The sequence below is a fragment of the Microbacterium sp. NPDC058062 genome, from assembly GCF_042885375.1.
In the GTDB taxonomy this organism is placed as follows: Bacteria; Actinomycetota; Actinomycetes; order Actinomycetales; family Microbacteriaceae; genus Microbacterium; species Microbacterium trichothecenolyticum_C.
The window spans coordinates 685676-740517 of the sequence record NZ_JBHVSC010000001.1 but is presented as its reverse complement, the minus strand read 5'-3'; the positions used below and the strand labels follow the sequence as shown (position 1 = coordinate 740517).

General features: G+C 70.3%; 58 protein-coding genes and 1 tRNA gene (2 of these 59 running past the window's edge). 23 read left to right on the top strand and 36 right to left on the bottom strand.

The annotated features are described in order from the left end of the window. On the bottom strand, positions 1-76 hold the start of the coding sequence (locus ACFVSU_RS03280) for an SPFH domain-containing protein (RefSeq protein WP_387137952.1). Its footprint begins 956 nt before the window's first position; the window shows 76 of its 1032 coding nt (coding positions 1-76); its start codon is at positions 74-76; the stop codon falls past the left edge of the window. Beyond that, positions 73-567, bottom strand: coding sequence for an NfeD family protein (locus ACFVSU_RS03275; RefSeq protein WP_387137949.1), 495 nt, complete (start codon positions 565-567; stop codon positions 73-75). Before ACFVSU_RS03275 ends, ACFVSU_RS03280 begins: the two co-directional genes overlap by 4 nt. Before the next feature lie 41 nt (positions 568-608). Here ACFVSU_RS03275 and ACFVSU_RS03270 point away from each other — a divergent pair, with 41 nt between their 5' ends. Together ACFVSU_RS03270 and ACFVSU_RS03265 are read left to right on the top strand one after the other, a co-directional pair. Continuing rightward, positions 609-1382: an SDR family oxidoreductase gene (locus ACFVSU_RS03270; RefSeq protein WP_387137946.1), complete on the top strand. Its 774-nt coding sequence runs from the start codon at positions 609-611 to the stop codon at positions 1380-1382. A 4-nt stretch (positions 1383-1386) separates the two neighbouring features. Next, the gene (locus ACFVSU_RS03265; protein WP_387137943.1) at positions 1387-3366 is read left to right on the top strand and encodes a prolyl oligopeptidase family serine peptidase; all 1980 of its coding nucleotides are present in this window, start codon (positions 1387-1389) and stop codon (positions 3364-3366) included. 68 nt (positions 3367-3434) lie between these two features. Here the strand turns inward: ACFVSU_RS03265 and ACFVSU_RS03260 are convergent, their stop codons facing one another. Beyond that, on the bottom strand, positions 3435-3992 hold the full coding sequence (locus ACFVSU_RS03260) for an HdeD family acid-resistance protein (protein WP_056367218.1): 558 nt from the start codon (positions 3990-3992) through the stop codon (positions 3435-3437). 185 nt (positions 3993-4177) lie between these two features. On the opposite strand from ACFVSU_RS03260, the gene ACFVSU_RS03255 reads away from it, so the two are divergent. The 3 genes from ACFVSU_RS03255 to ACFVSU_RS03245 are packed head-to-tail and all read left to right on the top strand — an operon-like array spanning position 4178 to position 5762. Then, positions 4178-4771, top strand: coding sequence for a sulfite oxidase-like oxidoreductase (locus ACFVSU_RS03255; protein ID WP_082496893.1), 594 nt, complete (start codon positions 4178-4180; stop codon positions 4769-4771). Then, the gene (locus ACFVSU_RS03250; RefSeq protein WP_387138702.1) at positions 4768-5493 is read left to right on the top strand and encodes a ferredoxin reductase; all 726 of its coding nucleotides are present in this window, start codon (positions 4768-4770) and stop codon (positions 5491-5493) included. The genes ACFVSU_RS03255 and ACFVSU_RS03250 overlap by 4 nt, the downstream gene beginning before the upstream one ends. Further along, positions 5493-5762 (top strand): DUF6510 family protein, encoded by a 270-nt coding sequence (locus tag ACFVSU_RS03245; protein WP_387137938.1) that lies wholly within the window; start codon positions 5493-5495, stop codon positions 5760-5762. Before ACFVSU_RS03250 ends, ACFVSU_RS03245 begins: the two co-directional genes overlap by 1 nt. A gap of 14 nt (positions 5763-5776) precedes the next feature. On the opposite strand, the gene ACFVSU_RS03240 is transcribed toward ACFVSU_RS03245, so the two are convergent. Further along, entirely contained in the window at positions 5777-6697 is a 921-nt protein-coding gene (locus ACFVSU_RS03240) for an AEC family transporter (RefSeq protein WP_387137935.1), read from the bottom strand. Positions 6698-6785: 88 nt separating this feature from the next. Here ACFVSU_RS03240 and ACFVSU_RS03235 point away from each other — a divergent pair, with 88 nt between their 5' ends. The 4 genes from ACFVSU_RS03235 (at position 6786) to ACFVSU_RS03220 (ending at position 10252) form a co-directional block, all read left to right on the top strand. Then, the gene (locus ACFVSU_RS03235; protein ID WP_387137932.1) at positions 6786-7235 is read left to right on the top strand and encodes a pyridoxamine 5'-phosphate oxidase family protein; all 450 of its coding nucleotides are present in this window, start codon (positions 6786-6788) and stop codon (positions 7233-7235) included. Positions 7236-7261: 26 nt separating this feature from the next. Then, entirely contained in the window at positions 7262-7384 is a 123-nt protein-coding gene (locus tag ACFVSU_RS03230; protein WP_387137930.1) for a hypothetical protein, read from the top strand. Between the two features lie 550 nt (positions 7385-7934). Beyond that, positions 7935-9299 (top strand): DUF222 domain-containing protein, encoded by a 1365-nt coding sequence (locus tag ACFVSU_RS03225; RefSeq protein WP_387137927.1) that lies wholly within the window; start codon positions 7935-7937, stop codon positions 9297-9299. Positions 9300-9385: 86 nt separating this feature from the next. Beyond that, a complete protein-coding gene (locus ACFVSU_RS03220) occupies positions 9386-10252 on the top strand; it encodes a GyrI-like domain-containing protein (RefSeq protein WP_387137923.1) in 867 nt (288 codons plus the stop codon). A 24-nt stretch (positions 10253-10276) separates the two neighbouring features. Here ACFVSU_RS03220 and ACFVSU_RS03215 read toward each other — a convergent pair whose 3' ends face one another. After that, positions 10277-10843 (bottom strand): TetR/AcrR family transcriptional regulator, encoded by a 567-nt coding sequence (locus ACFVSU_RS03215; protein ID WP_387137920.1) that lies wholly within the window; start codon positions 10841-10843, stop codon positions 10277-10279. A gap of 86 nt (positions 10844-10929) precedes the next feature. Between ACFVSU_RS03215 and ACFVSU_RS03210 the strand changes: the two genes are divergently transcribed. Then, entirely contained in the window at positions 10930-11613 is a 684-nt protein-coding gene (locus ACFVSU_RS03210; RefSeq protein ID WP_387137917.1) for a GNAT family N-acetyltransferase, read from the top strand. 3 nt (positions 11614-11616) lie between these two features. Here the strand turns inward: ACFVSU_RS03210 and ACFVSU_RS03205 are convergent, their stop codons facing one another. From ACFVSU_RS03205 to ACFVSU_RS03195, 3 genes are all read right to left on the bottom strand, one after another. Then, positions 11617-12126 carry a hypothetical protein gene (locus ACFVSU_RS03205; protein ID WP_387137914.1) on the bottom strand — a complete coding sequence of 170 codons (510 nt, stop codon included), beginning with the start codon at positions 12124-12126 and terminating at the stop codon, positions 11617-11619. Beyond that, the gene (locus ACFVSU_RS03200) at positions 12123-12905 is read right to left on the bottom strand and encodes a hypothetical protein (protein WP_387137911.1); all 783 of its coding nucleotides are present in this window, start codon (positions 12903-12905) and stop codon (positions 12123-12125) included. The genes ACFVSU_RS03205 and ACFVSU_RS03200 overlap by 4 nt, the downstream gene beginning before the upstream one ends. 225 nt (positions 12906-13130) lie before the next feature. Then, complete coding sequence (locus tag ACFVSU_RS03195; RefSeq protein ID WP_387137908.1) at positions 13131-13394, bottom strand: DUF6458 family protein; 264 nt, start codon at positions 13392-13394, stop codon at positions 13131-13133. A 263-nt stretch (positions 13395-13657) separates the two neighbouring features. On the opposite strand from ACFVSU_RS03195, the gene ACFVSU_RS03190 reads away from it, so the two are divergent. The 3 genes from ACFVSU_RS03190 to ACFVSU_RS03180 all read left to right on the top strand — a co-directional run bounded on the left by ACFVSU_RS03190 (position 13658) and on the right by ACFVSU_RS03180 (position 16775). Further along, positions 13658-14947: a nitrate/nitrite transporter gene (locus tag ACFVSU_RS03190; RefSeq protein WP_387137905.1), complete on the top strand. Its 1290-nt coding sequence runs from the start codon at positions 13658-13660 to the stop codon at positions 14945-14947. A 71-nt stretch (positions 14948-15018) separates the two neighbouring features. Next, on the top strand, positions 15019-15939 hold the full coding sequence (locus ACFVSU_RS03185) for a pseudouridine-5'-phosphate glycosidase (RefSeq protein WP_387137902.1): 921 nt from the start codon (positions 15019-15021) through the stop codon (positions 15937-15939). Next, positions 15939-16775, top strand: a complete 837-nt coding sequence (locus tag ACFVSU_RS03180) for a carbohydrate kinase family protein (RefSeq protein ID WP_387137899.1) — start codon at positions 15939-15941, stop codon at positions 16773-16775. The genes ACFVSU_RS03185 and ACFVSU_RS03180 overlap by 1 nt, the downstream gene beginning before the upstream one ends. A 9-nt stretch (positions 16776-16784) precedes the next feature. On the opposite strand, the gene ACFVSU_RS03175 is transcribed toward ACFVSU_RS03180, so the two are convergent. After that, the gene (locus tag ACFVSU_RS03175; RefSeq protein ID WP_387137896.1) at positions 16785-17231 is read right to left on the bottom strand and encodes an SRPBCC domain-containing protein; all 447 of its coding nucleotides are present in this window, start codon (positions 17229-17231) and stop codon (positions 16785-16787) included. Further along, positions 17224-17613: an ArsR/SmtB family transcription factor gene (locus tag ACFVSU_RS03170; RefSeq protein ID WP_387137893.1), complete on the bottom strand. Its 390-nt coding sequence runs from the start codon at positions 17611-17613 to the stop codon at positions 17224-17226. The genes ACFVSU_RS03175 and ACFVSU_RS03170 overlap by 8 nt, the downstream gene beginning before the upstream one ends. A gap of 89 nt (positions 17614-17702) precedes the next feature. Between ACFVSU_RS03170 and ACFVSU_RS03165 the strand changes: the two genes are divergently transcribed. Then, a complete protein-coding gene (locus ACFVSU_RS03165; protein WP_387137890.1) occupies positions 17703-18272 on the top strand; it encodes a dihydrofolate reductase family protein in 570 nt (189 codons plus the stop codon). Continuing rightward, positions 18269-18760 carry a DUF2087 domain-containing protein gene (locus tag ACFVSU_RS03160; RefSeq protein ID WP_387137887.1) on the top strand — a complete coding sequence of 164 codons (492 nt, stop codon included), beginning with the start codon at positions 18269-18271 and terminating at the stop codon, positions 18758-18760. The genes ACFVSU_RS03165 and ACFVSU_RS03160 overlap by 4 nt, the downstream gene beginning before the upstream one ends. Before the next feature lie 7 nt (positions 18761-18767). Here ACFVSU_RS03160 and ACFVSU_RS03155 read toward each other — a convergent pair whose 3' ends face one another. From ACFVSU_RS03155 to ACFVSU_RS03145, 3 genes are read right to left on the bottom strand one after another with little or no spacing between them, the layout of a single operon-like run. Next, positions 18768-19529 carry an SGNH/GDSL hydrolase family protein gene (locus ACFVSU_RS03155; RefSeq protein WP_387137884.1) on the bottom strand — a complete coding sequence of 254 codons (762 nt, stop codon included), beginning with the start codon at positions 19527-19529 and terminating at the stop codon, positions 18768-18770. A 42-nt stretch (positions 19530-19571) separates the two neighbouring features. Next, the gene (locus ACFVSU_RS03150; protein ID WP_387137881.1) at positions 19572-20924 is read right to left on the bottom strand and encodes an MFS transporter; all 1353 of its coding nucleotides are present in this window, start codon (positions 20922-20924) and stop codon (positions 19572-19574) included. Between the two features lie 36 nt (positions 20925-20960). Beyond that, positions 20961-22004, bottom strand: coding sequence for an LLM class flavin-dependent oxidoreductase (locus tag ACFVSU_RS03145; protein WP_387137878.1), 1044 nt, complete (start codon positions 22002-22004; stop codon positions 20961-20963). A 91-nt stretch (positions 22005-22095) separates the two neighbouring features. On the opposite strand from ACFVSU_RS03145, the gene ACFVSU_RS03140 reads away from it, so the two are divergent. Next, entirely contained in the window at positions 22096-22752 is a 657-nt protein-coding gene (locus ACFVSU_RS03140; RefSeq protein ID WP_387137874.1) for a phosphoribosyltransferase, read from the top strand. 13 nt (positions 22753-22765) lie between these two features. Here the strand turns inward: ACFVSU_RS03140 and ACFVSU_RS03135 are convergent, their stop codons facing one another. Continuing rightward, a complete protein-coding gene (locus ACFVSU_RS03135; protein ID WP_387137871.1) occupies positions 22766-24439 on the bottom strand; it encodes a DUF885 domain-containing protein in 1674 nt (557 codons plus the stop codon). Positions 24440-24517: 78 nt separating this feature from the next. Then, positions 24518-27175, bottom strand: coding sequence for a DNA polymerase I (polA, locus tag ACFVSU_RS03130; protein WP_387137868.1), 2658 nt, complete (start codon positions 27173-27175; stop codon positions 24518-24520). Positions 27176-27238: 63 nt separating this feature from the next. Here polA and ACFVSU_RS03125 point away from each other — a divergent pair, with 63 nt between their 5' ends. Beyond that, on the top strand, positions 27239-27670 hold the full coding sequence (locus tag ACFVSU_RS03125; protein WP_387137864.1) for a hotdog fold thioesterase: 432 nt from the start codon (positions 27239-27241) through the stop codon (positions 27668-27670). Between the two features lie 69 nt (positions 27671-27739). On the opposite strand, the gene ACFVSU_RS03120 is transcribed toward ACFVSU_RS03125, so the two are convergent. Beyond that, entirely contained in the window at positions 27740-28363 is a 624-nt protein-coding gene (locus ACFVSU_RS03120) for an ANTAR domain-containing response regulator (protein ID WP_109209425.1), read from the bottom strand. A gap of 47 nt (positions 28364-28410) precedes the next feature. On the opposite strand from ACFVSU_RS03120, the gene ACFVSU_RS03115 reads away from it, so the two are divergent. After that, positions 28411-28496, top strand: a tRNA-Leu gene (locus ACFVSU_RS03115). A gap of 52 nt (positions 28497-28548) precedes the next feature. Here ACFVSU_RS03115 and ACFVSU_RS03110 read toward each other — a convergent pair. Continuing rightward, the gene (locus ACFVSU_RS03110) at positions 28549-30096 is read right to left on the bottom strand and encodes an APC family permease (protein WP_387137859.1); all 1548 of its coding nucleotides are present in this window, start codon (positions 30094-30096) and stop codon (positions 28549-28551) included. A 151-nt stretch (positions 30097-30247) separates the two neighbouring features. Between ACFVSU_RS03110 and ACFVSU_RS03105 the strand changes: the two genes are divergently transcribed. From ACFVSU_RS03105 to ACFVSU_RS03090, 4 genes are read left to right on the top strand one after another with little or no spacing between them, the layout of a single operon-like run. After that, the gene (locus tag ACFVSU_RS03105) at positions 30248-30607 is read left to right on the top strand and encodes a PadR family transcriptional regulator (protein ID WP_056367246.1); all 360 of its coding nucleotides are present in this window, start codon (positions 30248-30250) and stop codon (positions 30605-30607) included. A 2-nt stretch (positions 30608-30609) separates the two neighbouring features. Then, positions 30610-30978 carry a DUF1048 domain-containing protein gene (locus ACFVSU_RS03100; protein WP_387137855.1) on the top strand — a complete coding sequence of 123 codons (369 nt, stop codon included), beginning with the start codon at positions 30610-30612 and terminating at the stop codon, positions 30976-30978. Then, positions 30975-31757 carry an ABC transporter ATP-binding protein gene (locus ACFVSU_RS03095; protein ID WP_387137852.1) on the top strand — a complete coding sequence of 261 codons (783 nt, stop codon included), beginning with the start codon at positions 30975-30977 and terminating at the stop codon, positions 31755-31757. Before ACFVSU_RS03100 ends, ACFVSU_RS03095 begins: the two co-directional genes overlap by 4 nt. Then, positions 31754-32521 (top strand): ABC transporter permease, encoded by a 768-nt coding sequence (locus ACFVSU_RS03090; RefSeq protein WP_056367249.1) that lies wholly within the window; start codon positions 31754-31756, stop codon positions 32519-32521. Before ACFVSU_RS03095 ends, ACFVSU_RS03090 begins: the two co-directional genes overlap by 4 nt. Before the next feature lie 75 nt (positions 32522-32596). On the opposite strand, the gene ACFVSU_RS03085 is transcribed toward ACFVSU_RS03090, so the two are convergent. The 15 genes from ACFVSU_RS03085 to rpe all read right to left on the bottom strand — a co-directional run bounded on the left by ACFVSU_RS03085 (position 32597) and on the right by rpe (position 48589). Next, positions 32597-32986, bottom strand: coding sequence for an SHOCT domain-containing protein (locus ACFVSU_RS03085; protein ID WP_375872181.1), 390 nt, complete (start codon positions 32984-32986; stop codon positions 32597-32599). 78 nt (positions 32987-33064) lie between these two features. Then, positions 33065-34513, bottom strand: coding sequence for a pyruvate kinase (pyk, locus tag ACFVSU_RS03080; protein ID WP_056367250.1), 1449 nt, complete (start codon positions 34511-34513; stop codon positions 33065-33067). Between the two features lie 48 nt (positions 34514-34561). Further along, the gene (locus ACFVSU_RS03075) at positions 34562-36028 is read right to left on the bottom strand and encodes a glutamate synthase subunit beta (RefSeq protein ID WP_310290722.1); all 1467 of its coding nucleotides are present in this window, start codon (positions 36026-36028) and stop codon (positions 34562-34564) included. Next, on the bottom strand, positions 36021-40628 hold the full coding sequence (gene gltB / locus ACFVSU_RS03070) for a glutamate synthase large subunit (RefSeq protein WP_387137845.1): 4608 nt from the start codon (positions 40626-40628) through the stop codon (positions 36021-36023). Before gltB ends, ACFVSU_RS03075 begins: the two co-directional genes overlap by 8 nt. A gap of 75 nt (positions 40629-40703) precedes the next feature. Further along, the gene (gene lgt, locus ACFVSU_RS03065; protein ID WP_387137842.1) at positions 40704-41675 is read right to left on the bottom strand and encodes a prolipoprotein diacylglyceryl transferase; all 972 of its coding nucleotides are present in this window, start codon (positions 41673-41675) and stop codon (positions 40704-40706) included. A gap of 65 nt (positions 41676-41740) precedes the next feature. Beyond that, positions 41741-42535 carry a tryptophan synthase subunit alpha gene (gene trpA / locus ACFVSU_RS03060; RefSeq protein WP_387137839.1) on the bottom strand — a complete coding sequence of 265 codons (795 nt, stop codon included), beginning with the start codon at positions 42533-42535 and terminating at the stop codon, positions 41741-41743. Further along, positions 42532-43857: a tryptophan synthase subunit beta gene (trpB, locus tag ACFVSU_RS03055; RefSeq protein WP_387137836.1), complete on the bottom strand. Its 1326-nt coding sequence runs from the start codon at positions 43855-43857 to the stop codon at positions 42532-42534. Before trpB ends, trpA begins: the two co-directional genes overlap by 4 nt. Next, positions 43854-44630: an indole-3-glycerol phosphate synthase TrpC gene (gene trpC, locus ACFVSU_RS03050; protein WP_387137833.1), complete on the bottom strand. Its 777-nt coding sequence runs from the start codon at positions 44628-44630 to the stop codon at positions 43854-43856. The genes trpB and trpC overlap by 4 nt, the downstream gene beginning before the upstream one ends. Before the next feature lie 2 nt (positions 44631-44632). Next, complete coding sequence (locus ACFVSU_RS03045; RefSeq protein WP_387137830.1) at positions 44633-44863, bottom strand: DUF6704 family protein; 231 nt, start codon at positions 44861-44863, stop codon at positions 44633-44635. A gap of 46 nt (positions 44864-44909) precedes the next feature. Further along, positions 44910-45545, bottom strand: a complete 636-nt coding sequence (locus ACFVSU_RS03040) for a Trp biosynthesis-associated membrane protein (protein WP_387137827.1) — start codon at positions 45543-45545, stop codon at positions 44910-44912. Continuing rightward, complete coding sequence (gene hisI, locus ACFVSU_RS03035) at positions 45542-45907, bottom strand: phosphoribosyl-AMP cyclohydrolase (protein WP_387137822.1); 366 nt, start codon at positions 45905-45907, stop codon at positions 45542-45544. The genes ACFVSU_RS03040 and hisI overlap by 4 nt, the downstream gene beginning before the upstream one ends. Then, positions 45904-46692 (bottom strand): imidazole glycerol phosphate synthase subunit HisF, encoded by a 789-nt coding sequence (gene hisF, locus ACFVSU_RS03030; RefSeq protein WP_387137819.1) that lies wholly within the window; start codon positions 46690-46692, stop codon positions 45904-45906. The genes hisI and hisF overlap by 4 nt, the downstream gene beginning before the upstream one ends. Further along, positions 46692-47534, bottom strand: coding sequence for an ATP phosphoribosyltransferase (gene hisG / locus ACFVSU_RS03025; RefSeq protein ID WP_387137816.1), 843 nt, complete (start codon positions 47532-47534; stop codon positions 46692-46694). Before hisG ends, hisF begins: the two co-directional genes overlap by 1 nt. 43 nt (positions 47535-47577) lie before the next feature. Next, positions 47578-47841 (bottom strand): phosphoribosyl-ATP diphosphatase, encoded by a 264-nt coding sequence (locus ACFVSU_RS03020; RefSeq protein WP_045302883.1) that lies wholly within the window; start codon positions 47839-47841, stop codon positions 47578-47580. Positions 47842-47893: 52 nt separating this feature from the next. Next, entirely contained in the window at positions 47894-48589 is a 696-nt protein-coding gene (gene rpe / locus ACFVSU_RS03015; protein WP_387137812.1) for a ribulose-phosphate 3-epimerase, read from the bottom strand. 20 nt (positions 48590-48609) lie between these two features. Between rpe and glsA the strand changes: the two genes are divergently transcribed. Further along, positions 48610-49782, top strand: a complete 1173-nt coding sequence (gene glsA / locus ACFVSU_RS03010) for a glutaminase A (protein WP_387137809.1) — start codon at positions 48610-48612, stop codon at positions 49780-49782. A 25-nt stretch (positions 49783-49807) separates the two neighbouring features. On the opposite strand, the gene ACFVSU_RS03005 is transcribed toward glsA, so the two are convergent. The 4 genes in view from ACFVSU_RS03005 to metK are tightly spaced (at most 21 nt apart) and all read right to left on the bottom strand, a layout consistent with a single transcriptional unit that may run on beyond the window. After that, positions 49808-51178: an RsmB/NOP family class I SAM-dependent RNA methyltransferase gene (locus tag ACFVSU_RS03005; RefSeq protein ID WP_387137806.1), complete on the bottom strand. Its 1371-nt coding sequence runs from the start codon at positions 51176-51178 to the stop codon at positions 49808-49810. Then, positions 51175-52098 (bottom strand): methionyl-tRNA formyltransferase, encoded by a 924-nt coding sequence (gene fmt / locus ACFVSU_RS03000; RefSeq protein ID WP_387137803.1) that lies wholly within the window; start codon positions 52096-52098, stop codon positions 51175-51177. The genes ACFVSU_RS03005 and fmt overlap by 4 nt, the downstream gene beginning before the upstream one ends. Positions 52099-52119: 21 nt before the next feature. Then, on the bottom strand, positions 52120-54141 hold the full coding sequence (locus tag ACFVSU_RS02995) for a primosomal protein N' (RefSeq protein ID WP_387137800.1): 2022 nt from the start codon (positions 54139-54141) through the stop codon (positions 52120-52122). Positions 54142-54151: 10 nt separating this feature from the next. Continuing rightward, a protein-coding gene (gene metK, locus ACFVSU_RS02990) for a methionine adenosyltransferase (RefSeq protein ID WP_387137797.1) crosses the window boundary here: on the bottom strand, positions 54152-54842 show its 3' portion. The gene runs 503 nt beyond the window's last position; the window shows 691 of its 1194 coding nt (coding positions 504-1194); the start codon falls outside the window, past its right edge; the stop codon is at positions 54152-54154.

The following is a 54842-nucleotide window of genomic DNA, read 5'->3' as shown; positions in this document are numbered from 1 at the left end:
CCAGGACGAAGATGAAGACCGCGATCGCGAGGATCCACCCGATCGCCGTCGGGATGGCCGAGGTGAAGTCGTTCATGCGAGCGGATCCTCCGGTGCGGGGGCGAGGGGTTCAGGGGAGTCGGAGCGGACGACCGCCGTCGCGCCCTCGATGCGGCTGACGCGCACCCGGGTGCCGGGCTCGAGGTCTCCGGACTCGGTGCGCGCGGTCCACACGTCGCCGTTGGCGAGCTTGACCTGACCGCCGTGCGCGCCGACGGATGAGACGACCGTGCCGCCCAGTCCGATGAGGGCGTCGACGTTCGACGGCGTCGGATCCTCGCCGCGGCGCAGTCGCCGCAGCAGGGGCGGACGCAGCACGAGGACGAGGATCGCTGCGACCGCAGCGGCGATGATCACCTGCAGCCAGATCGGCGCCCCGAGCAGGTCGGCGATGAGGCCCGCGATGCCGCCGATGGCCAGCATGAGGAACGTGAAACCGAGCGTGAGCATCTCGATCACGAGGAACACCAGGATCAGCACCAGCCAGCCGATCCATGCCCATTGTTCGATGGCCTCGATGAGCTCCACGGTAGCCTCCTCAGTCCGAACCTAGCAGGTAGGGTCTACACGTGACTGACACTCTGAACCCGCTTCCCGAGAGCTCGCTGAGCGGCAAGACCGCACTCGTCACGGGCTCGTCCAGAGGCATCGGCGCCGACACGGCCCGGTACCTCGCCCAGGCCGGCGCGAACGTCGTCATCAACTTCCGCAACAAGGCTCCGCGGGCTGAGAAGCTCGCCGGCGAGCTGCGCGAGCTGGGCGTCCAGGTGCTCGTGGTCGGGGCCGACCTCACCGATCCCGCATCGGTCCAGGCGATGTTCGACGAGGTCGCGAAGACGTTCGGCTCGCTCGACATCCTCGTGCTCAACGCGTCGGGCGGCATGGAGTCGGGCATGGCCGAGGACTACGCGCTCCTGCTCAACCGCGACGCGCAGGTGAACGTGCTCGAGACAGCGCTGCCCCTGCTCGGCGACGGCTCGCGCGTCGTGTTCGTCACGAGCCACCAGGCCCATTTCATCCGCACGACCCCGACGATGCCCGAGTACGAGCCGGTCGCGCTGTCCAAGCGCGCCGGGGAGGACGCTCTGCGCGAGCGGATCCCCGCGCTCACCGAGCGCGGCGTCGAGTTCGTCGTCGTCTCCGGCGACATGATCGAGGGCACCATCACGGCGACGCTGCTCGAGCGGGCCAACCCGGGCGCGATCGCCGCCCGCCGTGAGGACGCGGGCAAGCTCTACAACGTGTCGGAGTTCGCCGCCGAGGTCGCGCAGGCGGCCCTCGACCCGGTGCCCGCCGACAACACCCGTCTCGTCGGCGACGTCTCGTCGTTCGGGACGGAGTGATCCGATGAAGGCGAACGACATCGAGACGCTGGTCTCGGTCGGGCGTCCCGAGATCGCCGCCGACGGCTCGTTCGCCGTCTTCGCGACCTCGCGCCCCGACATCGCTGCGAACCGCAACGTCGGCCAGGTCTGGCGCGTCGATCTGCCCGACGGCACACCGCGCCGCCTCACGCGCGGCACCGCCGACGGCGCCCCCAAGCTCTCTTCCGACGGCACGCGCATCGCGTTCGTGCGCGGCGACGCCAAGGGCAAGCCGCAGGTGCACGTGGTCGCCGCGGCCGGCGGCGAGCCGGTGCAGGCGACCGACGCGGTGCTGGGCGTCGAGGACTTCGCCTGGTCGCCGGACGGTGCGACCATCGCGTTCATCGCGCGCGTGCCCGAGAAGGGCCGCTACGGCAGCGTGGAGGGATTGGATGCTGCGGCCGAGGCGCCGCGGCACATCACCGGTGTGCGGTGGCACGCGAACGGCCTCGGCTATATCGGCGACCGGCCCGCCCACGTCTTCGTGATCGCCGCGCCCGCTGTGGACGCCGAGCCGTTCTACGAGCCGGCGTCCGCGGTGCGCCCCGATGATGAGACGCCGCCCAAGAAGACGCTGGTCGCCGCGGAGGCGCGACAGCTGACGGAGGGCACGGCATCCCACGGCGGGGTCGTCTTCACGGCCGACGGACGCGAGATCCTCACCGTTCCCGACGAGATCGAGTCCGAGCGCCGCGATCTGCGCGATCGTCTCATCGCCCTCGCGGTGGACGGTTCCGGGCAGCGTGAGGTGCTCGGAACCGACACCGGCATCGCGATCTACGAGGCGGTCGTCGCCCCCGACGGCACGATCGCCCTCCTCGCCCACGAGGTCGGCGACGGCGTGGACTTCATCGCCCCCGGCGTCGGACTGTGGCTCGTGGAGGACGGCGGTGCGCGTCGCGTCACCGATGCCGACGAACTGAACCTCGGCGACGGGCACCTGCGGGTGGACGGCGAGGGCTTCCTCGTGCAGGACGCCGCGCGCGGCCGCGTGCGACTGCTGCGGGTCACGCGCGACGGCGGGGCCACCGAGCTCCTCGGCGGCGATGTCGAGGTCGGCGGTCACGCCACCGGCGACGGCCGCATCGTGGCAGCCGTGTCGCAGCCCGACTCGTTCGGCGAGCTCGTGCTCATCGAGGACGGTGCCACGCGGACGCTGACCTCGTTCGGGGCCCGGGCCGCAGCATCCGGAATCGCCCTCCCACGGGAGCTGACGGTCACGGGGCGCGACGGCTACCCGGTGCACGGATGGGTCGCGACGCCGGAGGGCGAGGGACCGTTCCCGGTCATCCTGCAGATCCACGGCGGACCCTTCGCCTCGTACGGCGTGCACCTGTTCGACGAGACGCAGGTGCTCGTCGATGCGGGCTACGCCGTCGTCTACTCCAACCCCCGCGGATCAGCGGGCTACGGACGGGCGCACGGGCGCAGCATCCGTCAGCAGATGGGCACGGTCGACTTCGCCGACGTCATCGACTTCCTCGAGGGGGCGATCGCGGACGACGTCCGCCTGGACGGCGACCGCGTCGGCGTGCAGGGCGGCTCGTACGGCGGATACCTCACGGCGTGGGTCATCGCGCACGACCACCGGTTCGCGGGCGCGATCGTGGAGCGCGGCTTCCTCGAGCCGCTCTCGTTCCAGGGCACGAGCGACATCGGCTCGTTCTTCGGCGACGAGTACGTGGGCGTCTCGGTGGAGGACATCGCGCGTCAGAGCCCGATGGCCGTCGTCGGCCAGGTGACGACGCCGACGCTGGTGATGCACTCGGAGCTCGACTTCCGGTGCCCGCTCGAGCAGGCGACGCGGTACTACTCGGCGCTCAAGCGCCAGGGCACCGAGGCCGAGCTGCTGGTGTTCCCCGGCGAGAACCACGAGCTCACGCGCGCCGGCCAGCCGCGGCACCGCGTCCAGCGCTTCGACGCGGTGCTGGACTGGTGGAACCGGCACCTGCCGGTCGGCTGATCCGATCGCAGACACGAGTCGGCCCCGGGAGCGGAAGCTCCCGGGGCCGACGACGTTTCAGTCGCGGATCAGATGTCGCCCTTGAAGGTGAAGGCGCGGACGACGTTGATGATGCCGAGCACGACGAGCGAGATGCCGAGGATCCACCAGAGGATCGCGACGCCCCAGACCGGCGCGAAGAGCACGACGATACCGGCGATGATGCTCAGGATGGCGAAGAAGATCGACCAGCCCTTCGACGACGCGTCGCCCAGCGTCGACAGCGCGACGATGCCTTCGACGATCCACATGATTCCGATGAGGATGCCGAGGAACAGCGCGAGCCACGCGGTGGTCTGACCCAGGTTGAAGAGGGCCACGACGCCGGCGATGATGAACAGGATGCCGAGCGCGATGTGGCCGACGCGAGCCCAGCCGCCCTTGGTCTTCGAGAAGATCCCGAGACCGGCGTAGACGAGGCCGGCGGCGATCGCGTAGATCGCGATGATCGCCGTGATGACGGCGGCGGTCTTGCCCGGCCAGACCAGGATCAGGATGCCGACGATGATGGCGAGGACGCCGCCGACGCCGAGCGCCGTGCGGATTCCGTTGACGGCCGACTTCTCGGCTTCGGATGCAGTGGACATGAGGGGCCTTTCTGAGAGTTCCCTGTACGTGGTGCGGCTAAAGCTTAGACCCCACATCGAACTTGCAAGCGACCATGAACGTGTGTTGCCCGATGCCCATCGCCTCCGCGGGTCGCGGCGCGCTACCGTGAGCGTGCGTGACCGTGAGCGTGCGCGCCGGCGCGGCGTGCAGGAGGAGGGTTTCGATGGCCGTCGTGTCGAGAGGGTTCGGAGCGCGTCGCCGCGAGAGCGATCCGCGGCTGCCACCCGGGCAGTACCTGACGGAGGATTTTCCTGTGCTGTCGGCCGGTCCGACGCCGCGGATCGAGCAGGATGACTGGCGCTTCGGCATCCGCACCGAAGGCGGCGACGCGGTCTCCTGGACGTGGGACGAGTTCATGGCGCTGCCGATCGAAGATGTCGACACCGACATCCACTGCGTGACGCGGTGGTCGAAGCTGGGCACGTCCTGGCGCGGCGTGTCGCTGGACACCCTGCTCGACACGGTCGAGACCGACGCCGAGTTCGCGATGGCGCACTCCTACGGCGGCTATACGACCAACGTGCCCATGGAGGACCTGCTCGGCGGGAAGGCGTGGGTCGCGTTCGAGTTCGAGGGCGAGCCGCTCGACCCCGAGCACGGCGGGCCGGCGCGGCTGCTCGTGCCGCATCTGTACTTCTGGAAGAGCGCGAAATGGGTGCGCGGGCTCACCCTCATGCAGGACGACGAGCCCGGATTCTGGGAGCAGAACGGCTACAACATGCACGGCGACCCCTGGACCGAGGAACGGTATTGGTGACTGTCGGCGGCTGGCGGCCGGGCCGCGTCCTCGAAGCGCTGCCCGCGACACCGTCCGCGCGCATCCTGCGACTCCAGGTGCCGGACTGGCCGGGCAACACGGCGGGTCAGCACGTCGACATCCGGCTCACCGCCGAGGACGGCTACCAGGCGGTGCGGTCGTACTCGCTCGGCTCGTACGGCCCCGCCGAGACGATCGAGCTGGCGGTCGACGAGATCCCCGACGGCGAGGTGTCGCCGTATCTCGTCGAGGACGTGCGGCCCGGCGACGAGCTCGAGGTCAAAGGACCCCTCGGAGGCTACTTCGTGTGGCGGCCCGGGGGAGAGGCGCCCGTGCAGCTCATCGCCGGCGGCTCGGGAATCGTGCCGCTGATGGCGATGGTGCGGGCCGCGACGGATGCCGGGGCGGCAGCATCCGTCCGTCTGCTCTACTCCGTCCGAACCGCGGAGGACGCGATATATCGCGATGAACTGGCTCGGCTGACCGGCGACGGGGGAGTGGGGGTCACGTGGCGGTACACCCGCGCGGCCCCCGACGGGTGGACGGATCCGGTCGGGCGGCTGGACGACGACGCGTTGCGCGCGGCGACCTGGGAGCCGGGGCAGGAGCCGATCGTCTACGTGTGCGGACCCACGGGGTTCGTCGAGCACGTCGCCGACGCGCTCGTCGGGTTGGGCCATGAGCCTGCTCGAATCAGGACCGAACGCTTCGGAGGTGCATGATGCGTGCCGAGAACGCTGCGAGCGTCGTCGACGGCAACGCGGCGGCGGGGATGCTGTGGGACGTGTTCGGCGCGGACGTCACCGCGCTGGTCGGCGTCTGCGGCGGGTGCGGTGACGCCTCGCCGTTCGCCGAGGCCGTCGTCGAGATCGACGAGACGGTGGCGATCGTCCGCTGCCGTTCCTGCACGCACACGCTCTTCACCGTGCTCCGAGACGGGGACGGGATGCGGCTCGTGCTGGGCATGCTGCACGAGATCGCGCGGCCCTAGCCCGGTGAGCCGGGTCAGCCGAGCAGCAGCGTGACGAGGATCAGCACCGGGACGCAGCCGATCGTCGTGAGGAACACGGTGTCGCGCGAGATCGTCTCGCCGACGTCGTACCGCTGCGAGTAGTTGAACACGTTCTGCGCGGTCGGCAGCGCGGCGAGCACCGTCACGATGAGCACGTCGTGCGCCGAGAGGCCGAAGACGAACTCGGCGACCGCCCAGGCGATCACCGGCATGGCGATGAGCTTCAGCGTCGTCGCGAGGACGATGTCGCGTCGGCGTCCCGACGCACCGAGCACGCGCTGCCCGTGCAGCGAGATGCCGTAGGCGATCAGGAGGATCGGCACGCAGGCGTTCGCGATGAGCATCGCCGGCTCCATCACGACGGGCGGCAGCTCGATCCCCAGCACCGAGACGAGCGTGCCCAAGACGGAGCCGACCACGATCGGGTTGGTCGCCACCCTGACCACGGCGCGCCAGAGCGAGGCGCGGGCGGTGGTGACGGCATCCAGGATCGCCATCGTGATGGGGGTGAACACCAGCAGCTGCATGAGGATCACGGGCGCCGGATACGCGGCGCTGCCGAGGAGATACAGCGACAGGGGGATGCCGATGTTGTTCGAGTTGACCTGACCCGCGCTGAGCGCGCCGATCACGGTCTCGCCGACCGTGCGCCGCCAGAGGAGACGGGCGATGACCGCGTAGACGAGGATGACTGCCACGGCCGCGATCGCCGACACCGGGAGGAGCGCCGAGAACAGCGTGTGGACGTCGGCCTGCGCGAGGACGACGAACAGCAGGAAGGGCGAGAGCACGAAGAAGGTCAGGCGCGCGAGCACCGGCCGTGCGTGCTCGCCGAGCAGGTCGATGCGCCCGAGGATCCATCCCACCAGGATCGCCACGCCCACCACGACGAACCCGATGAGCGACTCCAGCATGCTTCGAGCCTAGGAAATCGTTCTCTGGGGAGCGAATCGCGCGTCACCGTCTGACAGACTGACACCCGCCGAGACCAAGGAGCAACGGATGCCTGAACCCCGTGATCGCGTGACCCGCACAGCCGATCTGCTCGCGGCGCTGACGGCTCCGGCGGCCGACGTCTGGGTGGCGACGGCTTCTCCGGAAGCGGCGCCGTATCTCGTGCCGCTGTCGCTCGCGTGGATCGAGGACCGGGCGGTCATCGCGTTGGAGGGCGGATCGGTGACGGCGCGCAACCTCGGTGCGTCCGGGGTCGCGCGACTCGCGGTCGGCCCGACGCGCGATGTCGCGCTGATCGATGCCGTGCTCGAGCGATGGGCGGGCGTGGACGACGACGCATCGCTCGGCGAGGCGTATGCGGCGCAGGCCGACTGGGACCCGCGCGGGCTGCCCGGCTACGTGTTCCTCGTGCTGCGGCCGACGCGGATCCAGGCGTGGCGCGAATCGAACGAGCTGGCCGGCCGTGTGCTCATGCGGGACGGGGACTGGGTGGTCTGACGCTCGCCTCCGCGGGGATCGAGCGGATGATCGTCGCGCAGACGCTGTTCATCCGTGAACTCGACGGACGACGGATGCTGCGAGCCGCGGCGTTCGCGAACTACAGCGGTGTAACGCGGTCAGGGGAAGTCATCCGGTTGACTCTGTGACGCTGTGCGGCGGTGGACTGCGCAACAGAGCGGTGCTCCGCGGCGGACTTCGTCCCAGGACCCCTTCTGGGCACCCCTTCTGGCGCTAGGGCCGAGAGGGGTTCCTCTCTGGTCGCTTTGAATGAGGGCCGATAATGCACATTATGTCAACTCGCTTTTAGGCCGTAGGGATTGCAAGAACCTCACGACGCTCCCCTGAAATCGTTGCTGGCCTGCGGTTCGTGAGATCGATCGCGCTGGCGCTGGGCATCTGTGGCGTCGTGCGCGCGCGGTCGATGTGGACGACGTGGCGGCTGTCGCGGGCGCTGTTGATCCCGCACGCTGGAAGCTCGCGACGCGACGCGGAGTCTCCCGGCGGTCTGTTCGATGGGATCGACAGTTAGTTTGACCTCGAAGGCGTTGAACTTCTCCCCCTGCGCTGCTCTCCCCGGTCCGGTGGGGTTCGATTGCCACATTCGGTGTCACTCGCGGGGCGCTAGCAGGCATCCATCTACGAATGTAATTGCGAGTTTGTCTACCGCGAATAGAAGATAGGTACTACAATCTATCCATGGAAGCCGCCTCGCCCACCGTCGAGCAGGTGGACGACGCGTTCGTGCTCAAGGAGTTGTTCTGGGACGCGGAGTCGGCGCAGTTCGAGGCGAACAGGCGCGCAGCACGGCAGTGCGAGCATCTCGCCGATCTGCTCGAGTTCGCGCGCGCACATCCTGAGCTGTACGTGAACGTGGACTTCGATCCACGCCTGGCCGGCGGGTTTCCGCCGCTCGGCGGCGATGCCGCACTGGCGGAGCGGTGTGCGGCTCTCGAGGCGGCTTCGCGGCTGCGGCTGACGGAGGGTGAAGTGCGGTCGTCGGCCGCCGTCGCGCAGCGGGCCCTCGCGCGACTCCCCCGCGTATGGCAGACGGCGCGCGATGGGCTCATATCGATCGCTCACGTGAAGGCGGTGCTCGCCCAGCTGCCGCTCTTCGAAGGTGTTCCCGATGTGGTCGGCGGCTTCGATGATCTGATGCGCGACATCGCGCTGGCGTCCACGGTCAGCGCCATCCGCCGGCAAGCCCGCCTGGTCGCCGACCGGCTCACGGCGTGCACCCGCACCCAGCGGCACGCGGCCGCCTTCGCTCGCCGTGCGGTGTACGTCGAGGACGTGGCCGACGGCATGTCTTGGGTGTACGCGATGGTCCCGACAGATCGTGCGCACGCTTTCGACGGCGCTCTCTCGCTGACAGCGAAGCAGATGCCTGCGGTCCAGCGCGACGGTCGCACGACGGGGCAGATCCGCGCGGATCTCTTCGCTGACATGCTGATGGGCGGCGACGTCACCCGAGTGAAGCCGAAGGTGCTCGTGACCGTTCCCCTCGACCGGCTCGCTCCTGCGGCGCGGGCGAGCGTCCGCGTCCACGCTCCCGCCGTCGCTGTGGGGGGTCTCGATCTGAACAGTGACTGCCTGATCCCCGGAGTCGGCCCGATCGACGATGCCACCGCACGGCAGATGCTGCTCGACGCCGGCGCATTCACCAGGGTGATCACCGATCCGGTCACCGGCGTCATCCTGGACATGGACCGGCGGGCACGGAAGGCCACCCGTGCGCAAAGAGAGTGGCTGGCTCTGGTGCATGGCACGTGCGCGCGAGACGGTTGCGACCGCCTCGCGATCGAGGGAGACATCGATCACCACTGTGCCTATCACGGCCCCGGCCGCGGTGAGACCGGCATCGCCAACCTCGATCCGCTGTGCGACCCGGACCACGCGCTGAAAGACACCACGCTGCTCCGACATCAGAGGCGGGAAGACGGCAGCATCGAGGTCGCGTTCCCGAGCGGGCATCGCACCACGAATCCGTTCGCGGGTCTGCGAGAACGCGTCCGCGCGCTGCTCGACCGGATCGCAGAACCGCCCGAGAACCCGCCCTTCTGACATCCGGTACGGCACGATCGAATCGGACCGCGATAGTCGGGCGCGCATGAACGCGCCCGACGAGGCTGGTTGTCGAAGGAGGAACCGTGATCGCGATTCTCAACCGGGTGATCGAGCTCGTCGAGGCCGACCTGTCAGACGACGTCGACTTCGCCGCACTGGCCGCCGGCCTCGGCACCACCGAGTACCACGTGCGCCGCATGTTCTCGTCGCTCGCGGGCATGCCGCTGTCGGAGTACATCCGGCGTCGGAGGATGACCGTCGCGGCCGCCGACGTGCTCGGCGACGGCGAGTTGCTCGACATCGCGGTGCGCCATGGCTACGGCTCCACCGAGGCGTTCGGCCGTGCGTTCCGGTCAGTGCACGGGGCGAGCCCCGCTGACGTGCGCCGCGACGGCGGTCCCCTTCGATCGCAACCGCAGCTCAGGTTCCGCCTGACCGTAGAAGGGAACACACCCATGGACACCCGTATCGCCGACCGACCGGCCTTCCTGCTGATCGGTCATGCCGCACGCGTGCCCCTCATCCATGAGGGCGTCAATCCGCACATCCAGGCCCACATCGCCGCCCTGCCCGTGACCGAGCACGTCCGGCTCAAGGGGCTGAGCAGCACCGAGCCCGCGGGGCTTCTGCAGGTGAGCGCCGACGTCGACCCCGACTACACCGAGGGCAGCGAGCTGACCTACCTCCACGGCGTCGCGGTCGGTGAGGACGCCTCCCCGCCCGATGATCTCGACGTGATCGAGGTTCCGGCCGGCGCATGGGCGGTCTTCCGCACGGAAGGCCCGTACCCTGCAGCGCTTCAATCGACCTGGGCCGCGACGGCGAGCGACTGGTTCCCGTCGAACCCCTGGCGACTGCGGCCGGGTCCGTCCATCGTGGCGGTGCTCGACCGCTCCCCTGACTTCAGCACCGCGACGTGCGAACTGTGGCTGCCGGTCGAGCGCGAGTAGTGAGCGTGTCGCTCTCCGGCGGGTTCAGAGGGACGCCGCGAGGATCGACTCGACGACTTCCCTCACGGCGTCGTGATCCGGGAGGGCGCCCGACGCTCCCGCAGACAGGAGATAGGCGCTGCCTGAAAGCGCCAATGCCAGAACGGGGACGTCGGCGTCCTTCCGGATCCACCCGACCTCCCGACCCGCGGCCAGGACGTCCGCTACCGCGGTCGTCGCATCGCCGAGCAGCGGGATGCCGGGCGAACCGTCGCCGACGCGCCGCCGCACGCCGTCGCGCCCGATGACGAGGCTCACGAGCCCGAGCATCGTCGGTGTGAAGGTCTGCTCGATCACATCCGTGGTCGCCGCCGCCGCGGAGTCCGCCACGCGCGGCTCGATCGCCTGGATGCGGATCGCCTCCTCCGCGACGAGTGCTGCGACGTAGGCATCGAAGTCCTCGAAGTGGCGATGCAGCACGCCCTTCGCGACACCGGACGCCTCGGTCACCGACCTGCTGGTGAGCGCGGCTGCGCCGTGTGCGGCCAGGATCCTGAACCCCGCGTCCATCAGGACGCCGCGAGCATCGTGAATCGCATGGCCGGTGGGCATTCGGACTCCTAGTGGGCAATCGCCCATTCATAGTGGGCGCATGGTCACTCTACCTCGTTGCACCAGCCGTCTGTCAGACTTCCGGGATGCCGCACACCGACGCGCTCGCTCGCCTCTGGCCCGCATCGGGGGTGTCGGTGCGCGCGGGCGACCTCGAACTCCGCTGGATCGACGACGGATTGCTCGTGCAGCTCGCAGAACTTGCGGGTCGAGGCATCCATGATCCCGAGATGATGCCGTTCGAACACCCCTGGTCGCGCGGCACGGCGGAGGAGGTCGCACGGAGTGTTCTCACCTTCCAGTGGGGCATCCGCAACCGCATCTCCCCCGACGCGTTCGTGCTCGAGTTCGCGGTCCTGCACGACGGGATCCCGGCCGGCGTTCAGGGTCTGACGGCGAGCGAGTGGCCGGTGCTGCGCCGTGTGACGACCGGATCGTGGCTGGGCCACGCCCATCAGGGACGCGGCATCGGCACCCGCATGCGGATGCTCGCCCTCCACTTCGCGTTCGAAGGGCTGGGGGCGAGGGAGGCGACGTCGGGCGCCTTCGTCGACAACGGCCCGTCGAATGCCGTGTCACGGCGCGTGGGCTATGAGGCCGACGGCGCTTTCCATGTCGCTCGCGAAGGTGTCCCCGTGCTCCACAACCGCTTCGTGATGTCGCGCGAGCGCTGGGAGTCCCTCCGCGCCGATCACGCCGCGGCACTGGGCGCGCCGATCGAGATGCGCGGGGTCGAGGCGTTCCGAGCGGCGATCGAGGCGACCACCTGACGCCTAGGGTTCCGCAGGTTCTGTTGGGGTGTGAACTGAGACGTCGACCTCGTCGCCTCGAAGCTGGAATCTGATCACCGTCCCGTCAGGCAGGCCCTCGGCAAAGGTCCCGCGCTCATCCGGCCATACACCGACGTCGACGACGACATCCGCCTCACGCGGAATGCAGGAGCCTCCGTGAACCCACGAGGACGAACCTGCTGGTTCGGTGATGATGAGACAGCGATTGCCGAGCGAGTCCGTCGCGGACCAGGGCTGGAGCCCGCGGAACATCTCGTGCGGTTCGAGCGTCGCCGCATCCACTTCGACGGGCGAGTAACTCGACGGAAAGCCGACCTGCGATACCGCTGTGTGGAGTGTGTGGTCGGGATGCGGCCCCATGAGCCAGGCGACTCCATAGGCGATCGCGAGGCCGATCGCCGCGGCGATCCAGACCAAGCCCCACCGTGACGGCATCGCGAACCGCCTCCGCGAGCCTCGGCTGAGCTCGGTTTCCGCCGCTGTCCCGGTCATGACCCGGTTCCTTCCGACAGCAGCACATGGACGTCCACGCTGTCTGCTCGCCAGAGGAAGCGCAGCACCTCCCCCTCGGGAAGGGCGCGTCGAACGCCATCTCCGTGTTGGACGTCCCAGTACATGTCCATGGACAGATCGGTCCCGGCCGGCATGCACTGGCGTGCGACCACGTCCTCCGTCGCACGGTGGATTCCGATCAGACAGGGCGATCCGAAGGCATTCACCGCGGACCACACCTCTACTTCCATGTACGTCCCGAAGGAGCGGAGTGTGGAAAGGTCGATCTCCATCTCAGATGCGCCGCCATCGTTCGCGCTGAACGGCTGGCCTTCCGCTTTCAGCAGTGTCAGGAGCTCCTCATCGGCGGCGGTGCCGGTCGGGTGCAGCACGGCGTCCGGCGGCGGATCCCACGACATCACGACCGTGGCGAGAACACCGGTGGTCGCGACCATCGCGCCGACCGCCAGTGCGATGAGGCCCCAGCGCCGTGTCGGCGCGGAACGGGGCGTCTGCAGTGGGGGTGGCGGGGGTGGTGGCTGCTCCTCCGTAAGGGTCGCGGTGACCGTCGGGGTCGTCTCCGGGACCTCGGCGACGGACGCCGCCGCAGGCTCGACCGGGCGGCCCGACCGTTGTTGCCCTGTCTCGAGTTCGATCAGTCTGGCCAGGGCCGCGGGATCGTCATGAATGTCGGGGTGAGGGCCGTATGCGCGCCGGCGCAGTTCGGCGAGCTCACCGTCCGTGTCGGAGCCGTTCGCGGGTACGTCCATCGAGGCCACCCCCAGAGGAAGCCTTTCGCCGGCTCGGGCCCGGTCAGGACGGCGCCGTCGTCGTCGATATCGTGCGTTTCGGGTGACGTCCCGCCGTCCGCTGGGCGCCGGGATCGTTGGGCCGATTGTCCCGCGATTCCGTGGGAAGCGCGATACCCCTCCTCGCGCGGTATGACGGAGAGGGCGACATGACTTCGGCCGCGAGCGCCGCAGCGCCCGCGGCCGAAGCGTCCGTCACAGCCCGGCGGTGTCGTCGGGGGTGCGAGTGGTCCTCCGGGTGACCTGGGAGTCGGAGACGGGGTCGACGGCGGTGTGGGTGACGACGTCCGACCGCCGGCGACGCATCATCAGCACCAGACCGACAAGGAAGATGACCACGCCGGCGCCCATGAGGATGTAGCCCAGCATGTCGAGGTTCACCCAGTCGACCTGCACGTTGAGCGCGAACGCGATGACGGCTCCGATTGCGAACAGCACGATTCCTGCGCCGATGCTCATGCGAAGCTCCTTTCCGGGGGTGCGCGTGCGCCCTCCCCTGATGCGGGACGGGTTGTCCCGCATTTCAGCCTGGTGGAGCCGCAGAACGTCAGGGAGGGGCTTGACAGCGAGCGGATGCTGCCGCCATCCTTCGCCGGATGGCGGCGCCTCCCCGGCTCACTGGGCGGGCGGACGCAGGCGGAGGCATCCGTCGCGGTGACTACTGTGGAAGGGTGCACAGTCTGTCCCGTCCTCGCGCGACGGGGCCGGGAGCATATGCCTGGGTGATCTGGGCGGTCGGCGTCGCAGCCTACGTCCTCGCGATCACCAACCGCTCGTCCCTGAGCGCGGTCGGCGTGGACGCCGCGGCGCGCTTCGACGCCGATGCCGCGACCCTGTCGATGTTCGCGGTGGTGCAGCTCGCCGTCTACGGCGGGATGCAGATCCCGATCGGCGTCCTTCTCGACCGGTACGGCGCGCGGCCGATCATGACGGTCGGGATGCTGCTGATGGCGGCGGGACAGCTGACCATGGCCATCTCCCCCAGTGTCGGCGTGGCGATCCTCGCGCGCATGCTGCTGGGCGCGGGAGACGCGGCGATCTTCCCCGGTGTGCTGCGACTCATCGCGACGTGGTTCCCGGCTCAGCGCGGCCCGATCATGGTGCAGCTCACCGGCATCGTGGGTCAGGCGGGGCAGCTGGTGGCGTTGATCCCGCTCGCGGCGCTGCTGCACGCCACCAGCTGGACCATCACGTTCGGCAGCATCGCCGGGCTCGGCGTGCTGTTCGCCATCCTCGTCTTCCTGCTCATCCGCAACCACCCGCCCGACCGCGATGAGGACGTGTCGGTCGACACTGATACCGGCGCGATCCGGGTCGTGACCTCGTCGGTCGACACGGGGGTCGGCATCCGTGCGGCCTGGGCGCACCCGGGGACCCGCTTGGCCTTCTGGTCGCACTTCACGACCCCGTTCGCGGGAACCGCGTTCGTGCTGCTGTGGGGCATGCCGTTCCTCACCGCGGGCGAGGGGCGCACGACGGCCGAAGCCGCGTCGATCATGTCGCTGTACGTCGTCGTGGGCATGGCGCTCGGACCCATCATTGGCGAGCTGTCCCGGCGCATCCCGCACCTGCGCTCGCGGGCGCTCGTGCTGCCCACCGTCGCCGTGCAGGCGATCGCCTGGCTCGTCGTGATCGCCTACCCGGGACCGGCGCCGCTGTGGCTCCTGCTCGCGCTCGCCGTGGCCCTCGCCACGGGAGGACCCGCGTCGATGATCGCGTTCGACCACGCCCGCACGCACAATCCGTCGCACCGCCTCAGCACCGCGACCGGGGTCACGAACGCGGGCGGATTCCTCGCGGCACTCCTCGCGATCCTCCTGATCGGCCTCGCGCTCGACCTTCAGGGTGCGGGAACGCCCGCGACGTACAACCTCGATGCCTTCCGTCTCGCATTCCTGATGCAGGTGCCGCTGTGGGCGCTCGGCAGCATCTTCATCGTCATCGAGCGCAAGCGCACGCGCATCCGTCTCGGGATGGATCCGCCCCGCGCGCGGCGCCACCCGCGCGGCTGAGCGCCCGGGTGGCGGCATCCGCTCGATACTGTGTCCCTGTCCGGGTCGGATGAACTGCCCGGATCGAAAGGATGCCCGTGTCCGATCCCCTCGTCATCGCGCCGGAGGTGCGGGACGCCGTCGCCTCGGGCGATCCCGTGCTCGCGCTCGAGTCCACGATCTTCACGCACGGCCTCCCGCGCCCGCGCAATCTCACGGTCGCCCTGGAGGCCGAGGCCCGCGTCCGGGCTCTCGGCGTCGTGCCGGCGACGATCGGGCTCGTCGACGGACGCCCCACCGTCGGCCTGTCGCCCGACGAGATCGAGCGCCTCTCGACCGCCGACGGCGTCGTGAAGGCGAGCGTGCGCGACGTGCCGGTCGCCGTGGTCAAGGGGCTCAGCGCGGGGACGACCGTGGCTGCGACAGCGCACCTCGCGGCACGAGCGGGCGTGCGGGTGTTCTCGACAGGCGGGCTCGGCGGAGTGCACCGGGGCGCCGCGCAGACCTTCGACGAGTCCGCTGACCTGCCGACCCTGGCAGGACTCCCGCTCGTGGTGGTGAGTGCCGGCGTCAAGTCGATCCTCGACATCGCGCTCACTCTCGAGCGGCTCGAGACGCTCAACCTCGCCGTGGTCGGCTACCGCACCACCGACTACCCCGGCTTCTACGTCGGCGACTCCGGTTACGACGTGGAGTACTCGGTGGACTCCCCCGCCGAGATCGCCGCGATCGCGCGCACCCGCGACGCGCTGGGCATCTCGTCGACCCTGCTGGTCGCGAACCCCGTCGGCGCCGACCGCCAGCTCGACCCGGCGCTGCACGACGACGTGCTGACGAGAGCGCTCGCCGCGGCCGACGCGCAGGGTGTGACGGGACACGACACGACTCCGTTCCTGCTCGACTTCTTCCAGCGTGAGACGGCAGGACGCAGCCTGGAGGTGAACGTCGCGGTGTACCGCGGCAACGTCGACCTCGGCGCCCGCATCGCGCGGGCGCTCACCGGCGACGACTGATGCTCGTCGTCATCGGCGATCTGGTCGCCGACCTCATCGTCCTCGGCGGCGCGACGCTCGAGCGGGGCACCGACAACCCGGCCGAAGTGCGTCTGACGCGGGGCGGAAGCGCCGCGAACGTCGCAGCGGCGGCTGCGGCGCAGCATCCGTCCCGCTTCATCGGCCGCGTCGGAGGCGACACACTGGCCATCGCGCTCGTGGGCGAGCTCGAGGCCCTCGGCGTCGACGCCCGGGTGCAGCGGCACGGTCGCACGGGCTCGATCGTCGTGCTCGTCGATGCCGTCGGTGAGCGCACCATGATCACCGACCGTGGCGCGGCAGCGGAGCTCGATCGCATCGATCCCGAATGGATCTCCGACGCCGACTGGGTGCATCTGCCGCTGTACGGCTTCGCGTCGCCCCGCTCCGCGCGGGCGGTGACGGATGCCGCGACCCACGCGGCAGCGCGGGGCGCCCGCGTGAGCCTCGACCTGTCGAGTGTCGCGACGATGCGCGCGCTGGGCGGCGAACGGCTGCGTCGCCTGCTGGACGAGCTCGAGCCCGACGTGGTCTTCGCGAATGCGGACGAAGCGGCCGCCGCGGAGGAGCTCGGGGTCGCGCCGGCGGGCGCGTATGTGGTCAAGCGCGGCGCGGAGCCCGTGCTGGTCTCCGCGGACGGCGAGACGACCGCGGTGCCCGTCGACAGGGTCGAGGACGTGCTCGACTCGACAGGTGCGGGCGATGCCTTCGCCGCGGGGTACATCGTGGCGGCGCTGGCCGGCGGGGACCCCTGCGAGAGCGCCCGGGCGGGCAGCGTGCTCGCGATGAGCGCGCTGCGCCGTCCGGGCGCACTGTGACGACACCGCTCAGGCGGTCTGGAGGCGCTCCAGCACGCGCTCGATGTCGTCGATGAACGAGTTGTAGCCGGCGATCGTCGCGGCGACCTGCTCGTCGGAGAAGTCGCTGCGGTCCTGGCGGATCGTGAGCACGGTGCCGTCGCCGGCCTCCTCCAGGTCGAAGAGGACGGGCAACCCTGCGTCGTCACCGGGCTGGTCCGTCAGTGTCATCGCGAGATGCGACGGCGGCTCGACCACCTTGTACTCCCCCGCCCAGTCGATGCGGTTGCCGTCGGGCAGCAGCATCACGGCGCGGAAGGCGCCGCCGGGACGCACGTCCATCGTGAGGCTGTCCTGCGGCACCTCCACGGCCGCGGTGCCGAACCACACGGCGAAGTGCTCGGGCTTGGTCAACGTCTCGAACACCAGCTCCCGGGGAGCCTGCAGGGTGCGGGTGACGGTGAAGTACTCAGTCATGGTCGTTCTCCTTCTCGGTGGGTGCGGCGGGGCCGCCGGTCGGTGTCGTGCGGGGAGCGCCGAGCTGCTGCAGGGCGTTGAGGTACTGATCGAGGGCGCCGAGACTGTCTTCCCAGAACTGCTCATATCCGCCGATCCAGACGGATGCTGCCGCCAAAGGTCGCGCGTCCAGCCGGGCCGGCCGGTACTGGGCGTTGCGGCCACGCGTGACGAGCCCCGCTCCCTCGAGGACGCGGAGGTGCTTCGACACGGCGGCGAACGTCATGTCGAAAGGCTCCGCGAGCTCCCCCACCGTCGCCTCGCCCTGGCTCAGGCGCGCGAGCATCGCGCGACGAGTCGGATCGGCGAGGGCCGCGAACGTGCGGCTCAGTGCATCGGTCATCTCGTCTCCTTATTCAACTGATAAGTACAGTACTACTTGGTTGAATACCTCGTCAACCCTTTGTCGGAGATGCGCGCTACGGTGACCGCATGCCTCGCGTCGTCTTCTACACCGCCACCACGCTCAACGGCTTCCTCGCCGACGACCAGGACTCGTTGGAGTGGCTGTTCGCCGCACCGGGCGGCGAAGGCGGCGACGAGGACTTCCAGCGGTTCCTCGCGGACATCGGCGTGCTGGTTCAGGGTTCGTCGACGTACCGGTGGGTGCTCGAGCACGAGGACCTCGTCGCCCACCCCGAGAAGTGGCCGTCGTACTACGGCGACCGCCCCACCTGGGTGTTCACGAGCAAGGAGCAGCCCGTGGTTCCGGGCGTCGACATCCGGTTCGCCTCGGGCGACGTGCGCGAGGTGTGGCCGCAGATCCGCGATTCGGCAGGCGACCGCGACGTGTGGATCGTCGGCGGCGGCGACCTCGCGGGCCAGTTCGCCGATGCGGGCCTGCTCGACGAGATCCGCGTCTCGATCGCGCCCGCGACGCTGCCGTCGGGCAAGCCACTCCTCCCCCGCAGCCTCGGCCCCGATCGACTGGAACTCACCGCCGTGCGACAGGCAGGCGCATTCGCCGAACTCACCTACGCGGTGACCGGCGGCGCTGCGTGAGCGAGCGCTGGCGCGGGGTGCTCGCGGCGCTGCTCAACCCCGACCTGCGGTCGGTGCTGGCCGAGAGCATGGGCGGCGCAGAGCCCCTGTCCGAGGCCCGGCGCCGTCGCGCCGCGGAGCGGCTGACCGAGCTCGGCCTCGTGCGCGAGAACGCATCGGGAGCCGTCGAGTTCGACGACGCGGCGGTGCGCGCGCTCCTCGCGGAGAGCCCGCCGGCGAAGCCCTCGGGGCCGCAGCGCTTCCTCACTGCCGACGGACGCATCGACCGCTACCCTGCCCAGCAAGGCGATCGTGACGAGCTGCTGCGATGGATCGCCGATCGGGCGTTCCGCGCCGGCGAGGTGCTCACCGAGAAGCAGACGAACGAGCGGCTCGCGCCCTTCACCGGCGATGTCGCGGTGCTCCGCCGCTACCTCGTCGACGCGGCCCTGCTCGAGCGCACGCGGTCGGGATCCGAGTACGCGCGGGTCGACGCGGCCGCCCAGTGACCGTCGGTCAGCGGACGGTCGGGGCGATCTCGGTCCACTGACCGAACTTCGGTTCGCGGCCGTCGCCGGACGACGTGCCTGCCAGCCGTCGGCGTACCCACGGGCCGACATGCTCGCGGTAGTAGGCGGCGCCACGGGGTCCCATCGGGGGCAGGGGCGGCTGCGACCACCACTCCGGCACCGGTTCGACACCGAGTGAGCTCAGCACCCGCGCGGCGACGCGGTGGTGTCCGCGCGCGTTCATGTGCAGGCGGTCCTCGGACCAGTACGGCGGCGTCGCCAGCTCCTCGTCGAACCAGTTGTACGCCTGGACGACGTCGGTGCGGGCGGCGAGACGTGCCTCGACGGCGTGCGACAGGAGGTCGCCGCGCCGCTGGATCACCCGCTTCAGCGGCAGCTGGGCCGTCGGATTCGCCCCCGAGAGCACGATGAGCTGGACGCCCTCCTCGTCGCAGCGGCGCAGCACCGTCTCGAAGGCGGCGAGCACGTGGGCGACGCTGGTGCGGGGGCGCAGCATGTCGTTGCCGCCGCCGTTGAACGACAGGTGCGTCGGCTTCAGCGCGAGCGCCGGCTCGAGCTGCTGCTCGACGATGGGCCACACGAGCTTGCCGCGGATCGCGAGGTTGGCGTACTCGACGCTCTCGCCGGTGGTGTTCGCCCACCCCTCCGCCACGAGGTCGGCCCAGCCGCGCACGTGTCCGTCGGGGAGCTCGTCGCCCACGCCCTCGGTGAAGGAGTCGCCGATCGCGACGTATCGAACGGATGCCACGGGCTCAAGCCTACGTCCGGCTGAGCGCGCGACCGGCCATCGTCAGCGGTCGTCGAGCGCGACGCCGCGCCGATCGACGAGCCCCCACGCCGCCGCGGCGGCCACGGCGAAGAAGACCGCGAACACGACGAACAGCACGGGAGCACCGCCCGCGACGAGCAGCGGGGGCACGACCAGCGGCGCGACGATCGACGCGATGCGGCCGACGCCGGCGGCCCACCCCGAGCCGGTGGCGCGCAGCGACGTCGGGTACATCTCGGGGGTCACCGCGTACAGCGCACCCCATGCGCCGAGGTTGAAGAACGACAGCGCCATACCCGCCGCGATGACGCCGCCCGCACCGGTCGCGGTTCCGAAGAAGATCGCCGACACCGCGGAACCCACGAGGAAGACCGAGAGCGTCGCGCGGCGTCCCCACACCTCGATGAGCCATGCGGCCACCGCGTAACCGGGCAGCTGCGCGAGCGTGATGATCAGGGTGAAGCCGAACGACCGGACGAGGTCGTACCCCTGCGTCACGAGGATCGACGGGATCCAGATGAACGCGCCGTAGTACGAGAAGTTGACGCAGAACCACACCAGCCACAGACATGCGGTGCGGACGCGGAACTCGGCCGACCACAGCGTGCCGAGCCGCTGACCCAGCGAGGTCGCGGCGGCGGGGGGAACCGTGGGCCGCCCCGACGCGGGCACCGCGGCGGCGCCTGCGGCATCCTCGAAGGAGCGCACGACCGACTCCGCCTGACCGAAGCGCCCGCGCCGCTCGAGCCAGCGCGCCGACTCGGGCAGGCCCCAGCGCACGATGAGCGCGTACGCCGCGGGGATCGCACCCAGCGCGAACGCCCAGCGCCAGCCGTTCTCCGATGCCGGGATCACGAAGTAGCCGATCAGTGCGGCCAGGGTCCACCCGACGGCCCAGAAGGCCTCGAGGATCACGATCAGGCGCCCGCGCATACGCGCGGGAGCGAACTCGCTCACGTACGTGCTCGCGACCGGCAGCTCGGCGCCGAGCCCCAGCCCCACGAGGAATCGCAGCACGAGGAGTGCGGCCAGGCCGCCGACGAGCGCGCTCGCACCCGTCGCGACCCCGTAGACGAGGAGGGTCAGCGCGAACACCTGGCGGCGCCCGAACCGGTCTGCAAGAAGTCCGCCGACGCTCGCGCCGATCGCCATGCCCACGAACCCGACCGAGGCGATCCAGCTGGCCTCGGTCGGCGTCAGACTCCACTGGGCCGCGAGCGCCGCGATGATGAAGGAGATGAGCCCGACGTCCATCGCGTCCAGCGCCCACCCGATCCCCGATCCGGTGAGCACGCGCAGGTGCCTGCGGGTGAACGGCAGGCGGTCGAGGCGCTCCGAGAGCGTCGACGACGCGCGGGTTGCGGCATCCGTCATAGCGTCATGCTACGGATGCCGGAACCCGGGCGGGGCTCACGACAGCATGTCGCGCACGCGAGGCACGACCTCGGTGCCGAACAGCTCGATCGAGCGCATCATCTTCTCGTGCGACAGCGTGCCCGTCGAGAACTTCATGTCGAAGCGGGACGCGCCGAGCGTCTGCACCGTGTCGGCGATCTTGCGGGCGACGGTCTCGGGCGAGCCCACGTAGAGCGCACCCTCGGGTCCGACGTCGTGCTGGAAGCGCAGGCGGTTGTACGTCGGCCAGCCGCGTTCGCGCCCGATGGAGTTGTTCATCGCCTCGAAGCCCTCGTACGCCTCGTCCCACGCCTGCTGATCCGTCTCGGCGACGTGGCCCGGCGAGTGCACCCCGACCGGCAGCTGCGGCTGCTCGAAAGTGTCGAGCGACCGGCGGTACAGCTCGGCGAAGCGCGCGAAGCGCCCGGCCGGCCCGCCGATGATCGCGAGCATGAGGCCGTACCCGTAGCGTGCGGCGCGCACCGCCGACTCCGGGGTGCCGCCGACGCCGACCCACGCGCGCAGGCCGTTCTCGGTCTTGGGGAACACGTCTGCGGCATCGAGGGACGCCCGCAGGGTTCCGTCCCACGTGACGGGCTTCTCGGTCAGGAGGTGCGAGAAGAGGTCGAGCTTCTCGTCGAACAGCGTCTCGTAATCGCGGAGGTCGTAGCCGAACAGCGGGAACGACTCGATGAACGACCCCCGGCCGAGGATGACCTCGGCGCGGCCGTTCGAGACCGCATCCAGGGTCGCGAACCGCTCGAAGACGCGCACCGGGTCATCGCTCGACAGCACGGTGACGGCGGTTCCGAGATGGATGCGCTCCGTGCGCGCCGCGGCGGCGGCGAGCACGATCTCGGGACTGGACACCGCGAACTCGCGGCGGTGGTGCTCCCCCACGCCGAAGAACGACAGTCCGACGCGATCGGCGAGCACCGCCTGCTCGACGACATTGCGGATCGTCTGCGCGCCGGTGATCAGCTCGCCGGAGGCGTCGCGGGTCACGTCGCCGAAGGTGTCGAGTCCGAGCTCGATCGTGGCGGGATCGACAGAGGTCATGTGTGCTTCTCCTTCTATGCGCTTGCATGAACCGGCGGAGCGGTCGCGGCATTCCCGCGACGCCCGGACCCCGCGAGCGTAGCGTGGAGGCATGATCCCGTTCGCGGATCGCCGGTCCGCCGGGCGCGAGCTCGCCGCAGAGCTCGAACGATGGCGGGGAACGGATGCCGTGGTCCTCGGCATCCCGCGGGGCGGCGTCGTCGTGGCCGCGGCCGTCGCCGACGCGCTCGGACTCGAGCTCGACGCGGTCGTCGTGCGCAAGCTCGGCGCCTCGGGTCATGAGGAGTACGCCGTGGGCGCGATCGCCGAGGGCGTGCGCATCGTCACGCCGGGCGCGATGAGGTGGGCGGGGATGACACCGCGCGATCTCGAGCGCGTGGAGGCGGCGGAGCGCGACGAGCTGGCACGGCGGACGGATGCCTTCGGCTCGGCGTCCGTCGAACTGTCGGGGCGGACCGCGATCGTCGTCGACGACGGCGTGGCCACCGGCGCGACCGCGATCGCCGCGTGCCGCGCGCTGCGCGCCCGCGACCCGGAGCGGGTCGTGCTGGCCGTCCCCGTCGCCCCGGAGCAGTGGGAGCCGCCGGCGGACGCCGTGGACGAGTTCGTGTGCCCCTACCGCGAAGCCGACTTCTGGGCCGTCGGCCAGTACTACGACGACTTCCGCCAGACGACGGACGCCGAAGTCGTGGCGCTGCTGCGCGCCGCCTCGACAGGCTCAGCGACCGACGAGGACGCCGGCCGCTGAGCCTGCCGAAGGGTCAGCGCGAGAGCGCGGACCGCAGGGTGTCGAGTCCGACACCGCCGAGGTCGAGCGCGCGCTTGTGGAACTGCTTGATCGAGAAGGCGTCGCCCTCGCGCTCGGCGACCTCGTCGCGCAGCTGCTCCCAGATGCGCTGGCCGACCTTGTACGACGGCGCCTGGCCCGGCCAGCCGAGGTAGCGGTTGACCTCGAACTTCACGAACTCGTCGGGCATGTTGACGTTGCGCAGCATGAACTCGAGCGCGAAGTCGGCGTCCCACGGACCCTGGCCGTCGGGACGCGGCTTCTCGAGGTGCACGCCGATGTCGAGCACGACGCGGGCGGCGCGCATGCGCTGGCCGTCGAGCATGCCGAGGCGGTCGGCGGGGTCCGACAGGTAGCCCAGCTGCTCCATCAGGCGCTCGGCGTAGAGCGCCCAGCCCTCGGCGTGACCGGAGGTGCCGCCGAGCAGTCGGCGGTAGGTGTTCAGCTGCGCGCGGTTGTAGACGCCCTGTGCGATCTGCAGGTGGTGCCCGGGAACGCCCTCGTGGTACACGGTCGTGAGCTCGCGCCAGGTGTCGAACTCCTCGACGCCCTCGGGAACCGACCACCACATGCGGCCGGGACGCGAGAAGTCGTCGGTCGGGCCGGTGTAGTAGATCCCGCCTTCCTTGGTGGGCGCGATCATGCACTCGAGCTTGCGGATGGGCTCCGCGATGTCGAAGTGGGTCTTGCCGAGCTCGGCGACGGCGCGGTCGCTGGTCTCCTGCATCCACTTCTGCAGCGCCTCGGTGCCGTAGAGCTTGCGACTGGCGTCCTGCTCGAGGAACGCGACGGCCTCCTCGACCGAGGCGCCGGCCTTGATCTCGTTCGCGATCGATTCCTGCTCGGCCACCATGCGCGCGAGCTCCTCGATGCCCCACTCGTAGGTCTCGTCGAGGTCGATCGTGGCGCCGAGGAAGCGCCGCGAGTGCAGCGCGTACAGCTCGCGGCCGACGGCGTCCTTGTCCGACGCTGCCGGGGCGAGCTCGCCCGTGAGGAATGCTGCGAGCTGGTCGTACGCGACGCGCGCGGCGTTGGCGTTGTCGGCGAGATCGCGCGCGAGCGAGGCGGGCAGCTGTCCCTCCTCGGGAGCGGCTTCGGCGGCGAAGCTCGCGAAGAAGCCGTTCTCCGCGGTGTAGCGAGCGATCTGCGTCGCGACCTCGGTGACCTGCCGGCGCGCGGGCACCACGCCCTGCGAGACGCCTTCGCGGAGCGTCTCGATGTATCCGTCGATCGCGCCGGGCACCGCGCCGAGACGCGTGGCGATCACCGACCAGTCGTCGGCGGTCGCGGTCGGCATCAGGTCGAAGACCGCACGGATGTTCTGAGCGTGCGAGTCGATGACGTTGAGGTCGCGCAGGTGCCACTTCGCGTCGTGCAGGTCGAGCTCGAGCTGGATCTGCTGGCTGAGGTCGTCCTTCGTGACGACGTCGATGTCGTCGACCTCGTCCGCGGCCTGAAGCGCGGCGAGGGTCTTGCGGCCTTCGTCGACCAGGCGCTCCTGGCCGGCGGGGCTGTAGTCGCCGAACCGGTCGTTGTACTCGTCGCGACCGATGTAGGTGGCGATCCGGGGTTCCAGTTCGGCGAGGGTGTCGACCCACGCATCAGCGATCTTGTCGATCTGCGTGGGCGTGCGGGTTTCGTCTGTCATAGCACCGAGCCTAGGCATGGGACGCGGTGCCGACAAACGAGAATCCCGGTGTCGTGAGCCGCCGACGACGATCGAGGATCAGTGACCCGCGACGTCCCAGTTGTCGCCGCGGCCGATCTGCACGTCGAGCGGCACCGACAGCTGTGCGGCATCGCCCATCCGGCTGCGCACGATCTGCTCGGCGGCGTCCCACTCCCCCGGAGCGACTTCGATCACGAGCTCGTCGTGGATCTGCAGCAGCACGCGCGAGCCGAGCTCCTGCGTGGCGAAGTCGTCGTGGATGTGGAAGAGCGCGATCTTCATGATGTCGGCCGCGCTGCCCTGGATCGGCGCGTTCAGCGCCGCGCGCTCGGCGTTCTCCCGCAGCACGCGATTGGGGCTCGCGAGGTCGGGGAACGGTCGCCGGCGGCCGAAGATCGTCTCGGTGTACCCGTCGATGCGCGCCTGCTCGACCGACGAGCGCAGGTAGTCGCGCACCGCGCCGAACCGGGCGAAGTACTCCATCATGAGCTGCTTCGCCTCGGCCTGCTCGATGCGCAGCTGCTTCGACAGGCCGAACGCCGACAGGCCGTACACGAGGCCGTACGACATCGCCTTGACCTTGGTGCGCATCGCAGGCGTCACGTCCTCGGGAGCGACGCCGAAGACGCGAGAGCCCACGAAGCGGTGGGTGTCTTCTCCGGAGTTGAACGCCTCGATGAGGCCTGGGTCCTCCGAGAGGTGCGCCATGATGCGCATCTCGATCTGCGAGTAGTCGGCCGTGAGCAGCGTCTCGTAGCCCTCGCCGACGGTGAAGGCCGAACGGATGCGTCGGCTCTCCTCCGTGCGGATCGGGATGTTCTGCAGGTTGGGGTCGGTGCTCGACAGGCGGCCGGTCTGACTGCCGGTCTGCACGTAGGTGGTGTGGATGCGGCCGTCGGCTCCGCTCGTGCGGTCGCCGCCGATCGCGCTGTCGAGCGACTCGATGATCTGGCGCAGCTTCGTCGCCTCGCGGTGCTGGAGCAGCAGGTCGAGGAACGGATGCGGGTTGGTCTCCTGCAGATCGGCGAGGACCGCAGCATCCGTCGAGTAGCCGGTCTTGGTCTTGCGGGTCTTCGGCAGCTGCAGCTCCTCGAAGAGCACCTCCTGCAGCTGCTTCGGCGAGCCGAGGTTCACCTCGCGGCCGATCGCCGCGTACGCCTCCTGCGCGAGCGCGTCGGCACGGGTGCCGAGTTCGCCGGAGAACTGCGACAGCGTCGCGTGCGACACCGCGACACCCGCGAGCTCCATGTCGGCGAGGGTGTGCAGGGTGGGCAGCTCGATGTCGGTGAGGACGGCGGCCACGCTCTCGGGGAGCTCTGCGCGTACCGCGGCCGCCACGCGCATCAGGTACCAGGACAGCTGGCCGGTCGTCGCGCCCTCGGTCTCGGGCACGAGTTGCGTCGGGTCGGACTCGGGCAGCTTCTCGTCGAGGTAGCGGTCGACGAGGTCGGCGAGCGTCTTGTCGGGGAAGCTCGGGCGCAGCAGCCACCCGGCGAGGATCACGTCGAACGCGAGCCCGCCGAGGCGCAGCCCCGCACGCCGCAGCGCCGTCACCTGCGGCTTCGCATCGCCGAAGACCTTGGGGGCGTCGGAGGTGAGCCACGGTGCGAGGGCGGCCGCGAGCTCGGGGGTCCACGACGCCTCGGCGGCGGCATCCTTCGTGGCGACGCCGATGCGCGCCGGGAGCCCGCCCTCGACCGCGATCGTCACCGCCAGTTCGCCGGTCGCGCTCTCTAGCCACGTGGCGAAGTCGGCGGGCGCGAGCTCTTTCGCGACGGGCGCGAGCTCGGCCGCAGCCGACGTGACCGCGGCCATCTGCTGCTCGATGCCCGCGAGCTCTGCCACGCGCGGGATGAGGGTCTTGAACTCGAGGCGAGAGAAGATGTCGCGCACCGCCTGCGCGTCCATCGGCTGCACTTCGAGGTCGTCGGGGCCGAGCGGCAGGTCGACGTCGGTCAGGAGCCGATTGAGGCGGCGGTTGCGACGGACGTCCTCGATGTGCTCGCGCAGGTTGCCGCCGACGACGCCCTTGATCGAGTCGGCGCCCTCGAGCAGCGCGTCGAGCGAGCCGAACTGGGTGAGCCACTTCACAGCGGTCTTCTCGCCGACCTTCGGCACACCCGGCAGGTTGTCGCTCGTCTCGCCGACGAGTGCCGCGATGTCGGGGTACTGCTCGGGCGGCACGCCGTAGCGCTCGATGACGGCGTCGCGGTCGTAGCGCTTGAGCTGCGAGACGCCCTGCACGTTCGGGTAGAGGAGCGTGACGTCGTCGTTCACGAGCTGGATCGTGTCGCGGTCGCCCGAGCACACGAGCACGTGGAACCCCTGCGACGAGCCCTGCGTCGCGAGGGTCGCGAGGATGTCGTCGGCCTCGATGTCCTCCTGCTGGAGGACGCGGATGCTCATCGCCGCGAGGCAGTCCTGCAGGAGCGGGATCTGGCCCTTGAATTCGGACGGCGTCTCGGACCGGTTCGCCTTGTACTCGGTGTACTCGCGGGTGCGGAAGGACTGCCGGGAGGTGTCGAAAGCCACCGCCAGGTGGGTCGGCTTCTCCGCCTTGATCAGGTTGATCAGCATCGCGAGGAACCCGTAGATCCCGTTCGTGTGCTGGCCGTCCTTCGTCGAGAAGTTGTCGACGGGGAGGGCGTAGAACGCCCGATATGCCAGCGAATGGCCGTCGACGACGAGAAGGGTAGGCTTTGCGGAGTCCGTCACCCTGCAAGCCTAGTCAGGGCCGGCGACACCCGATCTCCCGCCCCGCACCCCCGAAGGCGACGCATGCCCGAGCACTCCCCCTCCCCCGTCGACGGCCTCGCGTGGGCCGCGAATCGCGGCATGGGCGCGCTGGCCGAGAAGATGGGGATCGTCTTCACCGAGTTCACCGTCGAGCGTGCGGTGGCCACGATGCCGGTGGAGGGGAACACCCAGCCGGTCGGCCTTCTGCACGGCGGCGCCTACGTGGTGCTCGGTGAATCGCTCGGCTCGATGGCGGCGAACCTCTACGCGGGTCCGGGCAGGCTCGCGGTCGGCGTCGACATCAACGCGACGCACACGCGCTCGGCGATCTCGGGCATCGTGACCGGCGTCTGCACACCCGTCCATCTCGGTCGCACGCTCGCCGTCCACGAGATCGTCGTCACCGACGAGGCCGGCCGCCGCTGCTCGACCGTGCGCATCACGAACCACATCAAGGAACTCCCGCCCGTCTGAACCTCCACGGGAATGGAAGAAGCGGATGCCTCGTCACGAGGCATCCGCTTCTTGTGAAGTGGTGGGGGGTCAGCCCTTCTTGGGCGCCAGCTGCTCGATGATCGCCTTCGCGACATCCTGCATGGTGAGGCGGCGGTCCATCGACGCCTTCTGGATCCAGCGGAACGCCTCGGGCTCCGAGAGGCCCATCTTCTCGTTGAGGAGGCCCTTCGCACGGTCGACGAGCTTGCGGGTCTCGAACCGCTCGACCATGTCGGCGACCTCGGCTTCGAGCGTGATGATCTGCTCGTAGCGGGCGAGCGCGATCTCGATCGCGGGCAGCAGGTCGTTCGGCGTGAACGGCTTGACGACGTAGGCGAGGGCGCCGGCCTCGCTCGCGCGCTCGACGAGCTCCTTCTGGCTGAAGGCGGTGAGCAGCACGACCGGGGCGATGTGGTTCTTGCTGAGCTTCTCGGCCGCCGAGATGCCGTCGAGCTGCGGCATCTTGACGTCCATGATCACGAGGTCGGGACGCAGCTCGGTGGCGAGGGCCACCGCGGTCTCTCCGTCTCCGGCTTCGCCGACGACGTCGAATCCGTTGTCGCGGAGGATCTCGACGATGTCGAGTCGGATGAGCGACTCGTCTTCGGCGACCACGACGCGGCGGGGGGTGGATGCCGTCGATGCGGCGGTCTGCTCCTGCTCAGTCACCATTGAATCCTACGGTATGGTCAATCGCGGACGCGCGGCATGGCGCGCGGGCCGGTGTGGCGGAATGGCAGACGCGACCGACTCAAACTCGGTTGCCCGCAAGGGCGTGTGGGTTCGACTCCCACCACCGGCACCATCCAGGCATGGATGAGCGGATGCCTCGTGACCGAGGCATCCGCTCATCCATCTCACTCCTCTTCGAGGGTCTTGATCACCTGCGTGTTCGGGTCGGGCAGCGTCTCGACCTGCTCGGGCGAGCGCAGATCGACGTCGACGGGCGCCTTCTTGTCGAGCTCGGCGGGCAGTTCCAGAGGCCTGCGAGAGTAGTAGACCTTCGCCTTGCGATAGAAGAGCACGAGCGGCACGACACCCAGCACGATGAGCCCGATGCCGAGCCAGTTCACGATCGGCTCGTTGCTCGGGATCGACGCGAAGAACGCCCAGCCCATGAACACCGCACCTGAGGCGGGCCACAGCCCGATGAGCAGGAAGTTCTTCACGGAGTGGAAGAGCACCCTCCGATACGCGACCACGACGGCGACGCCGGCGAGCGTGTAGTAGAACGCGATCTGAAGGCCGATCGACAGGATCGCGTTCTCCATGATGTCGCCCACGCTGCCGAGGAAGTTCGAGCCGATGAACAGCAGCAGCGAGACGAGGAGGATCACGATGGTCGCGAAGGTCGGAGTCTTCCACCGAGGGTGAACGCGACCGAACGCGCGCGGGATCGTGTGGTCACGGCCCATCGCGAACAGCGAGCGGGTGACCTGGATGAGCGTGGTCTCGAGTGTTGCGATCGTCGAGAGGGCCACCGCGATGATCAGGATCTTGCCCCCGAGCCCTGGCCAGATGACATCGCCGAGCACCGACAGGATGTTGGCGCTGTTCGCCTCGATCTGCTCCTGCGACAGCATGATGAGCGTCGCGATCGTGAAGATCTCGAACAGCACGAAGACGATGCCCACCCCGATAAGTCCTGCGGCGCCTGCCGACTTGTGGCCGTCGGTGGTCTCCTCGTTGAGGTTCGAGCTCACGTCCCAGCCCCAGTAGTAGAAGGCGGCGATCAGCGCCGCGCCGACGAAGATGCCGGGTCCGGTGAGGTGTGAGAAGCCGAGCCAGTCCCAGGAGAAGTTCGGGCCGTCATGGCTCGTGGTGGCGGCGCGGAAGAGCGCGAGCGCGGCGAACACCACCAGGATGCCGACCTCGATCGTCGACATGATCCACTGGGCGCGCGCCGTGATGTTCACGCCGAAGTACACGCAGGCCGCCATGATGACGAACCAGATCGCGCCGACCCCGGTGATGAGCGGCACGTTCTCGGCCTGGGACGGATCGAACAGCGAGACGGTCATCGCTCCGGCGGGAAGCGCGCCGGCGACCATGAAGATCGTCGCCGAGATCACCAGCGCCCACCCGGAGAGGAAGCCGAGCGCCGGATGGAGCGCTCTCGCCACCCACGAGTACGCCGCCCCGGCGTTGACGTCGGCCCTGCCGAGGTACAGGAAGGCCCAGGCGATCCCGAGCATCGGGATGCCGCACCACAGCAGTGCGGCGGGGGCGCCGAGCCCGGCGACGCCGACGAGGGTCGCCGTGGTCGCGGCGATCGAGTAGGCCGGAGCGCTTCCGGCGACGGCCATCACGATCGAGCCGGCGGCGCTGACGCCGCCCGCCTGCAGATCGTGACGCTCAGGGGTGCTCTGGTCGTCGGGCGCGACCGGTGAGCTGGCTTGGGTCATCGAGGGTCCTCACTGCCGCCTCCGTTGGCGACGGATGGACATTACACCCGCGGGTTCGAATGATCTACTAATCGGTGTTGCTAAGTACCGGTACCTAGTGTTACTGTCTACCAGTAGTCAACAACACTGAGTAGTCAGAAGGAGGTGCGCGATGGGCAAGCAGGAGACCGAGATGCTCAAGGGCACGCTGGAGGGCATCGTGCTCGCGATCCTCTCCGGACGCCCCGCCTACGGGTACGAGATCACCTCGTGGCTGCGGGACCAGGGCTTCTCCGACATCGCCGAGGGCACCGTCTACGCCCTGCTGGTCAGGGTCGAGCAGCGCGGCCTCGTCGACGTCGAGAAGGTCCCGTCGGAGAAGGGACCGCCGCGCAAGGTGTACTCCCTCAACGCGCAGGGCCGCGAGCAGCTCGCGGAGTTCTGGAGGACCTGGAGCTTCCTCGCAGAACGCATCGAACAGCTCCACCGCGAACACGCAGACAGCAACGCCAACCCCCAGGAAGAGGACTGATCATGGCCGCCAAGTGGTACGAAGTCGTCACCGGCTCGCTCGAGCAGAAGAAGCAGTACCGCCAGTACAAGGCGCGCATCGAGGCGCTGCCCGAGCCCTACCGCGGCGCCGCCAAGGCGCTGGACCGGTACTTCATGACCGTCGGCGGCATGACCGACGGCGTCACGATGATGCAGATGCTCGGCGACTCCGCCGACCTCTGGGAGCGCGCGGCCGCCGACGGCACGCCCGTCCGCGACATCGTCGGCGAGGACGCGTCGGCGTTCGCCGAGGAGTTCACCGCCGCCTACGCCGGCAAGCAGTGGATCGACAAGGAGCGCGCACGCCTCAACAAGGCGATCGACGACGCAGAACGAGGAGACCAGAAATGACCACCGACACCGCCATCCGGGTCCAGGGGCTCGAGAAGTCCTACAAGGACCTGCATGTGCTCAAGGGCGTCGACTTCGACGTGGCGCGGGGCAGCATCTTCGCGCTGCTCGGCTCGAACGGTGCGGGCAAGACCACGGTCGTCCGCATCCTGTCGACGCTGCTCAAGGCCGATGCCGGCACCGCCGCCATCGCCGGGTTCGACGTCTCCGCCCAGGCTCAGAAGGTGCGCGAGACGATCAGCCTCACCGGGCAGTTCGCCGCGGTCGACGAGGTGCTGAGCGGCCGCGAAAACCTCGTGCTCATCGCGCAGCTCCGTCACCTCCCCGACCCCGGTGCGATCGCGGACGGCCTGCTCGACCGCTTCTCGCTGACGGAGGCCGGCTCCCGCAAGGTGTCGACTTACTCGGGCGGCATGCGCCGCCGGCTCGACATCGCGATGAGCCTCATCGGCGACCCGCCCGTGATCTTCCTCGACGAGCCGACGACAGGTCTCGACCCGGCGGCGCGCCTGGAGGTCTGGGATGCGGTGCGGGAGCTGGCGCGGGGCGGCACGACCGTGCTGCTGACCACGCAGTACCTCGAAGAGGCCGAGCAGCTCGCCGACCGCATCGCGATCCTCCACAAGGGCCGCATCATCGTCAACGGCACGCTGGCCGAGCTCAAGCAGCTCCTGCCGCCCGCCGAAGTGGAGTACGTCGAGAAGCAGCCGAGCCTGGAAGACGTCTTCTTCGCCCTCACCGGCGAAGACGACACCGTATCCGCGAAGGAGGAGTCATGACCACGCACGTCATCGGCGACACCGCCGTTCTCACCAGCCGCTCGCTGCGGCACATCCTGCGCAGCCCCGACACGATCATCACCACCGCAGTCACCCCGATCGCGCTGATGCTGCTGTTCGTCTACGTCTTCAGCGGGGCGATCGACACCGGCGGGGCGAAGGGGTCGTACATCGACTACATGCTCCCCGGCATCCTGCTGATCACGATCGCGTCGGGCATCGCCTACACGGCGTACCGGCTGTTCCTGGACATGCAGAGCGGCATCTTCGAGCGGTTCCAGTCGCTGCCGATCGCACGGTCGGGGGTCCTGTGGGCGCACGTGCTGACGTCGCTCGTCTCGATCCTCGTCTCGCTCGCCCTCGTCATCGGCGTGGCATTGCTGATGGGGTTCCGCACCGGCGCGAGCTTCGGCGCCTGGATGGGCGTGATCGGCATGCTGGTGCTGTTCACGCTGGCGCTCACGTGGCTCGCGGTGATCCCGGGCCTGACGGCGAAGACGGTGGACGGCGCGAGCGCGTTCTCGTACCCCCTCATCTTCCTGCCGTTCATCAGCTCGGCGTTCGTCCCGACCGAGAGCATGCCGGGCCCGGTGCAGTGGTTCGCCGAGAACCAGCCGGTCACGTCGATCGTCGACTCGATGCGGGCGCTGTTCGCCGGCGAGCCGGTCGGCACCGACATCTGGGTCGCGATGGCCTGGCTGGTCGGCATCCTCGTCGTCGCGTACATCGCGTCGATGGCGATCTACCGCAAGAAGATCAGCTGACGCCGGAAGGCCGTCACAAAGGGAAGAGCGGATGCCTCGAACTCGAGGCATCCGCTCTTCCGCTGTTCGCGCCGGTTACGCGCCGAAGTACTGGTTGCCGAGCGCCTTGCTCTTCAGGGCGTCGAACTCGCCCTGCGAGATCGCGCCGGCGTCGAGCAGCGCCTTCGCCTGTGCGATGTCCTCTGCGGGACTCGACGAGGCGGAGGGACGGTAGTCGTCGGACTCGGCCACCACTCCCCCGCGTGCGGACTGCGCACGCGCGGCCATGCCCTTGCCTCGGGCGATGATGTAGATCAGCGCGGTCAGGAACGGCACGAAGACGAGGGCGATGATCCACAGCGCCTTGAGCCAGCCGTTGAGGGCGTCGTCGCGGAACAGGTCCGTGATGATCACGATCACCACGTACAGGTACGCGATGAAGTAGAAGCTCCACAGCAGGAACCACCAGAAGTCACCGAAGAACATCGGCGTCACACCTTTCTCGAGAAAAGCCGTACGGCTGCGACCACAGTAGTGGTCGCAGCCGTACGGACGAGGGAGATGTCAGTCCCGTGTCTTGTAGATCGGCGCCTTGCCGTGCACCGCGTCGCCCACCTTGTGGATGCGGATGTCGTTGGTGGAGCCGATGATCCCGGGAGGGGACCCCGAGATCACGACGACCTTGTCGCCGACCTTCGCGAGGTCGTTCGACAGCAGGTAGTCGTCGACCTGGATGAACATCAGGTCGGTGTGCGCGACGTGCTCGACCAGGGTCGACTGCACACCCCACGTCAGTGCCATCCGACGCCGGATCGCCGGCTCGGGCGCGAACCCGATCATGGGGATGCGGGGACGCAGACGCGACATGCGGCGCGCGGTGTCGCCCGACTCGGTGAAGATGCAGAGGAACTTCGCGTCGACGAACTCGGCGACCTCCATGGCCGCGAGCGTGATCGCACCACCCTGCGTACGGGGCTTCGTCGTGAGCGGCTGGATGCGGTCCAGGCCGTGCTCCTCGGTCGAGTCGACGATGCGCGCCATGGTCTCGACCACCACGACGGGGTACTTGCCGACGCTGGTCTCGCCCGAGAGCATGACCGCATCCGCGCCGTCGAGGACGGCGTTGGCGACGTCGCTCGTCTCGGCGCGGGTCGGGACCGGATTCTCGATCATCGACTCGAGCATCTGCGTCGCGACGATGACCGGCTTGGCCATACGACGGCAGAGCTCGACCGCGCGCTTCTGCACGATCGGCACGGCCTCGAGGGGCAGCTCGACGCCGAGGTCGCCGCGGGCGACCATGATGCCGTCGAACGCGTCGATGATCTCCTCGAGGTTGTCGACGGCCTGCGGCTTCTCGATCTTGGCGATGACGGGCACGTGGCGCCCCTCCTCGGCCATGATCACGTGGACGCGCTGGACGTCCTTCGCGTCGCGTACGAACGACAGGGCGATGATGTCGGCGCCGGCGCGCAGACCCCAGCGGAGGTCGGCCTCGTCCTTCTCGGACAGCGCGGGGACGTTGACCGCGACGCCGGGCAGGTTGATGCCCTTGTTGTTCGAGACCGGGCCCGCGACGATCACCTTGGTGGTGACGACGGTGCCGTCGGTCTCGACGACCTCGACGCGGACCTTGCCGTCGTCGATGAGGAGGAAGTCACCGGGCTTGACGTCGTTCGGGAGACCCTTGAACGTCGTGCCGACGATCTCCTTGGTGCCGAGGATGTCTTCGGTGGTGATCTTGAAGATGTCGCCGACCGCCAGCTCGTGCGGTCCGTTCTCGAACTTGCCGAGGCGGATCTTCGGACCCTGGAGGTCGACGAGGATCGCGACCGCCCGTCCGGCGTCGTCGGCGGCCTTGCGCACATTGGCGAAGTTGTTGTCGTGGACCGAGTAGTCCCCGTGGCTCAGATTGAAGCGGGCGACGTCGACGCCGGCATCGATGATCGCGCGGACCATCTCATACGACGACGTGGCGGGCCCAAGGGTGGCGACGATCTTGGCGCGTCTCATCCGTGGTTTTCTCCGGGTGGGTTGAAGGTGGCGAGTGCCTCGGCCAGCCTACGCGGGCTGCAGGCCGATGGCGACATCGGTCGGGCGGACCGGAGCAGGCAGCTCCGTCTCCCCCATGAGGAAGCGGTCGACGCTGGCTGCGGCGGCGCGTCCCTCGGCGATCGCCCACACGATGAGCGACTGGCCGCGGCCGGCGTCGCCGGCCACGAACACGCCCGGGGCGGTCGTCTGGTAGTCGTCCTCGCGGCGCACGTTGCCCCGCTCGGTGAAGCGGGCGCCGAGCTGGTCCTCGAGGAGGGCGCGCTCGGGGCCGGTGAAGCCCATCGCGATCAGCACGAGGTCGGCGGGGATCTCGCGCTCGGTGCCGCTCTTGGGCACACGGCGGCCGTCGACGAACTCGGTCTCGGCGACACGGAGGGCCCGCACCTCGCCGGCGCCGTTCGCGAGGAACTCGACGGTCGAGGCAAGGAAGGCACGCTCGCCGCCCTCTTCGTGGGCGGACTGCACCTCGAACACGAGCGGGTCCATCGGCCACGGCTGGTGCTCGGGACGCTCGCCCGGAGGGCGGCGGCCGATCGCGAGGTTCGTCACGCTCAGCGCGCCGTGACGGTGCGCCGTGCCGATGCAGTCTGCGCCGGTGTCGCCGCCGCCGATGACGACGACGTGCTTGCCTTCGGCCGTGATCTGGTTGGCGACCGCATCACCCGCGACGGCCTTGTTCGACTCGACGAGGTACTCCATCGCGAAGTGCACGCCGGCCAGGTCGCGTCCGGGGATCGCGAGCTCGCGCGGCACCGTCGCGCCGGTGGCGATGACGACCGCGTCGTAACGGGCACGCAGGTCGGCCCACGTGATGTCCTTGCCGATCTCGACGCCCGCGCGGAAGCGGGTCCCCTCGTCCTGCATCTGGCGAAGACGCGACTCGAGGTGCTTCTTCTCCATCTTGAAGTCGGGGATGCCGTAGCGCAGGAGGCCGCCGATGCGGTCATCCCGCTCGAACACCGCGACGGTGTGGCCGGCCCGCGTCAGCTGCTGCGCGGCCGCGAGCCCGGCAGGGCCCGACCCGACGACGGCGACCGTCTTGCCGGTGAGGCGCCCCGGGGGCTCCGGCTCGATCCAGCCGTTCGCGAACGCCTCGTCGACGATCGAGACCTCCACCTGCTTGATCGTCACGGCCGGCTGGTTGATGCCGAGGACGCAGGAGCTCTCGCAGGGAGCGGGGCACAGCCGCCCGGTGAACTCCGGGAAGTTGTTCGTCGCGTGTAGACGCTCACTGGCGGCGCGGCCTTCGCCGCGCCACGTCAGGTCGTTCCACTCGGGGATGAGGTTGCCGAGCGGGCAGCCCTTGTGGCAGAACGGCACGCCGCAGTCCATGCAGCGTCCGGCCTGCCGGCGCAGCACCGCCGAGTCGCCCGGCTCATAGACCTCTTTCCAGTCCATGATGCGCACCGGCACCGGCCGCCGCGTGGGCAGCTCGCGCTCGGTGACCTTCAGAAAGCCCTTCGGGTCAGCCACCCGTCACCTCCAGGATGCGGTTCCAGACGACGTCGCCGTCGGGGTCGAGCCCCTCGGCGACGGCCTCCTGGCGGGTCTGCAGCACCGCGGCGTAGTCGCGCGGCAGGACCCGGACGAAGTTCGCCAGCTCGGCCTCGAAGTCGTCGAGGAGAGCCTGGGCGAGGGTCGATTCGGTCTCGGCGACGTGCTGCTCGAGCAGGTCGCGGAGGATCTCGGCGTCGCCGGAGCCGAGCTCGCCGAGCTCGAGCTCGCCGGCGGCCAGCGCCTCGCGGTTCACGAGCTTGCGGTCGAGCTTGTACACGTACGCGGTGCCGCCGGACATGCCGGCGCCGAGGTTGCGTCCGGTCGCGCCGAGGATGACCGCGAGACCGCCGGTCATGTACTCGAGCGCGTGGTCGCCCACGCCCTCGACCACCGCGGTGGCGCCCGAGTTGCGGACGAAGAAGCGCTCGCCCACGACACCGCGCAGGAACATCGTCCCGAGCGTCGCGCCGTAGCCGATCACGTTGCCGGCGATGACGTTCTGGGACGCGTCGAACGTGGCTTCGCGCGGCGGACGGACGACGATCTGACCGCCCGAGAGCCCCTTGCCGACGTAGTCGTTGGAGTCGCCCTCGAGACGCAGTGTGATGCCCGCGGGCATGAACGCGCCGAACGACTGCCCCGCCGAACCCGTGAGGTTGACGACGATGCTTCCCGAGCGCAGCCCGTTCTCGCCGCGCGCCTTGGTCACGTGGTGACCGAGCAGCGTGCCGACCGCGCGCTCCGTGTTGCGGATCGGCAGGTCGATCGTGATCTCGCCGCCGTTCGCGATGACGTCCTGGGCGCGCTCGATGAGGCCGACGTCGAAGTGCTCGTCGAGCTCGTGCAGTTGCGCGGTCGTGTTGCGGCGCGGCTCGTCGTCGGCGAAGACCGGGCCGTCCAGCACGGGACCGAGGTCCAGGCCGTTCGCCTTCCAGTGGTTCACCGCACCGTCGATGTCGAGCAGGTCGCTGCGGCCGATCGCCTCGTCGAGCGAGCGGAGGCCGAGGGACGCGAGGTACTCGCGCACCTCTTCGGCGATGAACTCCATGAAGTTCACGACGAACTCGGGCTTGCCGTTGAAGCGCTCGCGCAGCACGGGGTTCTGCGTCGCGACGCCCACGGGGCAGGTGTCGAGGTGGCAGACGCGCATCATGATGCAGCCCGACACGACGAGCGGCGCCGTGGCGAAGCCGAACTCCTCCGCGCCCAGCAGCGCGCCGATGATGACGTCGCGGCCGGTCTTGAGCTGGCCGTCGACCTGCACGACGACGCGGTCGCGCATGCCGTTGAGCATGAGCGTCTGCTGCGTCTCGGCGAGGCCGAGCTCCCACGGCGTGCCCGCGTGCTTGAGCGAGTTCAGCGGGCTCGCACCGGTGCCGCCGTCGTGGCCCGACACCAGGATGACGTCGGCCAGGGCCTTAGCGGTGCCGGCGGCGACCGCTCCGATGCCCGACTGGCTCACGAGCTTCACGTGGACCCGCGCGCCGGGGTTGGCGCGCTTCAGGTCGAAGATCAGCTGCTTGAGGTCCTCGATCGAGTAGATGTCGTGGTGCGGCGGCGGCGAGATGAGGCCCACGCCGGCGGTCGCGTGACGCGTCCGGGCGACCCACGGGTACACCTTCGTCGGCGGCAGCTGGCCGCCCTCGCCGGGCTTGGCGCCCTGGGCGAGCTTGATCTGGATGTCGTCGGACTCGGTCAGGTAGAGGCTCGTGACGCCGAAGCGACCCGAAGCGACCTGCTTGATGGAGCTGCGACGCTCGGGGTCGAGGAGGCGGTCCACGTCCTCGCCGCCCTCACCGGTGTTCGACTTGCCGCCGATGCGGTTCATCGCGATCGCGAGCGTCTCGTGGGCCTCGCGGGAGATGGAGCCGTAGCTCATCGCACCCGTCGAGAAGCGCTTGACGATCGACGCCACCGACTCGACCTCGTCGATCGGAACCGGGGTGCGACCCTCGGTCTTGAGCGCGAACAGGCCGCGCAGCGTCTTCAGCTCGTTCGCCTGGTCATCCACGAGCTTCGTGTACTCGCGGAAGATGTCGTACCGGCGCGTGCGCGTCGAGTGCTGCAGGCGGAACACCGTGTCGGGGTTGAACAGGTGGGGCGACCCGTCGCGGCGCCACTGGTATTCGCCACCCGTCCAGAGCCGCTCGTGCGCCCGGACCGCAGCATCCTGCGGGTACGCGTACGCGTGCCGGGCGGCGTTCTCGGCGGCGATGACGTCGAGTCCGACGCCGCCGAGCTTGGACTCGGTGCCGGTGAAGTACGTGTCGACGAAGTCCTGCGACAGGCCGACGGCCTCGAACACCTGGGCGCCCGCGTAGGACGACACCGTCGAGATGCCCATCTTCGACATGATCTTGAGCACGCCCTTGCCGAGCGCGTAGATCAGGTTCTTGACGGCCTTCTCCGGCGCGATGCCGGTGATGAAGCCGGCGCGCACCAGGTACTCGACGGTCTCCATCGCGAGGTACGGGTTGACGGCGGATGCCCCGTACCCGATGAGCGTCGCGATGTGGTGCACCTCGCGCACGTCGCCGGCCTCGACCACGAGACCGCACTTCATGCGGGTCTGCTTGCGGATGAGGTGGTGGTGCACGGCCGCGAGCATGAGCAGCGACGGGATCGGCGCCAGGTCCTTGTTGGAGTCGCGGTCCGACAGCACGATGAACTCGGCGCCGTCCTCGATGGCCTGGTCGACCTCCTGGCACATCTGCTCGAGGCGCTTCTTCATGCCCTTGTGGCCGGCCTCGACGCGGTACAGGCCGCGGATCGTGACCGACGTGCGACCGGGAAGCGCGGTGTCGATGTGCTGGATCTTGGCGAGCTCGTCGTTGTCGATCACCGGGAAGTCGAGCGTCACGACGCGCGTGTGCTCGGGCCCCCACTCGAGGAGGTTGCGCTCAGGGCCGAGGCCCAGGCCGAGCGAGGTGACGACCTCTTCGCGGATGGAGTCCAGCGGCGGGTTGGTGACCTGCGCGAACTGCTGCGTGAAGTAGTCGAACAGCAGGCGCGGACGCTCGCTCAGGACCGCGACGGGCGTGTCGGAGCCCATGGCGCCGAGCGGCTCGGCGCCGTTCTGCCCCATCGGCGTGAGGAGGATCTTGACCTCTTCCTCCGTGTAGCCGAAGGTGCGCTGACGCCGCGTGATCGAGGCGATCGGGTGCACGATGTGCTCACGCTCGGGCAGGTCGGCGAGGCGGACGCGGCCGGAGTCGAGCCACTCCTGCCACGGCTCCTGGTCGGCGAGCTGCGCCTTGATCTCGTCGTCCTCGATGATGCGGCGCTCGGCGGTGTCGACGAGGAACATGCGCCCGGGGCGCAGGCGCCCGCGACGCTTGATCCGCTCGGGCTCGAAGTCGAGCACGCCGGTCTCGCTGCCGATGACGATGAGGCCGTCGGTCGTCTCGGTCCAGCGGCCGGGGCGCAGGCCGTTGCGGTCGAGCGTCGCGCCGACGAGCGTGCCGTCGGTGAAGATGAGGGCGGCCGGGCCGTCCCACGGCTCCATCTGCATGGAGTGGAACTCGTAGAACGCCCGAAGCTTCGGGTCGATGTCGGCCTGCTTCTCGTAGGCCTCGGGCACCATCATCATGATGGCGTGCGGCAGGCTCCGGCCGGTCAGCGTGAGGAGCTCGAGCACCTCGTCGAACGAGGCCGAGTCGCTCGCGCCGGTGGTGCAGATGGGCAGCAGCGGCTGGATGTCGCCGAGCAGCTCGGACTCGAGCTGCGACTGACGGGCGCGCATCCAGTTGCGGTTGCCGTTGACGGTGTTGATCTCGCCGTTGTGCGCGAGCATGCGCAGCGGCTGCGCGAGCGGCCACGACGGGAAGGTGTTGGTCGAGTAGCGCGAGTGCACCACCGCGAGCTCGGACGCGAAGCGCTCGTCCTGCAGGTCGGGGTAGAACGGCTCGAGCTGAAGCGTCGTGACCATGCCCTTGTAGCCGAGCGTGCGCGACGACAGCGAGACGAAGTACGCGTCGAGCTCGGTGCGTGCCCGAGCCCGCAGGCGGTAGGCGCGGCGGTCGAGCGCGATGCCCGACAGCGCCGCGGCGTCGCCGGTCGCGGGACGCGAGATGAAGAGCTGCTCGAAGACCGGGCGCGCCTCGAAGGCGAGCTTGCCCAGGTTCTCGTCGGAGGTCGGGACGTCGCGCCAGCCGAGCACCGTCAGACCCTCGGATGCGGCGATCCGCTCGATACCGCTCTTCTGCGTGGCGCGCGCCTCAGCGTCGCGCGGCAGGAAGACGAGGCCTGCGGCGTACTCGCCCACAGGCGGCAGCTCGAAGCCGGCCACCGCGCGCAGGAACGCGTCGGGCATCTGGGTCAGGATGCCCGCGCCGTCGCCGGTGCCTGCGTCGGAGCCGATGGCGCCCCGGTGCTCGAGGTTGCGCAGCGCGGTCAGGGCCAGATCGATGATGTCGTGGCCGGCCTCACCGCGGAGCGTGGCCACCATCGCCAGGCCGCAGGCGTCCTTCTCGAAGGCAGGGTTGTACATCCCCTGCTTCTGCGGGAACCCGGCACGGCCGGACGCAGCGGGGAAGTTCGCCTCCGCAGAGGCGACGGAACGGGGGCTCGAAGCCATACCTACCGTCCTCACGTTGATAGTCAAGATGGGACGACGTCGGCCCTGGGCGCGCTCTTCGGGGGGAGAGCTGCGTTACTTGGTGGCAGGAGTGCTTGTGGCGCTGACCCCTTCGGCTTCGGACGTCGGGGGTTCGCTGACGTCGACGAAGTCGTCGGTCTCCTGAGATTGTACAGCCTGTCCGGCCTTCCACTCGCGGCCGGACACATAGGGCGACGGCTCGAGGCCGGGGTGGCGGCGCTTCTGCAGGAAGAAGATCACGAGACCGATCACGACGCCGAAGATGGCCGCCCAGACGTTGGTGCGCAGCCCCAGGAAGATGTCGCTCGGGTCGATCCGGATCGACTCCCACACGATGCGGCCGGCGCTGTACCAGACGAGGTACAGGCCGAAGAGGCGTCCCCACTGGAGCGTGAAGCGGCGACCGACCCACACGAGGAAGAGCACGCCGAGCGTGTTCCAGATGACCTCGTAGAGGAACGTCGGGTGGAAGAGCGTGCCCTCGGGCAGGCCGATCGGCCACGCCGGGTTCGGGTAGTCGATCTCGAGGCCCCACGGCACGTCGGTCGGCAGGCCGAACAGCTCCTGGTTGAACCAGTTGCCGAATCGGCCGATGGCCTGTGCGAGGAGGAGCCCGGGGGCGAGCGCGTCGGCGAAGGTCCAGAAGCGGATGCCGGTCCACCGGCAGCCGAGCCACGCACCGACGGCGCCGCCGATGAGCGCGCCGTAGATGGCGATGCCGCCCTCCCAGATGAAGAGAGCCGACCAGGGGTTCGCGCCCTCGCCGAAGTAGAAGTTCCAGTGCGTGAGCACGTGGTAGATGCGCGCCGTGATGATCGCGAGCGGGACGGCGAGCAGGGCGATGTCGATGACGACCCACGGCTCGGCGCCGCGCTTGGTGAGGCGGGCGTTGGTCCACAGCACCGCGACGATGATGCCCGTGATGATGCACAGCGCGTAGATGTGGATCCGCAGGGGGCCGATGTCGAAGTAGCTGATCGACGGGCTCGGGATGCTGGCGACGACGCTCGCGGCGGCGTTGATCATGGGAGAACCGTGTCCTTGCTGGATCCGTGCTGGGGGTGGCGGCGGTGGCCGCCGACCTCAGAAGTCTAGTTCGCGTCGCGGGCGGTGCCTGCGGCGAGGCTCTGCGCCGTCTCGGCGAGGCCCTCGAGGCCGCGCTCGCGCAGCGCACGCACGAGCGCCGTGCCGACGATCGCGCCGTCGGCGTAGTCGAGCACGCCGGCGACCTGCTCGGCGTTCGAGATGCCGATGCCGACGCACGCGTGCTCGACCCCGTGCTCGCGGAGGCGCGCGACGAGGGTGCGGGCCGCAGCATCCAACTGCGCGCGCTCCCCCGTGATGCCCATGGTCGAGACGGTGTAGACGAAGCCGGTGGAGTTCTTGGCGATGAGCTCGAGGCGCTCGTCCGTCGAGGTCGGCGCGGCGAGGAACACCCGGTCGAGGCCGGTGCGCTCGCTCGCGGCGATCCACTCCGGCGCCGCCTCCGGCGTGATGTCGGGCGTGATGAGTCCTGCTCCCCCGGCGGCGAGCAGGTCGTCGGCGTAGCGGTCGACGCCGTACTGCAGCACCGGGTTCCAGTACGTCATGACGAGCACGGGCACGTCGACGCGGCGCGTGATCTCGCGCACCGCCGTGAACGTGTCGCGCAGGCGGAAGCCGCCGGCGAGGGCGGCCTGGGTCGCCTCCTGGATGACCGTGCCGTCCATCACCGGGTCGGAGTAGGGCGGGCCGAGCTCGAGGATGTCGGCGCCGTTCTCGGCCAGCGCGACCGCCGCGTCGATGCTCGTCTGGAGGTCGGGGAACCCGAGCGGCAGGTAGCCGACGAAGGCACCGCGTCCCTCGGCACGTGCGGCGTCGATCGCCGCGGCGACGCGTGAGGTCACAGCTTCTCCCCCTCGCCGTGTGCGGCGTCGTCGTGCGGCGCGGAGGCGGCGGCCGCGGCTGGGCCCACGCGCCCGGAGGCTCCGGGCGACGCGTCAGCGGCGCCTGGAGGGGGCGTGGGGACCGTTCCCTTGTCGTACAGGTCGAAGTAGCGCGCGGCCGTGTCCATGTCCTTGTCGCCGCGGCCGGAGAGGCACACCGCGAGGATCGCATCGGGGCCGAGCCCGCGGCCGATGCGGAGCGCCCCGGCGAGGGCGTGGGCCGACTCGATCGCGGGGATGATGCCCTCCGTCTCGGAGAGCAGGCGCAGCGCCTGCATCGCCTCGTCGTCGGTCGCGGGGATGTACTCGGCGCGGCCGATCGAGGCGAGCCACGCGTGCTCCGGGCCGACGCCCGGGTAGTCGAGACCCGCCGAGATCGAGTGCGACTCGATCGTCTGGCCGTCCTCGTCCTGCAGCACGAAGGTCTTCGCGCCGTGCAGCACGCCGGGGCGGCCGCGTTCGATCGACGCGGCGTGACGCGGCGTGTCGACGCCGTCGCCGGCGGCCTCGACGCCGTAGAGCTTGACGCCCTCGTCGTCCAGGAACGCGTCGAACATGCCGATGGCGTTCGAACCCCCGCCGACGCACGCGAGGACGGCGTCGGGCAGGCGCCCCGCCTCCTCGATGAGCTGCGCGCGGGCCTCCTCAGAGATGACCTTCTGGAAGTCGCGGACCATCGCGGGGAACGGGTGCGGGCCCGCTGCCGTGCCGAAGATGTAGTTCGTGTTCTCGACGCTCGCGACCCAGTCGCGGTAGGCGTCGTTTATCGCGTCCTTGAGCGTGCGCGAGCCGGTCTTGACGGGGATCACCTCGGCACCGAGCAGGCGCATGCGGGCGACGTTGAGCGCCTGGCGCTCGGTGTCGACCTCGCCCATGTAGATGGTGCACTCGAAGCCGAAGAGCGCCGCGGCCGTCGCGGTCGCCACGCCGTGCTGGCCCGCGCCCGTCTCGGCGATGACGCGCGTCTTGCCGAGGCGCTTCGTGAGCAGCGCCTGGCCGAGCACGTTGTTGATCTTGTGCGAGCCCGTGTGGTTGAGGTCCTCGCGCTTGAGGAAGACGCGGGCGCCACCGGCGTGCTCGGCGAAACGGGCGACCTCGGTGATCGGCGACGGGCGGCCGGCGTACGAGTTCAGCAGCCGCACGAACTCGGCCTGGAATGCCGGGTCGGCCTTCGCCGCCTCGTACTCGGCCGTCAGCTCGTCGATCGCGGCGATGAGGGACTCGGGCATGTACCGCCCGCCGAACTCGCCGAACAGCGGCCCGGGTGCCTCACGAAGACTCATGCGCCTGCCTCCAGGAATGCACGCAGGGTGGATACGGGATCGTTGGTGACGAGGGCCTCGCCCACCAGCACCACGTCCGCGCCGTCACGGCGGTAGTGGGCGACGTCGTCGGGCGCGAGCACGGCCGATTCGGCGATCTTGATCGCCCCGGCCGGGATGCGCTCGGCGAGGCGGCCGAAGAGGTCGCGGTCGAGCTGGAAGGTCGACAGGTCGCGGGCGTTGACGCCGATGAGCTGCGCCCCGAGGTCCACGGCGCGGTCGACCTCTTCGGCCGAGTGCGTCTCGACGAGCGCCGTCATGCCCAGTTCACGCGTGAACGCGTACAGGCGGGCCAGCACGTCCTGGTCGAGCGCGGCGACGATCAGGAGAGCCAGGTCGGCGCCCGACGCGCGGGCCTCCAGCAGCTGGTACTCGGTCGCGATGAAGTCCTTGCGCAGCACCGGCAGCGTTACCGCGGCCTTCACGGCCTCGAGGTCGGCGAGGCTGCCCTTGAACTTCCGGCCCTCGGTGAGGACGGAGATCGCCGACGCGCCGCCCTCTTCGTAGCGACGGGCCTGGAGCGCCGGGTCGGGGATGGCGGCGAGGTCGCCGCGCGACGGGCTCGCGCGCTTGACCTCGGCGATGATCTTGACGCGGTCGGAAGGGGCGAGCGCGGCGAGGACGTCGAGAGCGGGACGCTGTGCGAGGGCTGCGGCCTCGACCTCTGCCAGGGGACGCAGAGAGGCGCGTGCCTCCGCATCCTCCACCGCGCCGGCCGTGAGGTCGGCGAGCATGCTCAGTGCTCTTTCGCCGCGACCTTGGAGCCGCCCACGCCGTAGCCGGCGCGCTTCATGATCCAGCCCACGAGCAGACCGACGACCAGGAGGCCTGCCGACGCCCACACATAGATCGGCATGTCCATGAAGAAGAAGAAGGTGCCGATCGAGACCGCGATGAGCATGATCACGACGGCCGTCCAGGCTGCGGGCGAGTGTCCGTGGCCGGGGTCGCCGATGTTGTTGCTCATGGATATCTCCTCGTGGAACCTGGGCGGGATGCCGCCAGTCTAGCGGTCAGGCAGTCGGATCCTCGCCACGCGACAGGTCGTCCCAGTCGTCGATGGCGCGTGATCCGGCAGTGTCGTGGGGGCGCGAGCCGTCGCCGGCGCGCGCGGGGGAACCGGTGGCCGGAGCGGCCTTCGCGCCCTCGTCCGTGCGGTAGCGGCGACCGGTGCGCGACCAGGAGTGCGCGGTCGCGAGCACGAACACGCCGGCCGCGATCAGCACGACCCAGACGACCAGCGTCACCGCGGGCCAGGCGGTCGCGTCGATCGATGCGACGAGCTTCGCGACCGAGGTCTCCCCCGCGATGCCGGTGGATTCGGTGACGACGGAGGCGACGGCGGAGACGGGGTGCTCGAACACGACGCGGGCGGTCAGCCACGCGAGGACGGCGCCGATGAAGAACGCCAGTGCGCCGAAGACGTAGCGCAGCACCAGCCCGACGATCGACAGCGCGGCACCCAGGGCGAGGACGGCGAGGCTGAGCGGCGCCAGCACCGGCACGGCGGAGGCGCCGGCCACCTCGAGCGTGTGGTGGGCGGCGTCCTGAAGCTCGACCGTCAGCCACGTCTGGGTCGATGAGATCACGCCCAGCGCCCCGCACAGCACCGTCACGACGACGGAGAGCAGTCGCGCCCTGCGGATCACGCGTCCGGCTCCGGGCCGCGTACGGCGCCGAGGTCGCGGCCGTCGAAGCACGTGCGGGTGCCGGTGTGGCACGCTGCGCCGATCTGCTCCACCTCGACGAGGACCGTGTCGCCGTCGCAGTCGAGGCTCGCTCCGCGGACCAGCTGGATGTGCCCGGACGTGTCGCCCTTGCGCCAGTACTCCTGCCGGGAGCGCGACCAGAAGGTGACGCGGCCCTCGGTGAGCGTGCGACGGAGGGCCTCGGCATCCATCCATCCGAGCATGAGCACCTCGCGGGAGTCCCACTGCTGGATGACCGCGGCGACCAGGCCGTCGGCGTTGAAGGTCACGCGCGCGATGCGCTCGTCGAGCGTCTCGGTCATGCGGCCACCTCCCGGACCGCGATCCCCTCGGCGCGCATGGCGGCCTTCACGTCGCCGACGGTGAGCTGGCCGGAGTGGAAGACCGATGCTGCGAGCACGGCGTCCGCGCCCGCCTCGATGGCGGGGCCGAAGTCCTCTGCGCGGCCGGCGCCGCCGGACGCGATGACGGGCACGCTGGCCACCTCGCGCATCAGGGAGACGAGCTCGAGGTCGAAGCCCTGCTTGGTGCCGTCGGCGTCGATCGAGTTCACGAGGAGCTCCCCCGCACCGCGTTCGATCGCCTCGCGCGCCCACTCGAGCGCGTCGAGGGTCGTCTCGGTGCGGCCGCCGTGGGTGGTGACGACGAAGCCGGACGGGATCCGGTCGCTGAGCTCCGCCGAAGCGCGCTTGACGTCGAGGGAGAGCACGAGCACCTGGGCGCCGAAGCGGTCGGCGATCTCGTCGAGGAGCGGCGGACGGGCGATCGCGGCGGAGTTGACGCCGATCTTGTCGGCGCCGACCGACAGCAGGCGCGCGACGTCGTCGGCGGAGCGGACTCCCCCGCCCACCGTGAGCGGGATGAAGACCTCTTCAGCGGTGCGCCGCACGACGTCGTACGTCGTGGAGCGCTCATCGACCGTCGCGGTGACGTCGAGGAAGGTGATCTCGTCGGCGCCCTGGCGGAAGTACTCGCGTGCGAGCTCGACCGGGTCTCCCATGTCGCGCAGGTTCTGGAAGTTCACTCCCTTGACGACACGCCCTGCGGCGACGTCGAGACACGGGATGACGCGGCAGACCAGGCTCATCAGAGTCTCGCGTTGTGGATCGCGGTGACGAGGATCGCGCGGGCGCCGATCGCGTACAGCGCGTCCATGACCTGGTTGACGCCCTTGCGGGCCACCATCACGCGCACCGCCACCCACGCCGGGTCGCGCAGCGGCGCGATCGTCGGCGACTCGATGCCGGGGGCGATCTTGACCGCGTCGTCGACGAGGTCGGCGGGCAGGTCGTAGTCGACCATGACGTAGCGGCGGGCGACCATGACGCCGCGCAGGCGCCGCAGCAGCGTGTCGGTGCCCTCCGCCTGGGTCGGCGAGGTGATCAGCACGGCCTCGGACTGCAGCAGCACCGGGCCGAAGATCTCGAGGCCGGCCTGACGCAGCGTGGTGCCGGTCGACACGACGTCGGCGACGGCATCCGCCACTCCCAGCTGCACGGCCGACTCCACGGCGCCGTCGAGCGGCACCAGGTCGACGGCGACGCCGTGCTCGTCGAGGAACGCGTCGACGAGGCCCGGATACGCCGTCGCGACGCGCGCGCCCTGCAGGTCCTGCACGGATGTGAAGCGTCCGGGAGGCCCGGCGAAGCGGAACGTCGAGTCGCCGAAGCCGAGGGCCTCGACCTCGCGGGCGCCCGGCATACGAGCGTCGAGCAGCAGGTCGCGGCCGGTGATGCCGACGTCCAGTGCGCCGGAGCCGACGTACGTGGCGATGTCCTTCGGACGGAGGTAGAAGAACTCGACCTCGTTCTGAGGGTCGATGACGTGGAGGTCCTTGGGGTCGCGACGACCGATGTAGCCCGCCTCGTGGAGCATCTCAGAGGCGGTCTCGGCGAGCGAGCCCTTGTTCGGCACGGCGATTCGCAGCATGGCAGCGGGGCTTTCGGGTTCGAGGACGGGTGGGGACGCGCGCTCAGAGATGTCGGTAGACGTCTTCGAGGCTCAGCCCCTTCGCGAGCATCAGCACCTGCAGGTGGTACAGCAGCTGCGAGATCTCCTCGGCTGCGGCATCCGTCGATTCGTACTCGGCCGCCATCCAGACCTCGGCGGCTTCCTCCACGATCTTCTTGCCGATCGCGTGGACGCCCGCGTCCAGCTGTGCGACGGTTCCCGATCCCTCGGGGCGCTCAGCTGCTTTCGCGGCGAGCTCGGCGTACAGCGTGTCGAACGTCTTCACCATGCCAGGGTATCGAACCGAGCGGATGCCTCGGCGCCGCGTGACACGACGCTCAGTGGATGTGGTGCTCGGCGGCGGACGCGCGAAGGCCCGCGATGGCGTTCGACGGGTCGCTCGCGCCGAACACGGCGGAGCCCGCGACGAACGTGTCGGCGCCTGCCTCGGCGGCCTGCGCGATCGTCGACTCGCCGATGCCGCCGTCGACCTGGAGCCACACCGACGACCCGCGCCGGCGGGCCTCATCGGCCAGGCGGCGCAGCTTGGGCATGGTCTCGGGCATGAACGACTGGCCGCCGAAGCCCGGCTCGACCGTCATCACGAGGATCTGGTCGAAGTCGTCGAGGAGGTCGCACAGTCCCTCCACAGGGGTGGCGGGCTTGACCGCGACCCCGGCGCGTGCGCCGATGTCGCGCAGCCGCCGGGCGAGCGCGACCGGCTCGGTCGCCGCCTCGAGGTGGAATGTGACGGATGCCGCACCGAGCTCGGCGTACCCGGGTGCCCAGCGGTCGGGGTCGGAGATCATGAGGTGCACGTCGAGGGGCACGGGGCTCGTCGCCTGGATGCGCTCGACCATCTGCGGGCCGAACGTCAGGTTGGGCACGAAGTGGTTGTCCATGACGTCGACGTGGACGAAGTCCGCGGTCGCGATGCGCGCGAGCTCGGCCTGCATGTTCACGAAGTCGGCGGCGAGGATGCTGGGATTGATGCGGATGCCGGACTGGCGGGCGGTGTCGTCGATCGGTGGCACGCGTCCATTATGGTCGAGCCGTGGATCCGATCACGGCGCTGCTGCACGACGTCCTCGAAGACATCCGACCGCATGACCGCGGCGCCCCGGCGGGGTACATCCCCGAGCTCGCCGCCGCCGATCCCGACCGGCTCGCGCTCGCGGTCGTCGGTCCGCGCGGCCGGGTGCGCGCCGTCGGCGACGTCACGCACGAGTTCACCATCCAGTCGATCTCGAAGCCGTTCGTGCTCGCGCTCGCCCTCGCCGACCGCGGCCGCGACGCCGTGCTGCGCAAGGTCGGCGTCGAGCCGAGCGGCGAGCCGTTCAACGCGATCAGCCTCGAGCCCGGCACCGGGCGGCCCGCGAATCCCATGGTCAACGCCGGGGCGATCGCGACCTCCGCCCTCATCCCCGGCGACGGCGTCGACGACCGCATGACCCGCATCGTCGAGGGACTCTCCGCCTTCGCGGGGCGCTCGCTGTGGGTCGACGAGCAGGTCTACGCGTCGGAGTCCGCCACCGGCGACCGCAACCGGGCGCTGGCCCACCTGCTGCGCTCGCACGGGATCATCGAGGGCTCGGTCGAGGTCGCCGTCGAGACCTACTTCCGGCAGTGCTCGCTGCTCGTGACGGTGCGCGACCTCGCGGTGATGTCCGCGACCCTCGCGTTCGGCGGCCTCAACCCCGTCACCGGCGAGCGGGTCGTCTCGGAGGCAGTGGCCCGCGACGTGCTGTCGATCATGGCGAGCTGCGGCATGTACGACTACTCCGGCGAGTGGCTGCTGCGCGTCGGCCTGCCGGCGAAGAGCGGTGTCAGCGGCGGCCTGCTCGCCGTCGCCCCGTCGCAGTTCGGCGTGGCGGCGTTCAGCCCTCGGCTGGACGAGCACGGCAACTCGGTGCGCGCCATCGCCCTCCTCGAGACGCTCGGCGAGCAGTTCGGCATGCACCTGCTCGAGTCGCACGAGAGCGTCGCCGTGCCCGCGTTCACGGTCGAGGACACCGACCAGGGACGCGTGCTGAGGCTTGCGGGCGAGCTCGGACTCGCCGGCACCGAGCGGGTCGTCGCAGTGCTCCGCGAGATCGCCGAAGCGCTCCCCGAGGGCGCCGAGGTGATAGTCGACGCGCGCGATCTCGCCCGTGCCCACGGCGCCGCGCTGGTCGCGCTGCGGGTCGAGTTCGAGCAGATGCCCCACGGCATCCAGCTGCGGGAGTGACTGGGCGGCGAGTGGATGCCGCGGCTCAGACCCGCCGCAGCAGCGAGATCGACATCGCGTCGGTGTTGTGACGGTGCGGCCACAGCTGTGCGCGCCCGCTGCCGTCGGCCTGGGGCGGCAGGCCGGGGTCGGCATCGGACAGTGACGTGATCACTTCGCGGGCGGAGATCTCCTCGAGCGCCGCGCCCCACTCCCGGCGGATGTCGGCGACGACGCCCGACGTCTCGGCGAGGTGCGGCGAGCAGGTCACGTAGGCGACGACGCCGCCGGGCTTGAGCGCACCGACCGCGGCGCTGAGCAGCTCCCGCTGCAGCTCGGTGAGCGCGGGGACGTCGCTGGGCGCCTTGCGCCAGCGCGCCTCGGGACGCCGGCGCAGCGCGCCCAGCCCGGTGCACGGCGCGTCGACCAGGATGCGGTCGTAGGTGTCGGGCGCTTCCTCCGCGCGGGTGCGGCCGTCCTCCTCCGACACGGGCACCTCGACCGGGACCCCCGCCAGCGCCTGCCGGACGAGCCCGGCGCGGGCCGGCGAGATCTCGTTCGCCTCGAGTGTGGCGCCGCCGACGCGGGCCTCGGCGGCGAGGACGGCGGTCTTGCCGCCGGGCCCCGCGCACAGGTCGAGCCAGCGCTCCCCCTCCGTGATGGGCAGGGCGCGCGCCAGCGCCAGCGCGGCGAGCTGCGAGCCCTCGTCCTGCACGCGGATGCGGCCGCGCGAGGTGCGCACGAGCGAGTCGGGGTCGCCGCCGCCGAGGCGGAAGCCGATCGGCGAGAACGGCGTCCGGCGCGCGTCATCGGGAACACCCGCGAGGTCGGGAAGCGCCGCCATGGTGACGCGCGGCGACGCGTTGTCGGCGGTGAGGAGCGCCTCGAGCTCTTCGGCGCGGCCCTCCGCGGCCAGGGCGCGCCGGAAGGCGCGCACGACCCATACCGGGTGCGAGAACAGGAGGCCGAGCTGCTCGTCGTCGGACCGCGCGCTCGCGGCGATGTGGGTCATCCAGTCGCCCGGAGTGTCGCGTGAGACCCGGCGCAGCACGGCGTTCGCGAACCCGGCCGCACCGCGGCCGCCCGCACCCCGGGCGAGCTCCACGGACTCGTTCACCGCGGCGTGGGAGGCGACCCGCGTCGACAGGAGCTGATGCACGCCGAGACGCAGCGCGTCGAGCACGGCGGGATCGATGTCGGCGACGGGGCGATCGGCGGCGATCGCGATCACCGCGTCGTAGGTGCCCTGTCGCCGGAGCGTGCCGTAGGTCAGCTCGGTCGCCAGCGCGGCGTCGGCCGTCGAGAGGCCGGCGCGCGAGATCGCCGTCGGCAGGAGGAGGTTGGCGTACGCGTCCGATTCGTGGACGGCGCGCAGCGTCTCGTAGGCGACGCGGCGCGCCGCGACGGTCCGGCTCACGATCCCGCCACCGGGGTCGCGTCGCGCAGCCCTCGCCACCAGTCGGCGGCGCGCATCGCGCCCTTGCCGGCGGGTTGCACCGTCTCGAGCGCGATCGGTGCGGATGCGGTCCCGGCGATCACCTGCTTGCCGTGCAGGGCGAGCGCGCCCGGTGCGAGAGCAGGAGCATCGTCGGGAGCCGGCCCGACCGCGAGCACCTTGAACCGGGCGCCGTCGATCGTGGTGTGCGCACCGGGCTCGGGCGTCACCCCGCGGATGCGGCCGAGCACGGCGCTCGCGGGCTCGTCCCAGCGGATGCGGCCGTCGTCGTCGCCGAGCTTCGACGCGTACGTGGTGTCGCCCTCCTGCGGGCGCGCGACCGCGGCGCCGGCGGCGATGTCGTCGACCACGTCCGAGAGCAGCCCGGCACCGTCGTCGGCCAGCGAGGCGAGGAGGTCGCCGGCCGTCGCGTTCGACGGGACGTCGAGCGCGAGCTCACCGAAGACGTCTCCGGCGTCGAGCTCGGGCACCAGCTGGAACACGCTGGCCCCCGTGCGTGCGTCACCGGCGATGAGCGCGTGCTGCACGGGTGCGGCGCCGCGCCAGCGCGGCAGCAGCGAGAAATGCAGATTGATCCAGCCGTGCGCCGGGGCCGACAGCAGCGGCTCGCGCACGAGCCCGCCGTAGGCCACGATGACGCCGAGGTCGGGTTCGAGCGCAGCGATCTCGGCCGTGACGGCCGCATCGAGCCGGTCGGCCCGGATGACGGGCAGCCCGAGCTCCTCGGCGGCCGTGGCGACGGGTGACGGTGTCAGCACCCGCTTGCGCCCGAGCGGGGCGTCCTGGCGGGTGATGACCGCGGCGATGTCGTGAGCGGAGGCCGCGAGCCGGCGCAGCGCCGGCACAGCCGGCGCCGGTGTGCCGGCGAAGACGAGACGCATGACGTTCCTGGAAGTCGAGGGTCAGAGATCGAGATCGGGTACGTCGACCCGAACCTTCAGTGTATGGGCGGCCCCGGGCGTGCGACCCTTCGCGGGGCGGCGCCCCTTCATCGCGTGGCTCACCACGGACGCCCGCAGGCTCTCGGTCACGCGGGTGCCGAGGCCGTAGTCGAACCGCACCAGGGCGCGGACCGACTCCTCGTGCGCGATCGGACCGAGGACGGCCTCTGCGTCGAGTTCGGGGACGGCGGCGCGCAGCGCCGCGACGGCGGTGTCCACCGCGCGACGCGGGCCGTCCACGGAGGCCACCCGGACGGTCGGGGGCATGCGCAGCGGGGCGCGGTCGGCGAGCTCGGAGCGGGCGTACGCCGCCTGCGTCCACGTCGCGAGTGCACGAGCGACCTCGCCGCCCACGCCGACGAGATGAACCGGGGCACCTGCGGCGGCCAGGGCCGCCGCATTCGACCACCACCGCAGACACGACTCGCCGATCCGCAGGTCGTCGGCCATCAGCATCCGGTCCCCGTCGAGCAGGATCACGGCACGATACCCACCGGCGGCGAGCGGCTCGGCGCCGCGGGTCGCGACCACGAGGGCCGGACGCGCGTCGACCTCGGCCACGGGGTGGTCGCCGTCTGCGACGATCACGCGCGTGCCCGGGAATGCGCGACCGAGCTCGTCGGCGGTGCGCTCGCTGCCGGACGAGGCCATGCGCAGCAGGGTCGACCGGCACTCGGGGCAGGCCCACGCGTGGGCGGCGCGTCCGCACCACGTGCACGTCGGGACGGCGCCCTGCCGCGCGGCGTGGAGCGGCCCGCCGCAGTGCGCGCAGCGCGCGGGATGGCGGCATTTCGCGCACACGAGGACGGGCGCGTAGCCGGGACGCGCCACCTGGACGAGCACGGGGCCCTCGGTGAGCGCCTCGCGGGCGGCGGCGAACGCCGATGACGGCACGCGTGCCGCGCGGGACTCGCCCTCGCGGTTCGCGCTCAGCACGACGCGAGGGGTCATGCGCCGCGCCGCAGGGAGGTCGCGCACCCATCCCACGGCGACCAGGCGCTCCACGTCGGTGGTGCGGGTGTGCCCGGCGAAGACGAGCGCCCCGCCGTGCAGTTCCTGACGCAGCAGCGCCGCGTCGCGGGCGTGGACCCCGGGGCTCAGCGGCTCCCCCAGCAAGGGGTCCCCGTCGTCCCAGAGCGCCACCAGCCCGAGCTCGGACACCGGTGCGTACACGGTGGAGCGGTTGCCGATCACGACGCACGGCGCGTCCGCGAGGGTGCGCAGGAACGCGGCGTACCGCGCGGGGCCGCTCTGCTTCGCATCGTCGCGGACCAGGGCGTCGGCGGGGATGCGGGCAGCCAGCGCCGCTTCGAGCTGCGCGCGGTCACGGTGGTCCGGCACGGCGATCACGGCGCTGCGCCCGGAGGCGAGGGTGTGCGTCGCCGCCGCGGCGAGGAGGATCGCCCACGAGCCGACGACGGTGCCGTCGTCGAGGGCCGACGGCACCGGTGGGGCATCCACTGCGAGGCGCTCGCCGTCGTCCAGCGCCTGGGCGAGTCCCGGGTACACGTCGAGGACCCCATCGGCCCATGCGAGATCCGCGGCGTCGATCGCCGGGCGCGGCGGCGGGTCGGCGGCGAGCCACGCCTTCTCGGCGCGCACCATGCGCTTGGGGATCGCGAGGCGGAGGATGTCGCCCGCCGACCCCGCCGCCCGGTCGGCGGCACGCCGGGCGAGCGCGTAGAGTCCCGGCGTCAGCACCGGCACCGGCGATACGACGGCCTCGAGCTGCGAGAGCGGGCGGTCCGAGGCATCCGGCTCCCCCACCTCGACGAGGAGCGCGTCGACCACACGCCCGGCGCTGCGCAGGGGCACACGGACGCGGACGCCGGGCACGGCGTCGGCGACGAGCTCGTCGGGGATCTCGTAGTCGAAGAGGCGGTCGAGCTGCGGCAGCGGCGAGTCGATCAGCACGCGCGCGACGCGCCGCGGGCGCCGCGGCCGATCGCCGGCGCCCGGCTCGTCGTCGTGCACCGCGGTCACGCGGCCGGCGTCAGAGCCCGGCTGCGGCGCGCAGCGCGTCCGCGCGGTCGGTGCGCTCCCACGTGAAGTCGGGCAGCTCTCGGCCGAAGTGGCCGTACGCCGCGGTCTGGGCGTAGATCGGCCGCAGCAGGTCGAGCTGGTCGATGATCGCCTTGGGGCGCAGGTCGAAGACCTCGAGGATGGCGTTCGTGATGACGTCGTCGGCCACGTGGCCGGTGCCGAACGTCTCGACGTAGAGCCCGACGGGCTTTGCCTTGCCGATGGCGTACGCGACCTGCACCTCGAGGCGGTCCGCGAGTCCGGCGGCGACGGCGTTCTTCGCGACCCAGCGCATCGCGTACGCGGCGGAGCGGTCGACCTTCGACGGGTCCTTGCCGCTGAACGCGCCGCCACCGTGGCGGGACGCCCCGCCGTACGTGTCGATGATGATCTTGCGGCCGGTGAGGCCGGCGTCGCCCTTGGGGCCGCCGATGACGAACGGCCCCGCCGGGTTGATGTAGTAGTTCACGTCGGGCAGCTCGAGCCCGGTCGCCTCCAGCACCGGGTCGATGACCTCGGCGCGGACGGCGGCGCGCAGCGCCTTCTGCGAGATGTCGGGGTGGTGCTGCGTCGACAGCACGACAGACTCGACCGTCTTCGGCGTGTGGCCGTCGTAGCCGAGCGTGACCTGCGTCTTGCCGTCGGGGCGCAGGAACGGCAGC

Coding starts and splice junctions, on each gene's coding strand:
- ACFVSU_RS03095 (WP_387137852.1), top strand. CDS start 30,975: ATGACCACCGACACCGCCATCCGGGTCCAGGGGCTCGAGAAGTCCTAC.
- gltB (WP_387137845.1), bottom strand. CDS start 40,628: ATGGCTTCGAGCCCCCGTTCCGTCGCCTCTGCGGAGGCGAACTTCCCC.
- ACFVSU_RS03235 (WP_387137932.1), top strand. CDS start 6,786: ATGCCTGAACCCCGTGATCGCGTGACCCGCACAGCCGATCTGCTCGCG.
- hisG (WP_387137816.1), bottom strand. CDS start 47,534: ATGCTGCGAATCGCCGTGCCGAACAAGGGCTCGCTCGCCGAGACCGCC.
- ACFVSU_RS03150 (WP_387137881.1), bottom strand. CDS start 20,924: ATGACGGATGCCGCAACCCGCGCGTCGTCGACGCTCTCGGAGCGCCTC.
- fmt (WP_387137803.1), bottom strand. CDS start 52,098: ATGCGTCTCGTCTTCGCCGGCACACCGGCGCCGGCTGTGCCGGCGCTG.
- trpC (WP_387137833.1), bottom strand. CDS start 44,630: ATGCTCGCCGACCTCACGGCCGGCGCGGTGGAGGATGCGGAGGCACGC.
- ACFVSU_RS03180 (WP_387137899.1), top strand. CDS start 15,939: ATGCTCGTCGTCATCGGCGATCTGGTCGCCGACCTCATCGTCCTCGGC.
- ACFVSU_RS03145 (WP_387137878.1), bottom strand. CDS start 22,004: ATGACCTCTGTCGATCCCGCCACGATCGAGCTCGGACTCGACACCTTC.
- ACFVSU_RS03100 (WP_387137855.1), top strand. CDS start 30,610: ATGGCCGCCAAGTGGTACGAAGTCGTCACCGGCTCGCTCGAGCAGAAG.
- ACFVSU_RS03185 (WP_387137902.1), top strand. CDS start 15,019: ATGCCCGTGTCCGATCCCCTCGTCATCGCGCCGGAGGTGCGGGACGCC.
- ACFVSU_RS03230 (WP_387137930.1), top strand. CDS start 7,262: ATGATCGTCGCGCAGACGCTGTTCATCCGTGAACTCGACGGACGACGG.
- ACFVSU_RS03135 (WP_387137871.1), bottom strand. CDS start 24,439: ATGACAGACGAAACCCGCACGCCCACGCAGATCGACAAGATCGCTGAT.
- ACFVSU_RS03195 (WP_387137908.1), bottom strand. CDS start 13,394: ATGAGCATCGGCGCAGGAATCGTGCTGTTCGCAATCGGAGCCGTCATC.
- ACFVSU_RS03205 (WP_387137914.1), bottom strand. CDS start 12,126: ATGACCGGGACAGCGGCGGAAACCGAGCTCAGCCGAGGCTCGCGGAGG.
- ACFVSU_RS03090 (WP_056367249.1), top strand. CDS start 31,754: ATGACCACGCACGTCATCGGCGACACCGCCGTTCTCACCAGCCGCTCG.
- ACFVSU_RS03260 (WP_056367218.1), bottom strand. CDS start 3,992: ATGTCCACTGCATCCGAAGCCGAGAAGTCGGCCGTCAACGGAATCCGC.
- lgt (WP_387137842.1), bottom strand. CDS start 41,675: ATGATCAACGCCGCCGCGAGCGTCGTCGCCAGCATCCCGAGCCCGTCG.
- ACFVSU_RS03170 (WP_387137893.1), bottom strand. CDS start 17,613: ATGACCGATGCACTGAGCCGCACGTTCGCGGCCCTCGCCGATCCGACT.
- ACFVSU_RS03085 (WP_375872181.1), bottom strand. CDS start 32,986: ATGTTCTTCGGTGACTTCTGGTGGTTCCTGCTGTGGAGCTTCTACTTC.
- ACFVSU_RS03105 (WP_056367246.1), top strand. CDS start 30,248: ATGGGCAAGCAGGAGACCGAGATGCTCAAGGGCACGCTGGAGGGCATC.
- ACFVSU_RS03165 (WP_387137890.1), top strand. CDS start 17,703: ATGCCTCGCGTCGTCTTCTACACCGCCACCACGCTCAACGGCTTCCTC.
- ACFVSU_RS03140 (WP_387137874.1), top strand. CDS start 22,096: ATGATCCCGTTCGCGGATCGCCGGTCCGCCGGGCGCGAGCTCGCCGCA.
- ACFVSU_RS03175 (WP_387137896.1), bottom strand. CDS start 17,231: ATGACTGAGTACTTCACCGTCACCCGCACCCTGCAGGCTCCCCGGGAG.
- ACFVSU_RS03240 (WP_387137935.1), bottom strand. CDS start 6,697: ATGCTGGAGTCGCTCATCGGGTTCGTCGTGGTGGGCGTGGCGATCCTG.
- trpB (WP_387137836.1), bottom strand. CDS start 43,857: ATGAGTCTTCGTGAGGCACCCGGGCCGCTGTTCGGCGAGTTCGGCGGG.
- pyk (WP_056367250.1), bottom strand. CDS start 34,513: ATGAGACGCGCCAAGATCGTCGCCACCCTTGGGCCCGCCACGTCGTCG.
- ACFVSU_RS03045 (WP_387137830.1), bottom strand. CDS start 44,863: ATGAGCAACAACATCGGCGACCCCGGCCACGGACACTCGCCCGCAGCC.
- ACFVSU_RS03120 (WP_109209425.1), bottom strand. CDS start 28,363: ATGGTGACTGAGCAGGAGCAGACCGCCGCATCGACGGCATCCACCCCC.
- ACFVSU_RS03210 (WP_387137917.1), top strand. CDS start 10,930: ATGCCGCACACCGACGCGCTCGCTCGCCTCTGGCCCGCATCGGGGGTG.
- ACFVSU_RS03245 (WP_387137938.1), top strand. CDS start 5,493: ATGCGTGCCGAGAACGCTGCGAGCGTCGTCGACGGCAACGCGGCGGCG.
- hisI (WP_387137822.1), bottom strand. CDS start 45,907: ATGACCGAGACGCTCGACGAGCGCATCGCGCGCGTGACCTTCAACGCC.
- hisF (WP_387137819.1), bottom strand. CDS start 46,692: ATGAGCCTGGTCTGCCGCGTCATCCCGTGTCTCGACGTCGCCGCAGGG.
- ACFVSU_RS03125 (WP_387137864.1), top strand. CDS start 27,239: ATGCCCGAGCACTCCCCCTCCCCCGTCGACGGCCTCGCGTGGGCCGCG.
- ACFVSU_RS03215 (WP_387137920.1), bottom strand. CDS start 10,843: ATGCCCACCGGCCATGCGATTCACGATGCTCGCGGCGTCCTGATGGAC.
- ACFVSU_RS03110 (WP_387137859.1), bottom strand. CDS start 30,096: ATGACCCAAGCCAGCTCACCGGTCGCGCCCGACGACCAGAGCACCCCT.
- ACFVSU_RS03225 (WP_387137927.1), top strand. CDS start 7,935: ATGGAAGCCGCCTCGCCCACCGTCGAGCAGGTGGACGACGCGTTCGTG.
- ACFVSU_RS03265 (WP_387137943.1), top strand. CDS start 1,387: ATGAAGGCGAACGACATCGAGACGCTGGTCTCGGTCGGGCGTCCCGAG.
- ACFVSU_RS03255 (WP_082496893.1), top strand. CDS start 4,178: ATGGCCGTCGTGTCGAGAGGGTTCGGAGCGCGTCGCCGCGAGAGCGAT.